Origin of the sequence: Goodfellowiella coeruleoviolacea, assembly GCF_024171785.1 — a bacterium.
Lineage (GTDB): Bacteria > Actinomycetota > Actinomycetes > Mycobacteriales > Pseudonocardiaceae > Goodfellowiella > Goodfellowiella coeruleoviolacea.
Map to the genome: position 1 here is coordinate 1 of NZ_JAMTCK010000030.1, position 43,932 is coordinate 43,932.

Here is a 43,932-nt window from a genome sequence, read left to right on the forward strand (position 1 = left end):
TGATCGGGCATTCGGTGGGTGAGCTGGCCGCCGCCGTGGTCGCGGGGGTGTGGTCGTTGGAGGACGCCTGCCGGGTGGTGACCGCCCGAGCCCGCCTCATGCAAGCACTCCCCGCCGGCGGGGCGATGCTGGCCGTGGACCGGCCGGTGATCGACGTGCCCGAGAGCATTTCGATTGCCGCGGTCAACAGTCCGACCTCGACTGTCCTTTCCGGACCGGAAGGCGAGATCGACGCGCTCGCCCAGAGGCTGGCTGAGTCTGGTGCGCGGGTGAAGCGGTTGCGGGTCTCGCACGCGTTCCACTCGGCGTTGATGGAACCCATGCTGGCCGACTTCGCCGCGGTGTTCGAGGACGTCGAGTTCCACGAACCGCGGATCCCGGTCATCACCACCAGCGGTGCGGGCGGTGACATCACCACACCTCAGTACTGGGTGGATCAGGTTCGGGCCACGGTGTGTTTCGCCGACGCCGTGCGCGCCGCCATCGCCGACGGGGTGGACACGTTCCTGGAGATCGGCCCGGACGCGGTGCTCACACCGATGGTGGCGGAGGTCGACGACACGGTTGTGGCGATCCCGGCCCAGCGCAAGGACCACGACCAGCTCTTCGACGCGCTGGGCCGGATGTGGCAGCGTGGCTTCGATCCTGAGTGGACCGAGATCCTGCCGCGCGGCGCCCACGCCGACCTGCCCACCTACGCCTTCCAACACCACACCTACTGGCCGGGCCCGGCGCGCTCCACCGGCAACCTGGCCGCGGCTGGCCTGCGCGACACCGGCCACCCGATCCTGCAGGCCTGCGTCCCCGCGGCCGACGGTGACCGCACGGTCTTCACCGGTGTCCTCGCCGCGGCCACCCACCCGTGGATCGCCGACCACCGGGTCCTCGACACGGTTCTCTTCCCCGGCACCGGATTCGTTGAGCTGGCCCTGGCCGGTGGTGCCGCCCTCGACGCGCCCCGGCTCGTCGAACTCACGCTCAGCGCGCCGCTCGTGCTCACCGGCGACGAGCGGCACCGCGTCCAGGTGGTCGTTGGCGCGGTGGACGAGCAGGGCGAGCGCACGGTTGCGATCTTCTCGGCGCCCGACGGTGCGGACGTCGCGGTCTGGACCAGGCACGCCACCGGTCGTCTCGGCGCGGCGTCGTCGGCCGCTCCGGTGCTGCCGTGGCCACCGAACGCGCCGGCGCTGGACGTGGACGGGTTCTACCCGGGGCTGATCGAGGCCGGATTCGACTACGGGCCGGCGTTCCGCGGCCTCACCCGTGCCTGGCGCGGTGACGGCGCGGTCTTCGCCGAGGTCACCCTCGACGAGGGGACCGGCGTCGACGGGTATGCCGTGCACCCCGCCCTGTTCGACGCCGCCCTGCACGCCATGGGCCTGCTCCGCGACGGCGTGCCCGCGACCCGACTCCCGTTCGCCTGGCACGGCGTTCAGGTGCACGCCACCGGCGCCCGCACCCTGCGCGTTGTGCTCACCGAGCAGTCCGACGGCTCGGTCGCACTGCTCGCGGCCGACGCCGAGGGCTCGCCCGTGGCCGAGATCGGCGAACTCGCGCTGCGCCCGGTCGGCCGCGACCAGCTGCTGCCCGTCGCGGGCGGTATCGGCGACGCGCTCTTCGAGGTCGACTGGCAGCCGCTGGACATCGTCGCCGACCCGGGCCGCACGACCGGCGCCTGCGCACTGGTCGGCGAGTGTCCGCCCGGCCTGGCCGACCAGTTGCGCCGCCACGCCACGGTCACCGAGCACGCGAGCCTGGACGAGGTCGGCGCTCCGGACACGGTGCTGGTCTGCTGCCCCGCGCACGGGGGCGATCCCGTCGTGGCGGCGCACGCCGCCGCCGAGTGGGGGCTCACCCTGCTGCGCGGCTGGCTGGCCGCCGACCGGCTCGCCAACAGCCGCCTGGTCGTGCTGGTCCGCGGCGGCCTGGCGCACGCCACGCTCGCGGGACTCGTGCGCACGGCGCAGACCGAGAACCCCGAGCGGATCCTGCTCGTGCACCTGGCGGACGAGACGCTGCCGGTCGAGGCGCTGGCCACCGACGAGCCCGAGATCCTGGTGCGCGACGGCACGGCGCACCGGCGGAGGCTGGTCCGGGCCCGGCCGCCGCTGTCCCTGCCGGCCGGGCCGTGGCGGCTCGCCGCGGGCGATCGCGGCTCACTCGCCGATCTGCGGCTCGCCCCGGTCACCGAGGACCCCAGACCGCTCGCGGCCGGCGAGGTGCGCCTGGCCGTGCGCGCCGCCGGCGTCAACTTCCGCGACGTGCTCATGGCCCTGAACATGTACCCCGGCGAGGGCGAGATGGGCATCGAGGCCGCAGGCGTGGTCACCGAAGTGGCCGACGACGTCACCTGGCCGCGCGTGGGTGACCGCGTGTTCGGCATGGTCAGTGGTGCGTTCGGGGACAGCGCGACCGCCGACGCCCGCTCGCTGGCCCCGGTCCCGGCCGGCTGGTCGAGTGAGACCGCCGCGGCCGTGCCCATCGCCTTTCTCACCGCCTGGTACGCCCTTGTCGACGTCGCCGCGGTCAGGCCGGGGGAGCGCGTCCTGGTGCACGCCGCGGCCGGCGGCGTCGGCTCGGCCGCCGTGCAGATCGCGCGGCTGCTCGGCGCCGAGGTCTTCGCCACGGCCAGCCCAGGCAAGCACGACCACCTCCGCTCGGCCGGCCTCGACGACGACCACATCTGCTCGTCGCGCACGCTCGACTTCGCCGCCGAGATCCTGGCCGCGACCGGTGGGCAGGGCGTCGACGTGGTCGTCAACTCGCTGGCGGGCGGCTTCATCGAGGCCTCGCTGGACACGCTGCCGCGCGGCGGCCGGTTCGTGGAACTCGGCAAGACCGACCCGCGCGACCCCGACGTGGTCGCGGCCGTCCACACGGGAGTCCGCTACGCGCACTTCGACCTGGGCGACGTGCGGCCCGACCGGATCGCCGAGCTGCTGGCCGAGTTCCGCGCCCACTTCGACACCGGTGCGCTCACCCCGCCGCCGCACACGGTCTGGGACGTCACGCACGCACCGGACGCGTTCCGCGCGCTGAGCCAGGCCACCATCGTCGGCAAGGCCGTGCTGCGGCTGGGTCCGCTCTTCGAGCCGGACGAGACCGTGCTCGTCACCGGCGGCACGGGCTCGCTCGGCCGCCTGGTCGCCCGCCACCTCGCCCGCCGGCACGGCGCCCGCCACCTGACGCTGGTCAGCCGCGGCGGCGGGCAGCGACCCGACCTCGACGAGCTGCGCGCCGAGCTGGCCGAGGTGGGCGCCGAACTCACCGTGGCCGCCTGCGACGTGGCCGATCCAGCCGACCTCGACCGCCTGCTGCGGGCGCAGCACCGCCTCGCGGGCGTGGTGCACGCGGCCGGGGTCGTCGACGACGGCGTGGTGGCCTCGCTCGACCCGGCCCGCCTCGCGCCGGTGCTGCGGCCCAAGGTGGACGGCGCCTGGAACCTGCACCGGCTGACCACCGGGCTCAAGGTGTTCGCCCTGTTCTCCTCGGCGTCGGCGGCGTTCGGCAACGCGGGCCAGGGCAACTACGCGGCGGCCAACGCGTTCCTCGACGCGCTCGCCGAGCACCGGCGCGCCCAGGGACTGCCGGCCGTCTCACTCGCGTGGGGTCCCTGGGAGCAGGCGGACGGCATGGCCGCGGCGCTGGGTGCCGACGACCGCCGCCGAATGCGCCGGCTCGGTGTCGAGCCGCTCACCCCCGAGCGCGGCCTGGCGCTGTTCGACGCGGGACTCGGGGCTGAGCCGCCGGTTCTGGTCACGGCCCGGCTCGACCTGGCCGGCCTGCGGCGGCGGGAGCGGGACGTGCACCCGCTGCTGCGCGCGCTGGTCACGCCGGCGCCGCGCCGGGCGGCGGCGGAGACCGCGGCGCCGGAGCGGAACTGGGCGGACCGGCTGGCCGGGCTGGCACCGGCCGAGCGGACCCATCTGCTCACCGAACTGGTCCGCGCCGAGGCCGCGGCCGTGCTCGGGCACGCCTCGGGCGCCGACGTCGACCCCGCGCAGGCCTTCAGCGAGCAGGGCTTCGACTCGCTCACCTCGGTGGAGTTGCGCAACCGGCTCCGCGCGGCCACCGGCGCCGCGCTCGCGCCCGCCGTCGTCTTCGACGAGCCCACCCCGCAGGCCCTGGCCGCGCACCTGCTCGCCCGGCTGGCACCCGCCGAGCAGGATCCCAGCACGGCGCTGCTGCGTGGCCTGGACGCCCTGGAACCCGCACTGGAGGCCGTCACCGCGGCCGGCGGCACCCAGCACGAGGTGGCCGAGCGGCTGCGCCGGATGCTGCGGCGCCTGCACACCACCAGCACCCCGTCGGCCCAGCAGGTGGCCGATCTGGACGACGCCAGCACCGACGAGGTCCTGGCCTTCATCGACAGCGAGTTCGGCGATCTGGCCGAGGACGGAGCCGAGTAGGCCGTGGCCACTGACGAACGCGTCGCCCAGCACCTCGGGGCGGTGCCGCCCGCCGTGCGGGCGGAGCTGTCCACTGTGGACCTCACGGGCGCGGGCACCGACGAGGCCCCGGCCCGCATCGCCTTCATCGACAGCGAGCGCGGCGCTCCCGCGGAGAACGGAGGGGAACAACGTGGCCACTGACGAGCGCGTCGCGCAGTACCTGAAGAAGGTCGCCGCCGATCTGCAGCGGACTCGCCAGCGCCTGAACGAGCTGGAGTCGGCGAACACCGAGCCGATCGCGATCGTGGCGATGGCCTGCCGCTATCCCGGCGGCGTCAGTTCGCCCGAGCAGTTGTGGGAACTGCTCGTCGACCAACGCGACCCGCTCGGGCCGTTCCCGGCCGACCGCGGCTGGGACAGCAGCCGGCTCGGCCCCGAGGTCACCCGCAAGGGCGGCTTCCTGGACACGGCCGGCGACTTCGACGCCGGCTTCTTCGGCATCAGCCCCCGCGAGGCCCTGGCGATGGACCCGCAGCAGCGGCTGCTGCTGGAAACGGCCTGGGAGGCACTGGAACGCGCCGGCATCGACCCGGCCGCGCTGCGCGGCAGCGACACCGGGGTGTTCGTGGGCATCGCCGACCAGCACTACGGGCCGAGGGACGCCCAGGCCCAGGAGGAGGTGATCGGGCACCTGCTGACCGGCACCACCAACAGCGTGGCCTCCGGTCGGCTCGCCTACGTGCTCGGCACCGAGGGACCGGCGCTGTCCGTGGACACCGCGTGCTCGTCGTCGCTGGTCGCCCTGCACCTGGCGATCCGGGCGCTGCGCAACGGCGAGTGCTCGGCCGCGCTGGTCGGTGGCGCCGCCGTGATGTCCGACCCCAGCCTGTTCGTGGAGTTCGCCGAGCAGCAGGGGTTGGCCGCCGACGCCCGCTGCAAGTCGTTCGCGGCCGCGGCCGACGGCACCGGCTGGGGCGAGGGCGTGGCGGTGCTGCTCGTGCAGCGGCTGTCCGCGGCCCGGGCGGCGGGCAACCCGGTGCTGGCGGTGGTGCGCGGCAGCGCGGTGAACTCCGACGGTGCCTCCAACGGGCTGACCGCGCCGAACGGCCCGTCCCAGCAGCGGCTCATCCGGCAGGCGCTGCGCGACGCGGGCCTGAGCGCCGGGCAGGTCGACGTGGTGGAGGCGCACGGCACCGGAACCCGGCTCGGCGACCCGGTGGAGGCGCAGGCGCTGCTGGCCACCTACGGGCAGGACCGCGACGAACCGCTGCTGCTCGGCTCGATCAAGTCGAACATCGGGCACACCCAGGCGGCGGCCGGCCTGGCCGGCGTGATCAAGATGGTGCTCGCGCTGGGCCGCGCGCGACTGCCAGCCACACTGCACGTGGACGCGCCAACGCCCCAGGTGGACTGGACCGCCGGCAAGGTCGAGCTGATCACCCAGGCCCGGGACTGGCCGGAGACCGGCCGGCCGCGCCGGGGCGCGGTGTCCGCGTTCGGGATCAGCGGCACCAACGCGCACGTCATCCTGGAGCAGGCGCCGACCCGGCCCGTGCCGGACGCCGAACCCGCACCCACCGCACCCACCGCACCAGCACCCGCCGTGCACCGGCCGGTCCGCGCGCTGCTGCTGTCCGCCCGCGACACCGCCGCCCTGCGCGCCCAGGGCGGCCTGATCGAGGCGTACGCCCAGGCCCACCCCGACCACGACCTGGCGTCCGCGCTGGCCACCACCCGGGCCCGGCTCAGCCACCGCGCGGTGGTGGTCGGCGCCGATGACCAGACGCTGCTGGCCGGCCTGCGCTCGCTCGCCGCGGGCGAGCCCGACCCGGCCGTGGTCCGCGGTCGCGCCCGCGCGCACGGCAAGCTGGCGTTCCTGCTGAGCGGCCAGGGCAGCCAGCGCGTCGGCATGGCCGGCGGGCTGCGGGCCGCCCACCCCGTCTTCGCCGAGGCGTTCGACGAGATCGCCACCCGCTTCACCGCGCTGCTGCCGCGGCCGCTGGCCACGGCCGTCGACGACCCGGAGCTGATCGACCGCACCCGCTACACCCAGCCCGCACTGTTCGCGGTCGAGGTCGCGCTGTGCCGGCTGCTGGAGTCCTGGGGCATCGTGCCGGACGTGCTGCTCGGCCACTCCATCGGCGAACTGGCCGCCGCGCACGTCGCCGGCGTGTTCTCCCTCGACGACGCGTGCGCGCTGGTCGCCGCCCGCGGCCGGCTGATGGACGACCTGCCCGACGGCGGCGCCATGGCGGCACTGGAGATCGCCGAGGCCGACCTGCCCGGGCTGCTGGCCGAGGCCGGCCACGACGCCGAGATCGCCGCGGTCAACGGGCCGGCCTCGCTGGTCGTCGCCGGTGACGTGGCCGCGGTCGAGGCGATCGTGGCCGCCTGCGCCGCCCGGGGCACCCGGGCGCGGCGGCTGCCGGTCAGCCACGCGTTCCACTCCGCCCGGATGGAGCCGATGCTGGAGCGCTTCCGCGAGGTCGCCGCCGGCGTCACCTACTCGGCGCCGGCCCGGACCATCGTCTCCGCCCGCACCGGGCAGCCGGTCACCGGCGCGGAGATCGGCACCCCGGACTACTGGGTCGAGCAGGTCCGGCACGCCGTGCGCTTCGCCGACGGGATGCGCCGTCTCATCGCCGACGGCTGCACCGGCTACCTCGAAGTCGGCCCGGGCGGGCTCACCCCGATGGCGCTGGAGAACCTGGCCGGCTCGGCCACCCCCGCCGCCGTCGCCGTCGCCCTGCGCCGCGACCAGCCGGAGCCGGAATCGCTGCTGACCGCGCTGGCCGAGCTGTACGTGGCGGGCGCCCCGATCCCCTGGGAACGCGTTGTCGCCGTGCCGGGAGCGCCCCGGCTGGACCTGCCCACCTACCCGTTCCAGCGGGAGCGGTACTGGCTGACCAGCGGCACCGAGACCAGTCACCCGGTGGTGCTCGCCGCCGCGCCGCGCCAGGCCGGCCGCCCCGCGCACCCGCTGGCCGGGCTCGCCCCCGAGGAGCTGAGCCACCGCCTGCTCGACCGCGTGCGCTCGGCCACCGCCGCGGCGCTCGGCCACCGCGACCGCTCCGCGATCGACGCCGACCAGGCCTTCGCCGAGCTGGGCATGGACTCGCTGAGTTCGGTGCGGATGCGCGACATGCTGGCGCAGGACACCGAACTGGTGCTGCCCAGCACGCTGGTCTTCGACCACCCCACCCCGGCGGCGGTGGTGGCGTACCTGCGGGACGAACTGCTGGGCGGCGCCGAACGGGTCGTGGTCCGCCGCCGGGCCGCCGTCGACGACCCGGTCGTCATCGTGGGCATGGCCTGCCGCTTCCCCGGCGGCGTCCGCGACCCCGAGGACCTGTGGCGGCTGGTCCGCGACGGCACGGACGCGGTGGGCGCCTTCCCCACCGACCGCGGCTGGGTCACCGCCTCGCTCGGTGACGACATCGCCCGGCGGGGCGGCTTCCTGGACGCCATCGCCGACTTCGACGCCGGGTTCTTCGGCATCTCCCCGCGCGAGGCGCTGGGCATGGACCCGCAGCAGCGGCTGCTGCTGGAGACGGCCTGGCAGGCGCTGGAGCACGCCGGCATCGACGCGGCCGACCTGCGCGGCAGCCGCACCGGCGTGTTCGCCGGTGTCGCCGGATCCGACTACGCGGAACTGCTGACCGGGCTGGCCGAGACCGAGAGCTACGTGATGACCGGCAGCGCGGCCAGCGTGGTCTCCGGCCGGCTGTCCTACGTGCTGGGGCTGGAGGGGCCGTCGGTCACCGTGGACACCGCGTGCTCGTCGTCGCTGGTGGCGCTGCACCTGGCGGTGAAGGCGCTGCGCGAGGGCGAATGCGACCTGGCGCTGGCCTCCGGGGTGACGGTGATGTCCACACCCGCCGGCATCTCACTGGTGTCGCAGGTGGGCGCGCTGGCCGGGGACGGGCGCTGCAAGGCGTTCAGCGACGACGCCGACGGCACCGGCTGGGGCGAGGGCGTCGGCGTGGTCGTGCTGCAGCGGCGCTCCGAGGCGCTGCGCGCCGGCCACCGCGTCCTCGCCACGGTGGCCGGCACCGCGATCGGCTCCGACGGCGCCTCCAACGGGCTCACCGCGCCGAACGGCCCCGCGCAGCAGCGGGTCATCCGGGACGCGCTGGCCGACGCCGGCCTCGGCCCCGCCGACGTCGACCTGCTGGAGGCGCACGGCACCGGCACCGCGCTCGGCGACCCCATCGAGGCGCAGGCGCTGATGGCCACCTACGGCACCGACCGCGCCGAGCCGCTCTGGCTCGGCTCGCTCAAGTCCAACATCGGGCACACCATGGCGGCGGCCGGCATCGCCGGGGTGATCAAGGCGGTGCTCGCGCTGCGGCACGCGACCATGCCCCGCACCCTGCACGCGGACCCGCCCAGCTCCAAGATCGACTGGTCGCCTGGCACGCTGCGGCTGCTCACCGAGCAGCGGGAGTGGGCCGACCCGGGCCGGCCGAGGCGGGCCGCGGTGTCCGCGTTCGGCATGTCCGGCACCAACGCCCACGTGATCCTGGCCGAGGCGGACCCGGCCGACCCGGCGGAGCGGCCTCGGGAGTCGCCCGACGCCGGGCTGGTGCCGCTGGCGCTGTCCGGGCGCACCGCCGACGCGCTGCGGGCCCAGGCCGCCCGGCTGGCCGCGTACCTGGTCGAGCACCCGGACGTGCGGTCGGAGGCCGTCGCGCGGGCGCTGCTGCGCCGCACCGCCTTCGAACACCGCGCGGTGGTGGTCGGCGACGACCGGGACCGGCTGCTCGACGGGGTGCGGGCGGTCGCCGAGGGCCGCACCAGCGACGACGTGGTGTCCGGGGTCGCGACGGCGTTCGACCGGGGACCGGTGTGGGTCTTCCCCGGCTACGGCGCCCAGTGGGACGGCATGGCGGTCGAACTGCTGGACACCGCGCCGGTCTTCGCGGCCCGCTGGGCGGAGTGCGACGCGGCGTTCGCCCCACTGCTCGGCTGGTCGATCACGGACGTGGCGCGCGGCGCCGCGGTGCCGGAGGACGTGCCGGAAGTGCTGGTCAACCAGGCGCTGCTGTTCTCCATGATGGTGTCGCTGGCCGCGCTGTGGCGCTCCTACGGCGTCACGCCGGCGGCGGTCATCGGCAGCTCCCAGGGCGAGGTCGCCGCGGCCTGCGTCGCCGGGGTGCTCTCCCCGTCGGACGGCGCCACGATCCTGGTCCGCCGGGTCTGGCGCGCGGTGGCGTTGAGCAACCCCGGTGCCCTGGCCTCGCTGGCCGCCCCGGTCGCCGACGTCGAGTCGTGGCTCACCCGCTTCGCCGGCGCCGTGGAGATCGGCGTGGTGAACAGCCCGCGCGCGGTCACCGTCAGCGGGGACCAGCACGCCGTCGAGGACCTGGTGGCCGAGGCCGTCGGGCGCGGTGTCCGGGCACGCCTGATGCCGGCCACCTACGCCTCGCACTCGGCGCACATGGAGCTGCTGCGCGACGACGTGGTGGCCGACCTGGCCGGTGTCACCCCGATGCCGGGGACCGTGCCGTTCTTCTCCACGGTCACCGTGGACTGGGCCGAACCCGGCCAGCTGGACGGCGAATACTGGTACCGCAACATGCGCCAACCGGTTCAGCTCGCGCCCGCGGTCACCGCGCTGCTGGGCCAGGGCTTCACCAGCTTCCTCGAAGTGAGCGCGCACCCGCTGCTCGTCGGGCCGATCACCGAGACGGCCGAGGAGGCCGGCGTGACCGCCGTGGCCACCGGCAGCCTGCGCCGCCAGGACGGCGGGCCGCGCCGGATGCTGGCCTCGCTGGCCCGACTGCACGTCGAGGGCGTGCGCAGCGACCTCGGCGGGGCGTTCACCGGCGGCGAGCCCCCCGTCGACGACCTGCCGACCTACGCGTTCCAGCGCCGCCGGTTCTGGCCGGCCGAGACCGACCGGCCGCGCGGCACCGGTGACCCCGCCGACGACCGCTTCTGGCAAGCCGTGGTGGACCACGACGTCGACGGCGTCGCCGCCACCCTCGGCCTGGCCGACCCGGCCGCCCTGGACGCGGTCGTGCCCGCGCTGGCCGACTGGCGGCGCAACCGGCACGAGCGCGCCCAACTGGAGTCGTGGCTGTACCGCGTCGACTGGACACCGCTGCCGGCCGCACCCGGTGGCCGCCTCGTCGGGACCTGGCTGGTGCTGGTCTCCGCCGGCCAGGACAACGGGCCGGCGGTGGACGTCGTCCGCGACCGGGCGGACCGCACCGTGGTGCTGGAGATCCCCGAGCCGGGACCGGACACCGGCGCTGACGCGGCGGCACTGGCCGGCCTGATCCGGGACGCGGTCGGTGCCGACGCGCTGGCCGGCGTGCTCTGCCTGACCGGCCTGGACGAGCGGCCGCTGACCGCCTACCCCGACGTGACCCGGGGCGCCGCCGCCCTGCTCGTCACCGTCCGGGCCCTGCACGTCGCCGCGGAGACGGCCCCGCTGTGGTGCGCCACCCGCGGTGCCGTGGCGGTCGACCCGGCCGACGGCCCCGCCGCGCCGCTGCAGGCCATCGTCTGGGGGCTGGGCCGCTGCGTCGGCCTGGAACACCCGAGGACCTGGGGCGGCCTCATCGACCTGCCCGTCGCGTGGGACGCGGACACCGCCGCGCTGGCCGCCACCACGCTCGCCCGCACCGACGGCGAGGACCAGGTCGCGATCCGGGCCGGTGGCCGCTACGGCAGCCGGATGCACCGCGCCCCGGACATCGCCGCCACCCCCGGCTGGAGCGCCGCAGGGGCGACGGTCCTGATCACCGGCGGCACCGGCGCGCTCGGTGGGCACGTGGCCCGCTTCCTGGCCGGTGCGGGCGCCCGCCGGATCATCCTGACCAGCCGGCGTGGCGCGGACGCGCCCGGCGCCGAGGAGATCCTCGCCGAGGTGCGCGCACTCGGCGCCGAGGCGGTCGCCGTCGCCTGCGACACCGGCGACCGGGCCGCGGTGGCCGCGATGCTGCGCGACGTGCAGGGCGACGGCGTGCTGATCGACGCGGTCATCCACGCGGCCGGCGTCGGCGACGGCGGCCCGATCGAGCAGGCCGAGGTCCACCAGCTGGCCCGGGTCTCCGGCGGCAAGGTCACCGGCATCATCAACCTGGAGGCCGAACTCGACCCCGCCCAGCTGAAGGCCGTCGTGTACTTCTCGTCCGGCGTCGCGGTCTGGGGCGCCGGCGACCACGGCGTGTACGCGGGCGCCAACGCCTACCTCGACGCGCGGGCCGTGCGCCGCACCGCCGAGGGCGTGCCCACCTGGTCGATCGCCTGGGGGCCGTGGGCCGGCGCGGCCGGCATGGTGTCCGTCGAGGTGTACGACACGCTGCGGCGCAGCGGCCTGCCCGTGATGGACCCGCTGGCCACCGTCCGCACCCTCGGCCGGGTGCTCACCGGCGCCGGCGGCGCGCTGCTGGTCGTGGAGATCAACTGGGCGGACTTCGTCTCGGTCTTCACCTCCCAGCGGCCCAGCCCGCTGCTGGCCGACCTGACCGGCGCGCTGGCGTCCCCGGACGCCGGCCCTCGGACCGGGTCCGGGCTGGCCGAGCGGCTCGCGGGCCTCGACCCCCAGGCCCGCGCGGCGGCCGTGCGCGACGTGGTCCACCAGCAGGTGGCCGCGGTGCTCGGGCACACCGGCACGGACGCCGTCGACCCCGGGCGCGCGTTCTTCGAGATCGGCTTCGACTCGCTGACCGCGGTCGAGCTGCGCGACCGGCTCGTCGCCGCGATCGGCGTGCCGCTGCAGAGCACGCTGATCTTCAACCACCCCAGCGTGGACGAACTCACCCGCCACCTCGACCAGGAGGTGCTCGCGACCCAGGCCGCGCCGGCCGCGCCCACCGTCATCCGGGCCGCCGTCGCCGACCAGTCCGACCCGATCGTCATCGTGGGCATGGCCTGCCGGTTCCCCGGCGGCATCGACACGCCGGAGCGGATGTGGCAGGCGCTGGTGGACGGCGCCGACATGGTCGCCGGGCTGCCGGAGGACCGGGGCTGGCCGCTGGGCAAGCTCTACGACCCCGACCCGGACACCCCGCACCGGACCTACGTCGAGCTGGGCGCCTTCCTCTACGACGCGGCCGAGTTCGACCCCCGCTTCTTCGGCATCTCCCCGCGCGAGGCGGTCACCATGGACCCGCAGCACCGGGTCGTGCTGGAGGCCTCCTGGGAGGCGCTGGAGCGCAGCGGGATCGACCCGCGCTCGCTGCGCGGCAGCCGCACCGGCGTCTACCTCGGCATGACCCACCAGTTCTACGGCGAGCGCATCCGCGCCGGCGGCCCGGAACTGGAGGGCTACCTGGTCACCGGCGGTGCCGCCGCGGTCGGCTCGGGCCGCGTCTCCTACGTGCTCGGCCTGGAGGGCCCGGCCATCACGGTCGACACCGCCTGCTCGTCCTCGCTGGTGACGCTGCACATGGCGGCCCAGGCGCTGCGCGCCGGCGAGTGCGACCTGGCGATCAACGCGGGTGTGGCGGTGATGTCCGACCCCACCTCGTTCCTGACCTTCAGCCGCCAGCGCGGCCTGGCCCGCGACGGCCGGTGCAAGCCCTTCGCCGCGGCCGCCGACGGGTTCGGGCTGGGCGAGGGCGCCGGCGTGGTCGTGCTCGAACGGCTCTCCGACGCCCGCGCCAACGGCCACCCGGTGCTGGCGACGGTGCTCGGCTCGGCCGTCAACCAGGACGGCGCGTCCAACGGCCTGACCGCGCCCAGCGGACCTTCCCAGCAGCGGGTGATCCGGGCCGCGCTGGCCAACGCGGGGCTGGACACCGCCGACGTCGAGCTGATCGAGGCGCACGGCACCGGCACCAAGCTCGGTGACCCGATCGAGGCGGAGGCGGTGCTGGCCACCTACGGGCAGGGCCGCACCGAACCGGCCTGGATGGGCTCGTTCAAGTCGAACGTGGGCCACACCCAGGCCGCCGCGGGCGTGGCCGGCGTCATCAAGTCGGTGCTGGCCCTGCGCAACCAGGTGATGCCGAAGACGCTGCACGTCGACGAGCCCACCCCGCACGTCGACTGGGCCGCCGGTGACGTGCGCCTGCTGACCGAGGCGCGTCCGTGGCCGCGGGGTTCGCGGCCACGCCGGGCGGCGATCTCGGCGTTCGGCATCAGCGGCACCAACGCCCACGTGGTCCTCGAAGAGGTCCCGGCCGACGAACCGGACGACCGCGAGGCCATCCCGGCGCTGCCGGTGCCGGTCGTGCTCTCCGCGCGGACCCCGGAGGCGCTGCGCGCCCAGGCCGGGCGGCTGCGCGAACTGCTGGCCGAGCCCGGCGCGATCCCGCTGGACGTCGGCTACTCCACGGTGGTCACCCGCAGCGTCTTCGAGCACCGGGCGGTCGTCACCGGCCACGACAGCGCCGAACTCGTCGCGGAGCTGACCCGGGTGGCCGGCCGGACCGGCCCGGTCCCGCCGGACGCGACGGGCAGGGTCGCGTTCCTGTTCACCGGTCAGGGCGCGCAACGGCCCGGCATGGGCCGCGCGCTGCACCAGACCTTCCCCACCTTCGCCAAGGCCTTCGACGAGGTCTGCGCGGAGATGGACGGCCTGCTCGGCCGGTCGCTGCGCGAGGTCGTGTTCGACGACGCCGACGCGGTGCACCGCACCGAGTACGCGCAGCCCGCGCTGTTCGCCTACGAGGTCGCGCTCTTCGCCCTGGTCCGCTCCTGGGGGCTGACCCCCGACGTGCTGGCCGGGCACTCGATCGGTGAGCTGGCCGCCGCGTACTGCGCCGGCCTGTGGTCGCTGCCGGACGCGTGCGCCGTGGTGGCCGCGCGGGGCCGGTTGATGCAGGCGCTGCGGGCGCCCGGCGCGATGGCGGCGATCGAGGCCACCGAGACGGAGGTGCGGGCCGCGCTCACGGCCGACGGCGACGGCGTCGGCATCGCGGCCGTCAACGGCCCGAAGGCGGTGGTGATCTCCGGCGCCGAGGACCGGGTGCTTGCGCTCGCCGCGACGTTCACCGCGGCGGGCACCCGCGTCAAGCGACTGGCGGTCTCGCACGCCTTCCACTCGCCCCTGATGGACCCGATGCTCGACGACTTCGCCCGGGTGCTGGCCGGGATCACCTTTGCCGAGCCGGAGATCGCCCTGGTCAGCGGGTTGACCGGGCAGGTGGCCGGCGCGGAGGTGCGGACCGGCGACTACTGGGTGCGCCACGTCCGGGAAGCCGTGCGGTTCGCCGACGCGGTCGCCACCCTGAGCGAGGCGGGCGCCGGCGTGTTCGTGGAGATCGGCCCGGACGGCGTGCTCACCGGAATGGCCGCCACCTGCCTGCCCGACGACACCACCGCCGTGCTGGCCGCCACCCAGCACCGCGATCGGGAGGAGACGCGCACCCTGGTCGCCGGGCTGGGCCAGCTCTACGCCCGCGGGGTCGAGGTGGACTGGGTGAGCTACTTCGAGGGTGTCGGCGCCCGCCGCACCGCCCTGCCCACCTATCCGTTCCAGCGGGAGAGCTACTGGCTGCACACCGAGGTGCCGGGAGTCGACGACGACCAGGACGACCGCGGCGCGCTCTACGAGCTGCGGTGGATCCCGGCGCCCGAGGCACCCGGGGCCACCGGGCTGCCCGCCGGTGACGTTCTCCGGATCGACCTGCCCGCCGTTGCCGGCGAGGTGGGCCCGGCCACCCGGACGGCCGTGCTGGACACGCTGACCCGGGTGCGGGCGCTGCTCGCCGACGAACAGCAGGCGGACAAGCGCATCCTGGTGCGCACCGAGCGGGCGGTCAGCATCGGCGACGAGCCGATCGACCCGGTCCGCGCGGCAGCGCGCGGCCTGCTGCTGTCCGCGCAGCTGGAGCACCCGGGCCGGCTGATCCTCGTCGACACCGACGATCCCGGCGACGTGGACCCGGCACTGCTGCGGGCCGACGAACCCCAGCAGGCGCTGCGCTCCGGCATGCTCCTGCTGCCCCGGCTGACCCGGATCGCCGCGCCCGCGGCGAGCCGGACACCCGAGCCCGGGCCGACGGGCACGGTGCTGGTCACCGGCGCGACCGGGGCGCTGGGCGCGCGGCTGGCCGTGCGACTGGCCCGCACCGGCCGGGCCGCCCGGCTGCTGCTGGTCAGCCGCAGTGGCCCGGACGCGCCCAACGCGCGGCGGCTGCTGGCCGAGATCGCGGCCACGGGCGTGCCGGCCGAGCTGGTCGCCGCGGATGTCGCCGACCGGTCGCGGGTGGACGAACTGCTGGCGGCGGTTCCCGCCGAGCAGCCGCTGACCGCGGTGATCCACGTGGCCGGGGTCAACGACGACGCCGCGTTCACCGACCTCACCGCCGAGCAGGTGACGACCGTGCTGCGGGCCAAGACCGACGCGGCACTGGTCCTGCACGAGGCGACCGCCGCGCTCGACCTGACGCACTTCGTGCTGTTCTCCTCCGCGGTCGGCTCGCTCGGCGGCGCCGGGCAGGCCAACTACGCCGCGGCCAACGCGTCGCTGGACGCGCTGGCCGTGCGCCGCCGCGCGGCCGGGCTGCCCGCGACGTCGCTGGGCTGGGGCCTGTGGGACACCGACGACGGCATGGCCGGCCGGCTGCGCGAGGTGGACAAGCTCCGGGTGGCCAGGGCCGGCATGCTGGCGCTCACCCCCGACGAGGGCCTGGACCTGTTCGACCTCGCCTGGGACAACCCCGGCCGGGACACGGCGCCGGTGCTGCTGCCGCTGCGGATGGACCCGAAGACGATGGCGGACAACGCCGCGGCGGGCACGCTGGCGCCCGTGCTGCGGTCGCTGGTGCCGGCGCCCTCGGTCGCGGCGCGGCCGACCACCCCGGCGGTGGCCGCCGACCCGGCGCCGGGCTGGGCCGCGATGCCCGGGGCGGACCGGCGCCGGCGGCTGCTGGAGCTGGTCCGCGACCAGGCCGGCCTGATCCTCGGCCTGCCGCCCGAGGCGTTCCTGGACAACAAGAAGCTGTTCCGGGACTTCGGCTTCGACTCGCTCACCGGCGTCGAACTGCGCAACGCGGTCGCCGCGGCGGTCGGGGTGCCGCTGTCGGCCGCGATGGTCTTCGACCACCCCACGCCGGACGAACTCGTCGACCACATCGAGGACCAGATCCTGCGCCGGGCCGCGCCGACGGCGCTGCCGGTCCTGGCCCAGCTCGACCAGCTGGAGGCCGCGGTCGCCCAGCTCGACCCGGCCGCCGAGATCCGCCGCGAGGTCGAGTCGCGGCTGCGGGACCTGGTCACCGCCTGGAGCACGCCGGTCGCCGCCGTCGCGGCCGGTGTGGGCCCGGCCGGCGCGACCGTCGACGACCGGCTCGCCGAGGCCAGCGACGACGACATCCTCGACTTCATCCGTAACGAGTTCGGCAAGCAGTGACGCGTACCAGCCCGACCAGCGGGAGCGAGCCCCATGGCCACTGACAACGAACTCCGCGACGCCCTGAAGTGGGTCACCGCGGATCTGCACAAGTCGCGGCGCCGGATCAGCGAGCTGGAGGCACAGCGCGACGAGCCGGTGGCCATCGTCGGCATGGCCTGCCGCCTGCCCGGCGGCGTGCGCTCGCCCGAGGACCTCTGGGAGCTGGTGCACACCGGCACGGACGCGATCGGCGGGTTCCCGACCGACCGCGGCTGGCCGCTCGACCAGCTCTACCACCCCGACCCGGACCACCCCGGTACCTGCTACGTCCGCGAAGGCGGCTTCCTGCACGACGTCGCCGACTTCGACCCGGAGTTCTTCGGGATCTCGCCGCGCGAGGCCGTCGGGATGGACCCGCAGCAGCGCCAGCTGCTGGAGACGTCGTGGGAGGCGCTGGAACGGGCCGGCATCGACATCACCGGCCTGCGCGGCAGCCGCACCGGCGTCTTCGCCGGCATCTCCCAGCAGGACTACGCGCTGCTGCTGGCCGCGGCACCGGACGGCCTCGACGGGTACGCGTCCACCGGCACCTCCAACAGCGTGGTCTCCGGCCGGCTGTCCTACGCGCTGGGGCTGGAGGGGCCGTCGGTCACCGTGGACACCGCCTGCTCGTCGTCGCTGGTGGCGCTGCACCTCGCGGTGCGCGCGCTGCGCAACGGCGAGTGCGACCTGGCCCTGGCCGGCGGCGTCACCGTGATGTCCACGACCGCGGCGCTGGTGACCCTGTCGCGGCAGCGGGCGCTCGCCCCGGATGGCCGGTCCAAGGCGTTCAGCGACGACGCCGACGGCACCGGCTGGGGCGAGGGCGTCGCGGTGCTGGCGGTGGAGCGGCTGTCCGACGCGCGGCGCAACGGGCACCCGGTCGTCGGGCTCGTCCGAGGCACCGCGGTCAACTCCGACGGCGCGTCCAACGGCCTGACCGCACCCAACGGGCCGTCGCAGCAGCGGGTCATCCGCGCCGCGCTGGCCGACGCCAAGCTGGCCGCCAGCGACATCGACGTGGTCGAGGCGCACGGCACCGGCACCAAGCTCGGCGACCCGATCGAGGCGGACGCGCTGCTGGCCACCTACGGGCGCACCCGCGCGGCCGACCGCCCGCTGTGGCTCGGCTCGGTGAAGTCCAACATCGGCCACACCCAGGCCGCCGCCGGCATCGCCGGGGTGATCAAGGTGGTCCAGGCGATGCGGCACGAGACGCTGCCGCGCACGCTGCACGCGGAACGGCCGTCGTCCTTTGTGGACTGGTCGGCCGGGGCGGTGCGGCTGCTGCAGGCCGAGCGCGAGTGGCCGGCCGACGGGCGCCCGCGCCGGGCCGGGGTGTCGTCCTTCGGCATCAGCGGCACCAACGCCCACGTGATCGTCGAGCAGGCCCCCGCCCCGGCGGACGACGCGGGGGCGGAGCCCGCGGCCGCGCACCCCGGCGGGCCACTGCCGTGGGTGCTCTCCGCCCGCTCCGAGCCCGCCCTGCGCGACCAGGCCCGGCGGCTGCTCGCCCACCTCGCGGACCGGCCCGAGCACTCGCCGGCCGACGTCGGGCTGTCGCTCGCGGTCACCCGCACCGCGCTGGAGCACCGGGTCGCCGTGCTCGGCGCCGACCGGGACGACCTGACGTCGCGGTTGACGGCCTTCGCCGACGCGAGCGGCGACCAGACCGCGGGCGAGGACCCGGACGTGATCACCGGCGTGGCCACGCCCGGCCCGGTCGTGTTCGTCTTCGGCGGGCAGGGCGGCCAGTGGCCAGGCATGGCCCGCGAACTGCTGGAGCAGTCCCCGGTCTTCGCCGCCGAGGCCGCCCGCTGCGCCGAGGCCCTCGCCGAGTTCCTGGACTGGGACGTGCTCGGCGTGCTGCGCGGCGCGCCGGACGCGCCGTCGACCAGCCGCACCGACGTGATCCAACCGGTGCTGTTCACCGTCATGGCCGGCCTGGCCGCACTGTGGCAGCACGCCGGGGTCCGCCCGGCCGCGGTGGTGGGCCACTCGCAGGGCGAGATCGTCGCCGCGTACGTGGCCGGCGCGATCAGCCTGCGCGACGCCGCGCGCGTGGTCGCGCTGCGCAGCAAGGCGATGAGCCTGGTGGACGGCCGCATGGCGTCGGTGATGCTGAGCGCCGAGCAGACCCGGGAGCGGCTGGCCCGCTGGACGGGACGGCTGTCGCTGGCCGCCGTCAACGGGCCCACCACCTCGACGGTCGGTGGCGAGCCCGCGGCGTGCCGGGAGTTCGTCGCCGAGTGCGAGCGGGACGGCATCCGCGCGCGGGTCATCACGGGGGTGGAGACCGCGGGCCACTCCGTGCTGCTCGACCCGCTGCGGGACGGCATGCTCGACACGCTCGCCCCGGTCCGGCCGACCAGCGGCAGCATCGCCTTCTACTCCACGGTGGCCGGTGCCCTCATCGACACCGCCGGGTTGGACGCCGACTACTGGTACCGCAACGCCAGGCAGACCGTGCTGTTCGAGTCGGCCGTGCGGGCGCTGCTCACCGACGGGCACACGGTCTTCCTGGAGATCTCACCGCACCCGATGCTCGCCGTGCCGATCCAGCAGATCGTCGAGGACACCGGCCAGGCCGCCACGGCGTCGGGCACCCTGGTCCGGGACAGCGGCGGCGTGCGCCAGTTCCACCGGGCGCTGGCCCGCGCGTTCGTCCACGGCGCCACCGTCGACTGGGCGGCGCTCTTCCCCGGCGCGCGCCGCATCGACCTGCCCACGTACGCCTTCCAGCACCAGCACCTGTGGACCGCGATCCACGCCGGGACCGCGGACGCCGGCTCCCTCGGCCTGCGGCCCCTGGACCACCCCGTGCTCGGCGGCGCGGTGGTGCTGGCCGACGGCGACGGCGTGGTGCTGACCGGCCGGCTCGACCTGTCCCGCCAGCCGTGGCTGGCCGACCACCCGGTCGGCGACCGCGTGCTGTTCCCCGGCACCGGCCTGCTCGACCTGGCCGTGCTCGCCGGCGACCAGGTGGGCTGCGCCCAGGTGGACGAGCTGACGCTGCAGGTGCCGATGGTGCTCCCGGCCACCGGCGGACTGGACGTGCAGGTGCGGGTGGAGGCGCCCGGCGCGGACGGCACCCGCGAGTTCGGCGTCTACAGCCGGCTGCGCGACGAGACGACCGCGCTCGGCTGGACCCGGCACGCGTCCGGCGTGCTCACCGAGACCGCGGACGCTCCCGACGGCCAGGGGCTGACCGCGTGGCCGCCGGCGGGCCTGGCGGAGGTCGACGGCGCGACGCACTACGAGCGGATGGCCGCCGCCGGCTACGGCTACGGCCCCACCTTCCGGGGCTTGCGCCGGCTGTGGCGGGGCGACGGCGAGGTGTGCGCGGAGGCGGTGCTGCCCGAGGCCGCCCACCCGGACGCCGCCCGGTTCGGCCTGCACCCGGCGCTGCTCGACGCGGCCCTGCACGCGTCGTTCGTGCTCGGCGACGGCCAGGACGACGTCCGGCTGCCGTTCTCCTGGCGCGGCGTGCGCCTGCACGCCGGCGGCGCCACCCGGCTGCGCGTCCGGTTGACGCTGACCGGCCCGGACTCGGTCGCCGTCGAGGTCGCCGACGCCGCGGGCGAGCCGGTGCTGACCGCCGAGAACCTGGTGGTGCGCCCGCTCGGCAAGGCCGCCCTGACTCCTGCCAGGGACGAGGCACTGCACCAGGTGCGCTGGCCCGAGCTGCCCGCACCGGAGCAACTGGCCCCGGTCACCCGGGCGATCCTCACCGCGGGCGGTCCCGCGCTGCCGCCGGACGTGCTGCCCGACGCGACCGTCGCCACCGGCCTCGACGACCTGCTCGACCGCGTCGCCGACGCGGACCGGCCCGCGGACGTGCTCGTGCCCGCCGGGGGAGACGCGTCCTGGCCGCCCGTCCTCACCACGCTGGAACTGCTGCAGCGCTGGCTGGCGGAGCGCCGCTGCGACGACACCCGCCTGGTGTTCGTCACCACCGGCGCGGTCGGCACCGAACCCGAGGCGGGCGTCACCGACCTGTCCGGCGCCGGCGTGTGGGGCCTGCTGCGCTCCGCCCAGTCCGAGCACCCCGGCCGGTTCGCCATCGTCGACGTGGACGGCACGGCCGCCTCCTGGGCGGCGCTGCCCGCCGCACTGGCCACCGGTGAGGTGCAGGTCGCGATCCGCGCCGGCACACTGCGGGTGCCCCGGCTCGGCCGCTGGGACCGGTCGGGCGTCCTGCTCCCGCCGCCCGGCGAGACCTCCTGGCGGGTCGGGAACCGGCAGCCGGGCACCATCGAGGGCCTGGAGCTGGAGCCGTACCCGGGTGGGCTGGCCGACCTGACCGAGGGCCAGGTCCGGCTGAACATCCGGGCCGCCGGCCTGAACTTCAAGGACGTCGTGGTCGCGCTCAACCTGGTGCCCGGCCTGTCCGGGCTCGGTGGCGAGGTGGCCGGCGTGGTCACCGCGGTCGGCCCCGGGGCGACCCGGTTCGCGGTGGGCGACCGGGTGATGGGCCTGACCGCCGAGTCGCTCGGCCCGGTCGGCGTCACCGACGAGCGCCTGCTCGTGCCCATGCCGGCGGGCTGGACCTTCGAGGAGGCGGCGGCGATGCCGGTCGCCTTCCTCACCGCCTACATGGGCCTGGTCGACCTCGCCCAGGTCCAGCCGGGGGAGAAACTGCTGGTGCACGCGGCGGCCGGCGGCGTCGGCACCGCCGCGCTGCAACTGGCCAGGCACCTGGGTCTGGAGGTCTACGCCACCGCGAGCCCGGCCAAGCAGCAGCTGCTGCGCGACTGGGGGATCCCCGAGGAGCGCATCGCCAGCTCCCGCACCCTCGACTTCGAGGACGCCTTCCGGGCGGCCACCGGCGGCACCGGCGTCGACGTGGTGCTGGACTGCCTGGCCGGCGAGTTCGTCGACGCGGGCCTGCGGCTGCTCGGCGAGGGCGGCCGGTTCCTGGAGATGGGCAAGACCGACAAGCGCGACGCCGAGCAGGTCGCCCGCGACCACCCGGGCGTCCGCTACCGGGTCTACGACCTGATGGAGGCCGGCTACGACCGGCTCGGCGAGATGCTGGCCGAGATCGCCGCGCTGATCGCCCAGGGCGCGCTGCACCCACCGCGGGTCAACACCTTCGACGTGCGCCGGGCCCGATCCGCGTTCCGCGCCCTGAGCCAGGCGGCGCTGGTCGGCAAGGCGGTGCTGAGCGTGCCCCGGCCGCTCGACCCCGCCGGGACCGTGCTCATCACCGGTGGCCTCGGCATGCTCGGCTCGTTGCTGGCCCGGCACCTGGTCGCCGAGTACGGCGTGCGTCACCTGCTGTTGACCGGACGCCGCGGGCCGGACTCCGCGGGCGCGGCCGACCTCGTCGCCGACCTCGCCGCGCGGGGCGCCGAGGTCACGGTCGTCGCCTGCGACGTCACCGACCGGGAGGAGCTGACCGGCCTGCTGGGCTCGATCCCCGCCGAGCACCCGCTGACCGGTGTGCTGCACGCCGCCGGCGCGCTGCAGGACGGCCTGATCGAGACGCTGACCGTTGCGCAGACCGTCCGCGTGCTGCGCGCCAAGGTGGACAGCGCGCTGCTGCTCGACGAGCTGACCCAGGACCTCGACCTGGCGATGTTCGTGCTGTTCTCGTCGCTGGCCGCCACCATGGGCGGGCCGGGACAGGGCAACTACGCCGCCGCGAACGCGATGCTGGACGGGCTGGCCCAGCGCCGCCGTGCCACCGGCCGCGCCGCCCTCGCGCTGGCCTGGGGCTTCTGGGCGCAGCGCAGCGCGATGTCGCAGCACCTCGGCGACGGCGACCTGGCCCGGTTCAGCCGGGGCGGCGCCCTGCCGATCTCCACCGAGCAGGGGCTGGGCCTGTTCGACGCGGCGGTGGCCACCGGCCTGCCCACGCTGGTGCCCGCCCCGTTCGACACCGCCGCGCTGGCCGCCCAGGGCGACGCCCTGGTGCCGATCCTGCGCGGCCTGGTCCGACCGGTGACCCGCCGCCGCGTCAGCGCCGGCAGCACCGGCGCCGACGAGCGGTCACTGCGCGACCGGGTGGCGCCGCTGACCGCCTCCGAGCGCGACCGCGTGCTGCTCACACTGGTGCGCGCGAACGCGGCGACCGTCCTCGGCCACTCCGACCCGGAGGCGGTGAAGCCCACCAGCGCGTTCCGCGAGCTGGGCTTCGACTCGCTGACCGGCGTCGAGTTCCGCAACCGGCTGTCCACCGCCACCGGGCTCCGGCTGCCGGTGACGCTGGTGTTCGACCACCCCACCCCGCAGGAGCTGGCCCGCTACCTGCTCGGTGAACTGCTCGGCGTGGCCGACCCCGCGCCCTCGGCCGAGCCGCCCGCGCCGGTCGCCGCCGAGGACACCACCGGCGACCCGCTGGTCATCGTGGGCATGGCCTGCCGCTACCCGGGTGGGGTGGAGACACCGGACGAGCTGTGGCAGCTGCTGCTCGACGAGCGCGACGCCATCTCCGCCATGCCCACCGACCGCGGCTGGCCCGAGCGGACCGCCGGCGGGCAGAGGTTCGAGGGCGGCTTCCTGACCGACGTCGCCTCCTTCGACGCCGGGTTCTTCGGGATCACCCCGCGCGAGGCGCTCACCATGGACCCGCAGCAGCGGCTGATGCTGGAGGTGGTCTGGGAGGCGATCGAGCGGATGGGCACCGACGCCCGCACGCTGCGCGGCAGCCGCACCGGCGTGTTCATCGGCGCCTCCACCCAGGGCTACTCCGCGCTGTTCGACCCGGCGTCGGAGACCATGGCCGGCTACGGCGTGACCGGCCTGTCCGCCAGCGTGGTCTCCGGCCGCGTCGCCTACGTGCTCGGCCTGGAAGGCCCGGCCGTCACCGTCGACACCGCCTGCTCGTCCTCGCTGGTGGCACTGCACAACGCCGCGAACGCGCTGCGCGACCGCGAGTGCGACCTGGCCGTCGCGGGCGGCGTGGCGATCATCTCCAGCCCGTTCCTCTTCGACGACTTCGCCCGGCAGGGCGGCCTGGCCGTGGACAGCCGCTGCAAGGCGTTCGCGGCGGGCGCGGACGGCACCGCCTGGTCCGAGGGCGTCGGCGTGGTCATCCTGGAACGGCTCTCGGACGCCCGCCGCAACGGCCATCCCGTCCTGGCCGTGCTGCGGGGCAGCGCCATCAACTCCGACGGCGCGTCCAACGGGCTCACCGCGCCCAGCGGCGCCGCGCAGCGCCGCGTCATCCGGGCCGCGCTGGACCGGTCCGGCCTGCGTCCGTCCGAAGTGGACCTGGTCGAGGCGCACGGCACCGGAACCCGGCTCGGCGACCCGATCGAGGCCCAGGCCGTGCTCGACGTCTACGGCGGCGAGCGCGACACCCCGCTGCGGCTGGGGTCGCTGAAGTCCAACATCGGCCACGCGCAGGCGGCGGCCGGCATCAGCGGCGTGATCAAGGCCGTCCTGGCCCTGCGGCACGGCGTCATGCCGCGCTCGCTGCACCTGGACGAGCCCTCCCCGCACGTCGACTGGAGCGCGGGGCAGGTGCGCCTGCTCGCCACCGCCGAACCCTGGCCCGAGCTGGACCGCCCGCGCCGCGCGGCGGTGTCCTCGTTCGGCATCAGCGGCACCAACGCGCACGTCGTCCTCGAACAGGCGCCGGCGACCGAACCGGTGGACAAGGGCGAGCCGCTGCCGATGCCGTGGCTGCTCTCCGGCGCCAGCCGCCAGGCCCTGGCCGCGCAGGCCGGCCGGCTGCACGACCTGGTCGCGGCCGACCCCGAACTCGACCTCGACGACGTGGCGCACTCGCTGGCCACGACCAGGGCCGCGCTCGACCACCGGGCCGCGCTGCCGGTCACCGACCGGGAATCGGCCCTCGCCGCGCTCGCCGAACTGCGCGACGGCCGCGGGAAGGTGCGGGAGGCCGTCGACGGCGGGCTCGCCATCCTCTTCTCCGGGCAGGGCGCCCAGCGCGTCGGCATGGGAGCCGGCCTGCGCCAGCGGTTCCCGGTCTACGCCGAGGCCGTTGACGAGGTGTGCCGCCACCTCGACGACCACCTCGACCGGCCGCTCCGCGACGTGCTCGGCGACAGCGACCTGCTCGACCGCACCGCCTACACCCAGCCGGCGCTGTTCGCCGTCGAGGTGGCGCTCTTCCGGCTCCTGGAGAGCTGGGGCGTGCGCCCCGACTTCCTGCTCGGCCACTCGATCGGCGAGATCACCGCGGCCCACGTGGCCGGCGTGCTGAGCCTGCCCGCCGCGTGCCGCCTGGTCGCCGCCCGCGGCGCGCTCATGCAGGCACTGCCCGACGGCGGCGGCATGCTCGCCGTGGCACTACCCGAAGCCGAGGCGGCCGAGTTGGCCGGCGCGGGCGTGTCCGTCGCGGCCGTCAACGCGCCGAACGCCACGGTGCTGGCCGGCCCCGGGGCGGAGCTGGACCGGCTCGCCACGGCGCTGGTGGCCCGGGGCGTGCGGGTGCGCCGCCTCGCCGTCAGCCACGCCTTCCACTCGGCGCTCATGGAGCCGATGCTGGCCCCGTTCGCCGAAGTGCTGGCCGAACTCACCTTCACCCCACCGCGGTTGCCGATCGTCAGCAACCTCACCGGCGAGCTGGTCACCGCCGAGGAGATCACCGACCCGGCGTACTGGGTGCGGCACGCGCGCGAGACCGTCCGGTTCGCGGCCGGCGTTGACACCCTGCTGCGGGAGGACGTGCGGACCTTCCTCGAACTCGGTCCCACCGGCGTGCTCAGCCCGATGGTCACCGGCTGCCTCGACGCGACCGCGGCCGACGCCGAGTGCCTACCCGTGCTGGCCCGCGACGGCGACGAGCCGGCCCTGCTGCTCGCGGCCCTGGCCGCCGCGCACGGCCGAGGCGTCGCCGTCTCCTGGCCCTCGGTGCTGTCCGGCTCGGGTGCGCGCCGCGTGGACCTGCCCACCTACGCCTTCCAACGCGCCCGGTACTGGCCCGAGCCCGTCGGGACCGGCGAGCCGGGCCTGCCCGGCACCGGCCACCCGCTGCTCGCCGCCACCCTGCCCACCCCGGACGGCGACGTGCTCTTCGCGGGCGAGCTGGCCCGCGACCGGCAGCCGTGGCTGGCCGACCACGCCGTGCAGGAGACGGTCATCTTCCCCGGCACCGGCTTCGTCGAACTGGCCACCTGGGCCGGCGCCCGCACCGGCCGACCCACCCTCGCCGAACTGGACCTGCACAGCCCGCTCCCGCTGCCCACCGAGGGCGGCGTGCGGGTGCAGGTCGCGGTCGCGCCCGACGGCCAGGTGACCGTCCACTCCAGCGCCGACGGCCAGGAGTGGACCCGGCACGCCGAGGGACGCCTCGCCGAGCAGACACCACCACCCGCCGCCGAGCCCGGAGCGTGGCCGCCGGCCGACGCCACCCCCATCGAGGTCGCCACCACGTTCTACGACGACGCCGTGGCCGTCGGGTTCACCTACGGGCCGGCGTTCCGCGGGTTGACGGCGGCCTGGCGGCACGGCGACGACGTCCTCGCCGAGGTCACCCTGCCCACCGCGGCCGCGGGCGGCTACGGCGTGCACCCGGCGCTGCTCGACGCGGCACTGCACGCGCTCGCCTTCCGGCCCGGCGCCTCCGCCGGGAGCCGGCCGAAACTGCCGTTCGCCTTCGCCGACGTGACCGTCTGGCGCTCCGGGGCGACCGCGCTGCGCGTGCGCATCCGGGAGATCGGAACCGACACCGTCGCGGTGGACGCGTTCGACGCCGACGGGACGCCGGTCGCGCGCATCGGCTCGCTCACCCTGCGCGAGACCACCGGCGTGCGCCGCCACGACGACCTCTACCGCACCGACTGGGTGCCCGCGCCCGCCACCGACGCGCGGGCCGTGCCGCCCAAGGCCGTCACCGTCCTGCTCGACCCGTCCACCGACCCGCTCGACCCGGCCGCCACGCACGAACTGGTCGGGCAGCTGCTGCGGACCGTGCGCGACTTCGTCACCGAACCCGACGACGGCACCCGCCTGGTCGTGCGCACCGTCGACGCCACCTCCGACCGGCCCGACCTGGCGCACGCCGCGGCGTGGGGCGTGCTGTGCTCGGCGCAGCTGGAACACCCCGGCCGCATCGTGCTGGTCGACGTCGCCCCTGGCGAGCAGGCCGACGCGGCACGGATCGCGCTGCGCCTGGCCGAGTCCACTGGTCAGACCCAGGTGCGGCTGCGCGACGGCCGGGCCTGGGTGCCCCGGCTGACCCGGGTCACCGCCGAAACCGACGGACCGACGTGGCCGGCGAGCGGCACCGTGCTGGTCACCGGCGCGACCGGGATGCTCGGCACGCTCTTCGCCCGCCACCTGGTCGTGACGCACGGCGTGCGCGACCTGCTGCTGCTCAGCCGCACCGGCGAGCACGCCCCCGGCGCCGCCGAACTCACCCGCGAACTCGGTGAACACGGCGCCTCGGTCCGCTGGGTCGCCGGGGACGTGGCCGACCGCGAGACGCTGCGCGCGGCCCTCGACGCGATCCCGGCCGACCGGCCGCTGCGCGGCGTGCTGCACGTGGCCGGCGTGGTCGACGACGGGGTGATCACCTCACTCACCCCGGAACAGGTCGACCGCGTGCTGCGGGTCAAGGCCGACGCCACCCACCACCTGCACCAGCTCACCCAGGACGCCGAGCTGGCCGCGTTCGTGGTGTTCTCCTCGGCCGCGGGCACGTTCGGCTCGGCGGGCCAGGCCAACTACGCGGCCGCGAACGCCTACGCCGACGCCCTCTGCCGCCACCGCACCGCCCTCGGCCTGCCCGCCACCGCACTGGCCTGGGGCCCCTGGGCGGAGGCCGGCGGCATGACCGCGGCGCTCACCGACACCGACCGCAAACGCATCGCCCGCGCCGGCCTGCTCCCGTTCACGGCCGAGACCGGCGCCGACGTCTTCGACCGGGCCGTGGCCGCCGGGGACGCCACCCTGGTACCCATCCGGATCGACACGAAGGCCCTGTCGGGGCGGTCGGACGACACGACCCTGCCCGTGCTGCTGCGCTCGCTCACGGCGCCGAAGCCCACGCAGACCGCGGCCCCGGCGGCGGACCTCACGCGCCGTCTCGCGCCGCTGTCCCCGGCCGACCGGCTGACCACGCTCACCGACCTGGTGCGGGCCGAGGCGGGCGCGGTGGCCGGCCTGCCGCCCGGCGCGGGCATCCCGCCCACCAAGGCCTTCACCACGGTCGGGTTCGACTCGCTGATGGCGGTCGAACTGCGCAACCGCCTGGTCGACCGCACCGGGGTGCGCCTGCCGGCGACGCTCGTCTTCGACTACCCGACCGCGGCCGACGTGGCCGCACGCCTCGTCAGCGACCTCGACCTGGACGCGGCCGGGACGCCGGATCCGGTGCTCGCCGCACTGGACGGTCTGGAACGCGCCTGGCAGGACCGGGCTGTCGCGGACGGCGACCGCGCACTGGCCAGCCGCCTGCGGGTGCTGCTCGCCCGCGTCGAGCGCGACACCGGCAGCGCCGCCGACGACGCGTCGGACGGCGACGACGACCTCGGCTCGGCCGACGCGGCCCAACTGCTCGACCTGATCAGCGACGAGTTCGGCATTCGCTGACCCGGGGGCAGGCCACCCCGATCGTAGGGGTGGCCACCCGGACTTTGCGGGGGTCCGGTGCAGTAGCGCCACCCCTAGCCTCGACGCGACAGCCATCCGTCGCGCCCGCCCGGCCACCGGCGGGCGCGACGACTGGTGCCACCGGAATGGGAGCGGCCATGGATTCTGCGGCGGGCTCGGAAGTCTCCGTCACCGAAGCGGTCAACGCGCTACGGGCATCCCTGCTGGAAAACGAGCGCCTGCGCAAGCAGAACCAGAAGCTGCTGGCCGCGGCGGCCGAGCCGATCGCCGTGGTCGGCATGGCCGGCCGCTACCCGGCCGGGGCCAACGACCTCGACGGCCTGTGGCGGCTGCTGCTCGACGAGACCGACGCCATGACCGAGCCGCCGACCAACCGCGGCTGGGAGCTGTGGAACTCCAGCATCGACGGCGTTGGCGCGTTCCTCGACGACATCGCCGGTTTCGACGCGGCGTTCTTCGGCATCTCCCCGCGCGAGGCCGTCTCGATGGACCCGCAGCAGCGGGTGCTGCTGGAGGCGGTCTGGGCGGCGCTGGAGAACGCGGCCATCGTGCCGTCCTCGTTGCGGGGCAGCCGCACCGGCGTCTTCGTGGGCGGCACCCCGCAGGAGTACGGCGCGCTGCTCACCCGCTCACCCGAACTCAACGACGGGTACGGCGTCACCGGCGTCCCGGCCAGTGTGCTCTCCGGCCGCGTCTCCTACGTCCTCGGCCTGGAGGGGCCGACGCTCACCGTTGACACGGCGTGCTCGTCGTCGTTGGTCGCGCTGCACCTGGCCGTGCAGTCGCTGCGCAACGGCGAGTGCGACCTGGCCCTCGGCGCGGGCGTGCTGCTGCTCTCCTCGCCGGCCATCTGGGACGAGTTCGCCCGACAGCGGGGGCTCGCGGGCGACGGCCGGTGCAAGTCGTTCGCGGACACCGCCGACGGCACGGGCTGGGGCGAGGGTGTCGGCGTCCTGGTGCTGGAGCGGCTGTCCGACGCACGGCGCAACGGCCACCAGATCCTGGCCCTGCTGCGCGGCTCGGCCGTCAACTCCGACGGCGCCTCGAACGGTCTCACCGCGCCGAACGGCCCGTCCCAGCAGCGGGTGATCCGGGCGGCACTCGCCAACGCCGGACTGACACCGTCCGATGTGGACGTCGTGGAGGCGCACGGCACCGGAACCAAGCTGGGCGATCCCATCGAGGCGCAGGCCGTCCTCGCCACCTACGGCCAGCAGCGCGAGCGGCCCCTGCTGCTGGGGTCGATCAAGTCCAACATCGGCCACCTGCAAGCCGCCGCGGGCGTCACCAGCGTCATCAAGGTGATCCTGTCGCTGCGACACGGGGTGGTCCCGGCGTCGCTGCACATCGAGACGCCGAGCCGTGAGGTCGACTGGACGGCCGGCTCGGTCGAACTGGTGACGTCGGCGCGACCCTGGCCGGCAACCGGCCGCCCGTGGCGGGCGGGCGTGTCGTCGTTCGGCATCAGCGGCACGAACGCACACGTGATCGTGGAACAGGCGCCACCGGCGGCCGAGCCCGAGCCCCGCCGCGCCGACGTCACCGGGCTGCCACTCGTGGTGTCGGCGCGCTCGCGGGCCGCGCTGGACGCTCAGCTCGCCCGCCTGGACACCTGGCTGGCCACCCACCCGGACGTGCCGGCCGTGGATGTGCTGTGGACGGCGGCCACCGGACGCGCCGCACTCGAACACCGCGCCTACCGCCTCGGCCTCGACCAACCCTGGCAGACAGGACTCGAACCCGGACAGGGCGGCATCGGTCTGCTGTTCACCGGCCAGGGCTCCCAACACCCCGACATGGGCACCCACCCGTTGCTCGCCGAGGAGTACGCGCGGGTGAAGGCCCTGTTCGACCCCGCTGTCTTCGAGGGTGACCCGGATTCGACGGGGGTGGCTCAGCCCGCGGTGTTCGCGTTGCAGATCGCGTTGTGGACCCTGTGGGAGTCCTGGGGTCTGCGGCCGGATCGGCTGATCGGGCATTCGGTGGGTGAGCTGGCTGCCGCCGTGGTCGCGGGGATCTGGTCGCTGGAGGACGCCTGCCGGGTGGTGACCGCCCGAGCCCGCCTCATGCAGGCACTCCCCGCCGGCGGGGCGATGCTGGCCGTGGACCGACCGGTCACCGACGTGCCCGAGAGCATTTCGATCGCCGCGGTCAACAGCCCCACCTCCACTGTCCTTTCCGGACCGGAGGCCGAGATCGACGCGATCGCCGAGACACTGCGGGAGTCCGGCGCGCGGGTGAAGCGACTGCGGGTCTCGCACGCGTTCCACTCGGCGTTGATGGAGCCGATGCTGGCTGACTTCGCCGCGGTGTTCGAGGACGTCGAGTTCCACGAGCCCCGGATCCCGGTCATCACCACCAGCGGCGCGGGCGGCGACATCACCACACCCCAGTACTGGGTGGACCAGGTGCGTGCCACGGTGTGTTTCGCCGACGCCGTGCGCGCCGCGATCACCGACGGGGTGGACACGTTCCTGGAGATCGGCCCCGACGCCGTCCTGACACCGATGGTGGCGGAGGTCGACGACACCGTCGTGGCGATCCCGGCCCAGCGCAAGGACCACGACCAGCTCCACGACGCGCTGGGCCGGATGTGGCAGCGCGGCTTCGATCCTGAGTGGACCGAGATCCTGCCGCGCGGCGTCCACGCCGACCTGCCCACCTACGCCTTCGAACACCGTCCCTACTGGGTCACCCTCGCCGCCGAGGACGACAGGGTCGACCCCGCCGACGCCGAGCTGTGGCAGGCCATCGAGTCCGGTGACGTGGCCGCGCTCGCGGCCGAGCTGGGCATTCCCGACCAGCCCCTCACCACGGTGGTCCCGGCCCTCTCCGCCTGGCGCGCCCGCCGCCACCAGCGCGCGGTGAGCGATTCCTGGCGCTACCACCTCGTGTGGAAACCGGTCCCGACCGCGGGCGCGCCCGCGCCGACCGGCCGCTGGCTGATCGTGGTCCCCGAGGGCGTTGACGCCTCGCCCGTTGCCGAGGCACTGGCCGGCGCCGCGGTGGACACCCTGGTCGCGACCGGCGACTGGGCCGACCGGCTGGCCACCCGCACCGATGTCGACGCGGTGCTGTCACTGCTCGCCCTTGACGAGCGCCCACATGCCGAGCACCCCGAACTCGCGGTCGGCCTCACCGACACCCTCACGCTGATCAAGACCCTCGCCGCGAACCTGCCCGCGACGGCCCGCTGGATCATGACGCGGGGTTGCCGTGACCGGCCCGCACAGGCCGCGGTCTGGGGCCTCGGCCACGTGGCCGGCCTCGAACACGCCGCACCTGGCGGCCTGGTCGACTGTGCCGACGACGCGTTCCTGCCGCACCTGCCGGCCGCGCTCGCGAGCGGCGAGGACCAGGCGTGTCTGGTGGCCGACGGCGTCCTCGGCCGCCGGATGGTGCACGCGCCCCTGGCCGACGCTGGCCCCGCGCAGCCGTGGATGCCCCGCGGCACGGTCCTGATAACCGGCGGTACCGGCGGCATCGGCGCGCACCTGGCCCGCTGGGCGGTCGCGAACGGCGCCGAGGGTCTCGTGCTCACCAGCCGTCAGGGCATCGCCGCCCGGGGCGCCGAGGAGCTGCGCGACGAGCTGACCGCGGCCGGCGTGGCGGTCACGGTCGCGGCCTGCGACGTGGCCGACCGGGATGCCGTGGCCGCGGTGCTCGCCGACATCCCCGCCGAGCGGCCGCTCACCGCGGTGCTGCACGCGGCCGGCGTGGCCCGGCACACGGAACTGTCCGAACTGGACATCGACGAGCTGGCCGACGTGATGCGCGGCAAGACGTTGGGCGCGCGCTGGCTCGACGAGCTGACCGCGGAGCTGCCGCTCGACGCGTTCGTCCTCTTCTCCTCCGGTGCCGCCGCCTGGGGCGGTGCCACGCAGGGCGCTTACGCGGCCGCCAACACCTACCTCGACGCCCTCGCGACCGCGCGGCGCGCCCGCGGCCTGCCGGCCACCTCGATCGCGTGGGGCGCCTGGCAGTCCGACGGCATGGCCGAGGGAGCGGCACGCGAACTGATCCAGCGCCTCGGTCTGCGCCTCATGGCACCCGAGTCGGCCATCACGGCCCTGCGCGACGCCGTCGAGCACGCCGAAACCACCCTCGCGATCGCCGACATCGACTGGTCGCTCTTCGCGCCTGGCTACCTGATGAGCCGGCGCCGGCCGCTCATCGAGGACATCGCCGAGGTCGCCGAAGCCCTCGCCGACGTGGGGGTGACCGTCGGCCCGGACTCGGGTCTGCGCGGCGAGTTGGCCGGGCTGCCCGCAGCCGATCGCCGTCGGCGGCTGATCGACGTGGTCCGCTCGGCCGCGGCGACCGTGCTGCGGCACGAGTCGGCTGACGGCATCGCCGTCCACCGCTCCTTCCAGGAGTTGGGTTTCGACTCGCTCACCGCGGTCGAGCTGCGCAACGAACTGGCCCAGGCCACGGGCGTGCGCCTGCCGGCAACGCTGGTCTTCGACCACCCGAGCGTGCAGGACCTCGCCGCCCACCTCGACGAGCAACTGGGTGGTGGCACCGCGCAGGCCGTCGCCGTGGCGCAGGCCGCGCGCACCGGTGACGACCCGATCGTCATCGTGGGCATGGCCTGCCGCTATCCGGGCCACGTCACCGGTCCCGAGGACCTGTGGGAACTCGTTCGCGACGGGATCGACGCCATCGGATACGCGCCCGCTGATCGCGGCTGGGGCGCCGACGGCCGCGAGTTCACCGGCTTGGGCGGCTTCCTGGCCGAGGCCGGCGACTTCGACGCCGAGTTCTTCGGCATCTCCCCGCGCGAGGCCGTGTCGATGGATCCGCAGCAGCGGCTGCTGCTGGAAACCGCCTGGGAGACCCTGGAACGCGCCGGCATCGACCCGGCCTCGTTGCGCGGCAGCCGCACCGGCGTCTTCGTGGGCGGCGCCGTGCAGGAATACGCCACCCTGTTGGTCAACTCGGCCGAGGGCGCGGCCGGGTACACCATGACCAGCTCTTCGGGCAGCGTGCTCTCCGGCCGCGTCTCCTACGCCCTGGGGCTGGAGGGGCCGGCCGTCACGGTTGACACGGCGTGTTCGTCGTCGTTGGTCACGCTGCACCTGGCCGCGCAGGCGTTGCGCGGTGGCGAGTGCGATCTGGCGCTGGCCGGTGGCGTGACCGTGATGGCCACACCCGGCATCTTCCAGGAGTTCGGGCGGCAGGGCGGACTGGCGGGCGACGGCCGGTGCAAGTCGTTCGCTGACGCGGCCGACGGCACGGGCTGGGGTGAGGGCGTGGGGCTGCTCGCCTTGCAGCGACTGAGCGACGCGCGCCGCGACGGCCACCGGATCCTGGCGGTGGTGGCTGGTTCGGCGGTGAACCAGGACGGCGCGTCCAACGGCCTCACCGCACCCAACGGCCCGTCACAGCAGCGGGTGATCCGGGCCGCGCTGGCCGGCGCCGGGCTGGCACCGTCCGATGTGGACGTGGTGGAGGCGCACGGGACGGGTACGCGGCTGGGCGACCCGATCGAGGCGCAGGCCCTGCTGGCCACCTACGGGCAGGAGCGTTCGACGCCGCTGCTGCTGGGCTCGGTCAAGTCGAACATCGGGCACACCCAGGCCGCCGCGGGCGTGGCGGGGGTCATCAAGATGGTCCTGGCGATGCGGCACGGCGTGGTGCCGGCGACGTTGCACGTGGACGAGCCGAGCCAGCAGGTGGACTGGTCCGCCGGGGCCGTGGAACTGGTGACCTCGGCGCGCCCCTGGCCCGCAACCGACCGACCGCGCCGGGCCGGGGTGTCCTCGTTCGGCATCAGCGGCACCAACGCGCACGTCATCCTCGAACAACCACCCGCGCCTGAGCCGCCACCGGTGGCGGGGGACCCGGCTGGTCCACTCGTTGTCTCGGCGCGGACGGCCACCGCGTTGGACGCCCAGATCTCCCGGGTGACGCAGTGGCTCGACGACAACCCGGACGTCCGCAGGGCCGACGTGGCCTGGTCGCTGGCGACCACCCGAGCGGCACTCGACCACCGCGCGTTCCTGCTCGACGGAACCTGGCAGCGGGGCACGGTGCTGCCGGGAGCGCTGGCGGTTCTCTTCACCGGCCAGGGCTCGCAGCACGCGGACATGGGCACACACCCGCTGCTCGCCGAGGAGTACGCCCGGGTGAGGGCGTTGTTCGACCCCGCCGTCTTCGAGGGTGATCCGGATTCGACGGGGGTGGCTCAGCCCGCGGTGTTCGCCCTGCAGATCGCCCTGTGGTCGCTGTGGGAGTCGTGGGGTCTGCGGCCGGATCGGCTGATCGGGCATTCGGTGGGTGAGCTGGCCGCCGCCGTGGTGGCGGGGGTGTGGTCGTTGGAGGACGCCTGCCGGGTGGTGACCGCCCGAGCCCGGCTGATGCAGGCACTGCCGGCTGGCGGGGCGATGCTGGCCGTGGACCGACCGGTGACCGAGGTTCCTGACGCCGTCTCGATCGCCGCGGTCAACAGCCCCACCTCCACCGTCCTTTCCGGACCGGAGGCCGAGATCGACGCGATCGCCGAGACACTGCGGGAGTCCGGCGCGCGGGTGAAGCGGTTGCGGGTCTCGCACGCGTTCCACTCGGCCTTGATGGACCCCATGCTGGCCGACTTCGCCGCGGTGTTCGAGGACGTCCAGTTCCACCAACCCCGGATCCCGGTCATCACCACCAGCGGCGCGGTCGGTGACATCACCACACCCCAGTACTGGGTGGACCAGGTGCGTGCCACGGTGTGCTTCGCCGACGCGGTGCGCACCGCCGTGGCCGACGGGGTGGACACGTTCCTGGAGATCGGCCCGGACGCCGTGCTCGCCCCGATGGCGCTCGAAACCGTTCCCGAGGTCGTCGCCGTCCCGTCCCTGCGCAAGGACCACGACCAGTTGACCACGGCCCTGGGCCGGATGTGGCTGGCCGGCTTCAACCCGGACTGGAGCGTGGTCCTGCCGCGCGGTGCGCACGTGGACCTGCCGACCTACGCGTTCCAGCACGAGCGCTTCTGGGTCACGCCCGCGCCCGCGAACAGTGCGGGCAACGGTCCCGACGCCGAGCTGTGGCAGGCCATCGAAACCAGCGATGTGGTCGCTCTCGCGGCCGAGCTGGGCATTCCCGACCAGTCCCTCACCGCGGTGGTGCCGGCGCTCTCCGCCTGGCGGGCCCGCCGGCAGGAGCGGGCCACCGTGGACAGCTGGCGGTACACGGTCACCTGGCGGCCGGTCTCCCTGCCGCGATCCCCGCGGTTGGCCGGCCGCTGGCTGGTCGTGGTCCCCGAGGGCGTTGACCCCTCGGCCGTGACCGAGGCACTGACCGGCGCGGAGGTGCGCACCCTCGTCGCGACCGGGGACTGGACCGAGCACCTCGACGCCGACGCCGTGTTCTCGCTGCTCGCGCTCGACACCCGACCCCACCCCGAGCACCCCGAGCTGACCCGCGGCCTGGCCGACACCCTCCGCCTCGAACAGGCACTGCGCCGCACCGGATCGCCGGCGACCCGGTGGCTGCTCACCCGCGGCGCCGACAGCGACCCGGAGCACGCCGCCGTGTGGGGTCTCGGGCAGGTGGCGAGCCTGGAACACCCGCAGGGCTGGGGCGGTCTGGTCGACTGCGCCGACGACGCCGGCCTTCGCTACCTCGCGGCGGCGCTCACCAGCGGTGAGGACCAGCTGCGGTTGAGCGCTGACGGTGTGCTGGCCCGGCGGTTGCGCCACGCCCGGCCCGAGGATCCGGCCGCCGCGCCCTGGAGTCCGCGCGGCACCGTCCTCATCACGGGCGGCACCGGCGGCCTCGGCGCGCACCTGGCCCGGTGGGCGGCCGAGCACGGTGCGGAGCGCCTCGTCCTCACCAGCCGGCGGGGTATCGCCACACCGGGCGCCGAGGCGCTGCGCGACGAGCTGACCGCGACCGGGGTGGCGGTCACCGTGGCCGCGTGCGACGTGGCCGACCGCGACGCCCTGGCCGCGCTGCTCGCCGAGCACCCGCCGAACGCCGTGCTGCACGCGGCCGGCGTGGCCCCGTACGCCGACCTGGGGCTCATCGGGCCGGCCGAACTGGCCACGGCGTTGCGGGGCAAGGCGATCGGCGCGCGCTGGCTCGACGAGCTGACCGCGGAGCTGCCGCTCGACGCGTTCGTCCTCTTCTCCTCCGGTGCCGCCGCCTGGGGCGGTGCCACGCAGGGCGCTTACGCGGCGGCCAACGCCTACCTGGACGCCCTCGCGACCGCGCGGCACGCCCGCGGCCTGCCCGTCACCTCGATCGCCTGGGGCGGCTGGGACGGTCCCGGCATGAGCGCCGACGCCGACCACGCCGCCCTGGCCCGTCGCGGCCTGCGCCTCATGGACCCGGCACTGGCCCTGACCGTGCTGGCCCGCACCGTTGGCTCAGGCGTGTCGCACCTGGTCGTGACCGACATGGACTGGGCGAAGTTCGCGCCGGGGTATGCCGTGGCCCGCCGCCGCCCGCTGATCGAGGACATCCCCGAGGCCGCCTCGGCCCTGGCCGACCAGGGTGACAGCGCTCCGGGCGCGGGCGAGGAGCTGCGCGACCGGCTCGCCCCGCTGCGCCCGGCTGACCGCCGCGACCAGCTCACCCAGTGGGTCCGCGCCGAGGCAGCCGAGGTCCTCGGGCACCACGACCCGGCCGGCATCCCGGCCGGTCGGCCCTTCCAGGAGCTGGGTTTCGACTCGCTCACCGCGGTCGAGCTGCGCAACCGCATCGCCCGGGGCAGCGGCCTGCGCCCGCCCGCCACGATGGTCTTCGACCACCCGACCCCGGCCGCCCTGGCCGACTTCCTGCTCGCCGAACTGTTCGGCGCGCAGCCGACCGAGGCCGAGACCACGGCGCCCGTCCCGGTCGCCGACGACCCGGTCGTCATCGTGGGCATGGCCTGTCGCTACCCGGGTGGCGTGCGCACGCCCGACGACCTGTGGCGGCTCGTCGCTGAGCAACGCGACGCGGTGGGCCCGGTTCCGGCCGACCGCGGCTGGCAGAGCTGGCCGGGCGACGCGGGCGGCGCCGGTGGCTTCCTGCACGACGTGGCCTCGTTCGACGCCGCGTTCTTCGGCATCTCGCCGCGCGAGGCCCTCGCCATGGACCCGCAGCAGCGGATCCTGCTGGAGACCGCGTACGAGGCACTGGAATCGGCCGGAACCGGCCCGGCGGGCCTGCGCGGCAGTCGGACCGGCGTGTTCGTGGGCGGCACCGTCCAGGAGTACGCGCCGGTCCTGGTCAACTCGCCCGAGGGCGGCAGCGGGTACACCGCCACGGGCGCGTCGTCGAGCGTGATGTCCGGCCGCATCAACTACGTCTTCGGCTTCGAGGGCCCGGCCGTCACCATTGACACGGCCTGTTCCTCGTCGCTGGTGTCGATGCACCTGGCCGCGCAGGCGCTGCGGGCGGGGGAGTGCGACCTGGCGCTGGCCGGCGGCGTGGCCGTGATGGTCACCCCGGGCGCGTTCGCCGAGTTCGGCAAGCAGGGCGCCATCGCGGGTGACGGCCGCTGCAAGGCGTTCTCGGACAGCGCCGACGGCACCGGCTGGGCCGAGGGTGTTGGCCTGCTCGTGCTGGAGCGCCGCTCCGACGCCGAACGCCACGGCCACCCCGTCCTGGCCGTGCTGCGCGGCTCGGCCGTCAACTCCGACGGCACGTCCAGCGGCCTGACCGCGCCGAACGGCCCCTCCCAGCAGCGGGTCATCCGGGCGGCGCTGCGCGCCGCGGGGCTGGCACCGTCCGAAGTGGACGCCGTCGAGGCGCACGGCACCGGCACGACGCTGGGCGACCCGATCGAGGCGCAGGCGGTGCTCGCCACCTACGGCCAGGACCGCGCCGAGCCGCTCTACCTCGGCTCGATCAAGTCGAACATCGGCCACGCGCAGCACGCGGCCGGCATCGCCGGGGTCATCAAGATGGTCCAGGCCATGCGGCACGGTGTGCTGCCCGCGACCCTGCACGTGACCCAGCCGAGCAGCGAGGTCGACTGGTCGTCCGGCGCGGTCGAACTGCTCACCGAGGCCCGGCCCTGGCCCGCCGTTGACCGGCCGCGTCGGGCCGCTGTCTCGGGCTTCGGCATGAGCGGCACCAACGCGCACGTCATCCTGGAACAGCCGCCCGCGTCGCCCGTGCCGCCGCCCGCCCCCAGCGGGCCACTGCCGTTCGTGCTCGGCGCGCACTCCGAGCAGGCGCTCACCGAGGTGGCCGCGGCACTGGCCGCCACGTCGTTCCCGCCGGCCGACCTGGCCGCCACGCTCGCGGTCGCGGCACGCTCGCACCTGGCGCACCGCGCCGTGGTGGTGGCCGACGGCACCGACGACCTCGCCGCCGGGCTGCGCTCGCTCGCGCGCGGACAGGCCAGCGCGGACCTGGTTCGCGGCGTCACCCGCGAGCAGGGCCGCATCGCCTTCGTCTTCCCCGGGCAGGGCGCGCAGTGGCAGGGCATGGGCCGCGAGCTGTGGGCCAGCTCGCCGGTGTTCGCCGAGTGGATGAGCCGCTGCGCCGAGGCCCTCGCCCCGTACGTGGACTGGGAGCTGCGTGAGATGGTCGAGACCGGCCCCGGCGCGGCGGTCGACGTGGTGCAGCCGGTCTCCTGGGCGGTCATGGTGTCGCTCGCCGCGCTCTGGCGCGCCGCCGGTGTCGAACCCGACGCCGTGGTGGGCCACTCCCAGGGTGAGATCGCCGCGGCCGTCGTGACGGGCGCGCTCACCCTCGACGAGGGCGCCCGCATCGTGGCCTCGCGCAGCAAGGTGATCGGCGCGACCCTGTCCGGCCGGGGCGGCATGGTCTCGGTCACCCTCGACGAGGAGGCGGTGGTCGCGCGGATCGCGCCCTGGGCCGGCCGCGTCTCGCTGGCGGCGGCCAACAGCCCGGAGTCCACCGTGGTCGCGGGTGAGCCGGAGGCGCTGCGGGAGTTCCTCGACGCGTGCGCCGAGGACGGGATCCGGACCCGCCGCATCGCCGTCGACTACGCCTCGCACACCGCCCAGGTCGACGCCCTGGAGGCGGCCGTCACCGGGGCCCTCGCCGGCCTCGCGCCGGTCACCGCGCCGATCGCGTTCTGCTCCAGCGTCACCGGCGACGTCCTCGACACGGCCGCGCTCGACGCCGCCTACTGGTTCCGCAACCTGCGCTCGACCGTGCGCTTCCGCGACGCCGTGGAGACGCTGATCGACACGGGGCACACGGTCTTCGTCGAGGTCAGCTCGCATCCCGTGCTCGCCGTGGCGGTCGACGCCACGGCGGGCGGCCGGGACGCGGCGGTCACCACGACCGGCTCGCTGCGCCGCGACGACGGTGGCCTCGGCCGGTTCGCGCGCTCGCTGGCCGAGGTGTGGGTGGCCGGCGTGGCTGTCGACTGGCCGGCGCTGCTCCCCGACGGGCGTCGGGTCGCGCTGCCGCCCTACCCGTTCCAGCGCCGCCGCTTCTGGCTGGACGCGGCCCTCCCGTCCGCGCGCGGCGCCGACCCGGCGGACGAGCGGTTCTGGTCGCTCGTCGAGTCGGGGGCCCTCGCGGCCGAGCTGGACGTGCCCGCCGAGGCCCCGCTGTCCGAGCTGCTGCCCGCCCTGTCCGGCTGGCACGAGCGGGCGCGGCGCGGTTCGGTGGCCGACCGCTGGCGCTACCGGCTGGTCTGGAAGGCACTCGCGGACACGGCCCCCGGACTGCTCTCCGGCAGCTGGCTCGTCCTGGGCCAGGCCGCCGGACCGGACATCGCGCACGCGCTCGCAGCGGCCGGCGCGACGGTGATCACCGAGCCGAGCCAGGCCACGCAGGAGCTGGCCGGCATCCTCGTGGCGCCCGCCGACCCGAGGGACACCGTCCTGCTCACCCAGGCGCTCGACAAGGCCGGGCTGGGCGCGCCGCGCTGGTATCTCACCCGCGACGCCGCCGACCGCCCCGACCAGGCCCAGATCCGTGCCATCGCCCAGGTCGCCGGCCTCGAACAGCCGCAGACCCACGGCGGTGTCGTCGACCTCGGGCCCGGCGGTGTCGCGCGGCTCGCGGCCGCCCTCACCGCCGGCCAGGACGAGGTGCGCGCCACCGGGGCCGGCCTGTTCGCCCGCCGGCTCACCCGCGCCCCGCTCGGCGCGGCACCCCGCACCCGGATCTGGCGGCCGCACGGCACGGTCCTCATCACCGGCGGCACCGGCGGCATCGGCGCGCACCTGGCCCGCTGGGCCGCCGACCAGGGCGCCGACCACCTGCTCCTGGTCGGGCGGCGCGGTGACCGGGCGCCCGGCGCGGCCGAGCTGCGCGACGAACTGTCCGCCCGCGGCGTGCGGGTCACCGTGGCGGCCTGCGACACGGCCGACCGCGCCGCCGTGGCCGACCTGCTCGCGGGCATCCCCGAGGAGCACCCGCTCACGGCCGTGCTGCACGCGGCCGGCACCGGTGGCGGTTACGCCGAGCTGACCGGACTAGACCCGGACGATCTCGACGCCACGGCCGCCGGGAAGGTCGACGGCGCGCGGCACCTCGACGAGCTGACGGCCGGCCTCGACCTCGACGCGTTCGTGCTGTTCTCGTCGGGCGCCGCGGTGTGGGGCAGCGCCGGCCAGGCCGCGTACGCGGCGGCCAACGCGTACCTGGACGCCCTCGCGGCCGAGCGGCGCGCCCGCGGCCGGACCGCCACCTGCATCGCGTGGGGCGCCTGGGGTTCCGGCGGCATGCTCAGCGCCGACAGCGCGGCCGGTGAGCGGCTGGCCCGCCTCGGCGTGCGCATGATGGACCCGGCGCCCGCGATCGCCGCCCTGGTGCAGGCCGTCGAGCACGACGAAACCACGCTCACCGTGGCCGACTTCGACTGGGAGCGGTTCGCACCCGGATACACGATGACGCGTCGCCGCACGCTCATCGCGGACATCCCCGAAGCCGCCGCGGCCCTGGCCGGCGACGGGGAGCAGCCCGCCGCGGCGAGCGGCACCGACCTGCGCGACTCGCTGGCGGGGCTCACCGACTACGAGCGCCGCGCCCTGCTCGTCGAGGTGCTGCGCGAGGAGATCGCCGCGGTCCTCGGCCACGACGATCCCGCCGAGATCCGGGAGGACCTGCCCTTCACCGATCTCGGGTTCGACTCGCTCACCGCCATGGAGCTGCGCAACCGGCTCACCGCCCGAGCCGGCGTCAAGCTGCGGGCCACGCTCGTCTTCGACTTCCCGACCACCGAGGCGCTCGCCGGCCACCTGCTGTCCACAATGGACATGAAGGACGCGGCGCCCGCCCGCGAGCTGGCCGGTGCCGAGGACATCGACCGCGAGCTGGACCGGATCGAGCGCGCCCTGCCCTCGGTGGGCGGGGGCGCCGCGGCCGACGCGCTCGGCGACCGGCTGCGCCGGATGCTCGCCACGCTCAACGCGGGCCACGCCACCGCCCTCGACGACGTCAGCGACGACGAGCTGTTCGACTTCATCGACCGCGATCTCGGGGTGTCCTGACCGACCGGCGACGACCCTGCCCGACGCACGCAGACAGGAAGCACCACATGGCCGAGGACGACAAGATCCGCACGTACCTGCGGCGGGTCACCGCGGAGTTGCAGCAGACCCGGGCCCGCCTGCAGGAGGCACAGGACCGCAATCGCGAGCCGCTGGCCATCACCGGCATGGGCGCACGCTTCCCCGGCGGCGCGGACACCCCCGACAAGCTCTGGCAGCTGGTCGTCGACGAGGTCGACACCATCGGAGCGTTCCCCACCGACCGCGGCTGGGACCTCGGCGCGCTGTTCGACCCGGACCCCGACCTGCCGGGCAAGACCTACACCACCGAGGGCGCGTTCCTGCGCGAGGCGGCCCACTTCGATCCAGCGCCGTTCGGCATCTCGCCGCGCGAGGCCCGTTCCATGGACCCGCAGCAGCGGCTGCTGCTGGAAACCTCGTGGGAGGCGGTGGAGAGCGCCGGCATCGCCCCGACCTCGTTGCGCGGCACCCGAACCGGCGTCTTCGTGGGCGGCAACGCGGTCGAACACACCACGCTGCTGATGAACTCGCCCGAGGACCAGGGATACGCGCTCACCAGCGGCTCCGGCAGCGTGCTCTCCGGCCGCGTCTCCTACGTGCTTGGCCTGGAAGGCCCCGCGGTCTCGGTCGACACGGCCTGCTCGTCCTCGCTGGTCGCCCTGCACCTGGCCATGCAGGCGCTGCGCCAGGGTGACTGCACCCTCGCGCTCGCCGCGGGCGCCGGCATCCTCGCCACCCCGGGCGCGTTCGTCACGCTCGCCCGCCAGCGCGGCCTCGCCGCCGACGGCCGGTGCAAGGCGTTCTCCGACGGCGCCGACGGCATCGGCTGGGGCGAGGGCGTCGGTGTCGTCCTGGTCGAGCGGCTCTCCGACGCGCTCGCCAACGGCCATCCCGTGCTCGCGGTCATCCGGGGCAGCGCCGTCAACCAGGACGGCGCGTCCAACGGGCTGTCCGCGCCCAACGGGCCGTCCCAGGAACGGGTCATCACGGCCGCGCTCGCCAACGCCGGACTGGCACCGTCCGATGTGGACGTGGTCGAGGCGCACGGCACCGGCACCCCGCTGGGCGACCCGATCGAGGCCCAGGCGCTGCTCGCCACCTACGGCCAGGAGCGCGCCGAACCGCTCTGGCTCGGCTCGATCAAGTCGAACATCGGCCACACCCAGGTCGTCTCGGGCATCGCGGGCGTCATCAAGATGGTCCTGGCCCTGCGACACCGCCGGATGCCCAGGACCCTGCACGTCAGCGAGCCCACCCGCGAGGTCGACTGGACCACCGGTGCTGTCCGCCTGCTCACCGAGGCCCGCGACTGGCCCGATCCCGGCCGCCCGCGCCGCGCCGGCGTGTCCTCGTTCGGCATGAGCGGCACCAACGCCCACATCATCCTCGAAGAGGCCCCGCAGGTCCCGACCGAGGAACCCGGCAGCGACGCCGAGAGCGGGGTTCTCCCGTGGGTGCTCTCGGCGGCCTCGCCGTCGGCGTTGCGCGAGTACGCGCGGCGCCTCGCCACCCACGTGGCCGACCACCCCGAGCAGACCGCCAGCGACATCGGGCGCTCGCTCGCCACCACCCGCGCGGCCCTGGAACACCGGGCCGTCGTCGTCGGCTCCGGCCGCGACGAGTTGCTCGCGACCCTCGACGCCGTCGCCACCGACCGCGCCGATTCGGCCGTGGTCCGCGGCACGGCCAGCCGCGCCAAGGTCGCGTTCGTCTTCCCCGGCCAGGGCGCGCAGTGGGCCGGGATGGGCCGCGAACTGTGGGACTCCTCGCCCGTGTTCGCGGCCGCCATGCAGCGCTGCGAACAGGCCCTCGCCCCGTTCGTCGACTGGTCGCTGCGCGAGGTGGTCGAACGCGGTGACTTCTCCGACGTCGCCGTGCTGCAGCCGGCCACCTTCGCGATCATGGTCTCGCTCGCCGAGCTGTGGCGCTCCTACGGCGTCGAACCCGGCGCGGTCGTCGGGCACAGCCAGGGGGAGATCGCGGCGGCGGTGGTGGCGGGTGGGTTGTCGCTTGTGGATGGTGCGCGGGTGGTGGCGTTGCGCAGTGCGGTGATTCGGGATCGGTTGTCGGGTGGTGGGGGGATGGTGTCGGTGGGGTTGTCGGTGGGGGAGGTGGAGGAGCTTCTTGGGTCGTGGGGTGGTCGGGTGTCGGTGGCGGCGGTGAACGGGCCGGGGGCGACGACGGTGGCGGGTGAGGTTGGGGTGTTGGGTGAGGTGGTGGGGGAGTGTGTGCGGCGGGGGGTGCGGGTGCGGCGGGT

5 protein-coding genes and 1 pseudogene are annotated in these 43,932 nt (G+C 75.3%); all 6 read left to right on the top strand.

Annotated features, from left to right (window positions below):
- The first annotated feature begins 14 nt into the window (after window positions 1-14).
- Complete coding sequence (locus LX83_RS36580) at window positions 15-4,409, top strand: SDR family NAD(P)-dependent oxidoreductase (protein ID WP_308204126.1); 4,395 nt, start codon at window positions 15-17, stop codon at window positions 4,407-4,409.
- A 3-nt stretch (window positions 4,410-4,412) separates the two neighbouring features.
- Window positions 4,413-4,592, top strand: coding sequence for a hypothetical protein (locus tag LX83_RS36585; RefSeq protein WP_253780498.1), 180 nt, complete (start codon window positions 4,413-4,415; stop codon window positions 4,590-4,592).
- 28 nt (window positions 4,593-4,620) lie between these two features.
- A pseudogene (locus LX83_RS36590) lies at window positions 4,621-16,704 on the top strand (type I polyketide synthase); the annotation flags it as partial.
- 33 nt (window positions 16,705-16,737) lie between these two features.
- Window positions 16,738-28,233 (top strand): type I polyketide synthase, encoded by an 11,496-nt coding sequence (locus tag LX83_RS36595; RefSeq protein WP_253780503.1) that lies wholly within the window; start codon window positions 16,738-16,740, stop codon window positions 28,231-28,233.
- A gap of 146 nt (window positions 28,234-28,379) precedes the next feature.
- Window positions 28,380-41,654, top strand: a complete 13,275-nt coding sequence (locus LX83_RS36600) for a type I polyketide synthase (RefSeq protein ID WP_456356016.1) — start codon at window positions 28,380-28,382, stop codon at window positions 41,652-41,654.
- 77 nt (window positions 41,655-41,731) lie between these two features.
- A partial coding sequence (locus tag LX83_RS36610) for a type I polyketide synthase (protein ID WP_407649762.1) occupies window positions 41,732-43,932 on the top strand: 2,201 nt, incomplete at its 3' end.

Excerpts from the sequence above, each read along its gene's own strand:
- LX83_RS36595 (WP_253780503.1), top strand. The coding sequence starts at position 16,738 with ATGGCCACTGACAACGAACTCCGCGACGCCCTGAAGTGGGTCACCGCG.
- LX83_RS36600 (WP_456356016.1), top strand. The coding sequence starts at position 28,380 with ATGGGAGCGGCCATGGATTCTGCGGCGGGCTCGGAAGTCTCCGTCACC.